This window comes from Cellulophaga lytica DSM 7489, from assembly GCF_000190595.1.
In the GTDB taxonomy this organism is placed as follows: domain Bacteria; phylum Bacteroidota; class Bacteroidia; order Flavobacteriales; family Flavobacteriaceae; genus Cellulophaga; species Cellulophaga lytica.
In genome coordinates this window covers 2,205,584-2,263,254 of record NC_015167.1, presented here as the reverse complement: position 1 = coordinate 2,263,254, position 57,671 = coordinate 2,205,584, and the positions used below count along the sequence as shown (strand labels likewise).

The following is a 57,671-nucleotide window of genomic DNA, read 5'->3' as shown; positions in this document are numbered from 1 at the left end:
CTTCCTCTATTACTTTTTCATAACTATCTTTATCCCAAATTTCAATAATATTTATAGCAGAACTTAAAACCACATCTTTGGTAATATTTGCTATTTCTACTAAATTTTTTGGAATTAACAGACGCCCTGTAGCATCTAACTCTACAATTTTAACCCCTGCAGAAAAACGTCTAATAAAGTCGTTGTTCTTCTTTTTAAAGCGGTTTTTCTTGTTCATCTTCTCCATTAGAAGATTCCATTCTTCCATAGGATACAACTCTAAACAAGGTTGAAAAACAGAACGTTTTATAACAAAACCTTTGTTTAGAACACTGGCCATCTGACTCTTAAGAGCTGAGGGTACCATTACCCTGCCCTTAACGTCTGCCTTGCACTCGTATGTTCCTATGAAGTTTACCATTTAAAATCAGCTGAATTTTAAAACTGATATCAAAGATAAAAAATAATACCACAATTTACCACTAAATACCACATTGTTAATAAGTTTCCCCACTTTAGAGATCACTTTTAGACTAACAACCTAAAAAACAGGATGTAATGTGGTGGTAGAAATCTATTTTTATCCGCTTAAAAGAATGATGATTCTTTTTACGGAAATGCCTATATTTGCTACTTAATAGCATAAGAGCTATCCTATTAATGGAAGAAAAGATTATTACAGAAGGCAAATACAGATATATAGAGATTGGGGAAGGAACACCACTAATTATTTTACACGGATTAATGGGTGGATTGAGTAATTTTCAAGGTGTTATGGAACATTTTCCCGCAAAAGGATACAAAGTTTTAGTACCAGAATTACCTATATATGACAAACCTCTACTAAAAACTACTGTAAAAAGTTTTGCAAAATTTGTACAAGAATTTATTACCCACAAAGGGCTAACAGACGTTATTTTGTTAGGAAACTCTTTAGGTGGACATATTGGCTTATTACACACAAAATTATACCCAGAGACTGTAAAAGCATTAGTTATTACAGGCAGCTCTGGTTTATATGAAAGCGCAATGGGAGATGGCTACCCAAGAAGAGGTGATTACGAGTTTATAAAGAAAAAAGCACAAGATGTTTTTTATGATCCTGAAGTAGCAACTAAGGAAATTGTAGATGAAGTTTTTGCTACAGTTAACGACCGTATTAAACTAGTTAAAACACTTGCTATTGCTAAAAGCGCTATTAGACACAATATGGCAAATGACTTACCTAATATGCAAACGCCAACTTGTATAATTTGGGGAGAAGAAGACACAGTAACACCACCAGAAGTTGCTAATGACTTTAACAAGTTATTACCGGATTCTAATTTGTATTGGATTAAAAAATGTGGCCACGCTCCTATGATGGAACACCCTGATGAGTTTAATACAATACTAGAAAACTGGCTACAAAAACGTAATTTGTAAGCTTAATTTAAAAATTATTTATCTTGAAAATAAAATCTGCCAGCTTTGTAATAAGTAACTCTAACGTAAAGTCTTGCCCTAGCGAGCCTTTGCCTGAGTATGCCTTTATTGGCAGATCTAACGTAGGTAAATCTTCTTTAATAAATATGCTAATGCAGCGCAAAAGCTTAGCAAAAACATCTGGAAGACCAGGTAAAACTCAACTTATAAATCATTTTAAAGTAAATGAAAATTGGTTTTTAGTAGATTTACCAGGTTATGGTTATGCTCGTGTTTCTAAAAAAGAGAAAAAAACATTTCAGAAATACATTACAGATTATTTTAAAGAAAGAATACAGCTTGTATGCGCTTTTGTTTTAGTTGATATACGCCATGAACCACAAAAAGTAGATTTAGAATTTTTAGAGTGGATGGGAGAAAATCAAATTCCGTTTGCCCTAATCTTTACAAAGGCCGATAAATTAAAACCCCAAGTAATACAAAAACAAGCAGACAACTACATTAACGCATTACTAGAAGGTATTTGGGAAGACGCCCCGCAATATTTTATAACATCATCTGCAAACAATTTAGGCAGAGAAGATGTTTTAGAATTTATAGATGGCATTAATGATGACTTTTATAAAGCTACCGCATCTAAATAATTTTACTTTAGATTCTTAGTTTTTATAGCGGCTATTAGTTGGTCTGAGCTTTTTAACTCATTCAACTCATTAGTAGTTATAAATTCCTTAAGCTCACCTCCACTCTCTTTAAATATAACTGGTAACGTAGTGTTTACAAATTTACTACCAACAAATTTCTTTTCAAATTCATCTTTATGTAAAAACTGAAGTTCTAAATTAGTAGTACTTCTAAATTTTTTCCAAGCTTTATCCTCTGTAAAAACACCAAAAGTTATACTACACAAATTACAATTATAGGTAGACGGGCTAAATATTTTATGTACACTATCTAACATTGCATTACCTACACCAGAATTAGCATTATAAACAAATATAATTTTTTGAATCATTGCTATTTTTTTTAAAGGTTAGTCTAAACTTAAATGCATTACTTATCATTAAAACAATTAATATTTTGTTAATTTTATCAAATACAATTTTTATTGCATTTTAAAAAAAGTATTTTCGCAGAACGTATGAAGCTGAAAGAAATTACATTATCGGTTTTTAGCGTAGTAATGATTGGGTTTCTTTTACTTGGATCTCAAAACATACACACGCTAAGCTACCACTCTGATGACGATGGCACTGCCATTGTACATTGTGAGCAGTGTGATTTTATTTTTACCAACAACCATACTTCTTTTACAAACTATAGTTTTACAACTATTGTAACACCATATATTTTTACCGAAACTAAAGCTAAAACCGTAACTAATTACAAAAAGCCTAAGGTTAAAAATACAGTTACATCTAAGCATTTAAACAAGCCTCCACCAGCTGTTTAACCCTACACTAAACACTGCTTTTTTTTATACAACAAAAAAGCACCTAATTATTTACACAAAAATATTATTATGCGCTATACGCTAACAATACTATGTATTATAGTGTGTCAGTCTTTTGTATTTAGCCAAGATTGTTCTAATATTCTTTTAGGAGAAGTAATAGACTTTCATGACAAACAACCATTAGCAGACGCTATTATACAAGTAAGAGGAAACAAGAAGCAAGTATATTCTGATGAGTTTGGAAAGTTTACTCTAAAAAATTTATGCAACGGCATTATAGAGTTAGAAATATCTCACCCAGAATGCAGTACAAGATTTGTAACAGTAGAAATTTATGGCAACACCCATAAAAAAATAACCCTAGAACATCATTTAGAAGAGTTAAATGAAGTTAAGGTTACGGGCTCTACCATTAAAGAAACCAATTCTGCACAAGAAAAAACGATAAAAACAGAGCAGCTAGAACGCTTTGGCAGCAACAATTTGGGTGATGCGCTTAAACAAATAAACGGAGTATCTAGCTTAAACACAGGTTCAAATATTGTAAAACCTATAATACAAGGTTTAGGAGGCAGTAGAGTACTTATACTTAATAATGGTACTCGTATGCAAGATATGGAATGGGGTGCAGAACACGCACCAAACATAGATATTAATTCTGCCAACAAAGTTACAATTGTAAAAGGTGCTGCTGCATTAAAATATGGTGGTGATGCTATTGGAGGTATTATTTTACTAGATCAAAATAGAATACCCAAAAAAGATACTATTTACGGCAAAACACTTGTAAACGGAGTGTCTAATGGCAGAGGCGGAAACATAACCACAGAACTTACCAAAGCATATGAAAATGGTTTTTATGTAAAAGGACAAGCATCTTACAAGAAATTAGGAGATGCAGAAGCTCCAAATTATGTATTATCAAATACAGGAGTTTCTCAATTTGGCGCTAGTATAGATTTTGGAAAACTTGGTTTTGAGAGTGGCTGGAATGCCTACTACTCATACTTTGACACAAATATTGGTATTTTAAGTGCGTCTCATATAGGTAATGTAGACGATTTAATTACCGCTATTAATAGTGATGAACCAAGTGAAACAACAAGTTTTACTTATGACATTAATAAGCCTAGACAACATGTTAAACATCATTTAGGAAAACTTAGATACTATAAGCGTTTTGAAGGCTTAGGGAAATTAAATCTTCAATATGACATACAACAAAACCATAGGTTTGAGTATGATATACGTGTTGGTGACGACAAAGAAAAAGCTTCTTTAGACCTTAAGCTTACAACACAAACACTTGCTGCAGATATTACTATTGATGCTTTTGAAAAGCAAAAATTTTCTTTTGGAATTCTAGGCCGATATCAAGATAATTTTGCCAATCCAGATACAGGTGTAAGACGTTTAATTCCTGATTATGATAAAGTAGATTTTGGAGTTTTTGCAACTACAGAATATAAACTTTCTGATGCCACTACTTTAGATGCTGGTATTAGATTTGATTATAGTAAAATTGATGCCCAAAAGTTTTACATAACATCTAGATGGGAAGAACGCGGGTACAACGAAGATTTTAATGATATAATTATTGATGACCTAGGCACACAACTTTTAACAAATCCTGAGCTAAGCTATCATAATTTTTCAGCGTCTGCAGGACTAAAACACCGATTTAATTCTGAAAATTTATTTAGATTTAATTACACTTTAGCGCAACGTGCTCCAAATCCGTCTGAATTATTTAGTGATGGACTGCATCATTCTGCTGCCCGTATAGAATTAGGCGATTTACGCATAAAGAGCGAAACGTCACACAGAATATCATTAAGCTTAGGAAAAAACACTTACACTTGGGGCTACGAGGTTTCACCTTATTATAACCTTATATCAGACTTTATTCTTTTAGAACCAACTGGTGTAGAATTCTCTTTACGAGGTGCATTTCCTGTTTGGGAATACAGACAAACAGATGCTCGTTTACTTGGTGTAGACGCATCTATCTATAATAACTGGACAAACAACTGGAGAACAGATCATAAATTTTCTATAGTTAAAGGAAAAGACAGAACTAAAAACGAAGCTTTAATTAATATTCCTTCTGCTCGTTTACAAAACCAAATAACGTTTACTAAACAAGAATGGAACAACTTTAATATTAGCCTACAAAGTGAATATGTATTTAAACAAAATGAATACATAGATAATATTATGGTATACTCACCACAACAAGACCAGGAAGTAGAACTAGATATAAACACACCTCCAAGTGCTTACCATTTATTAAAATTAGATTCAGAAATGAAATTTAACTTAAAAAATAGCAAAGCATTAACTGTTGGTTTAGGCATAACTAATTTATTGAACACAGAATATAGAGACTACCTTAACAGACAACGTTATTTTACAGACGATTTAGGAAGGTCTTTTACACTTAGATTAAAATATAATTACTAATACAAATTCCTATTAAAATGAAAACAGAAAACACAATTTTGAAAAACATTAAAAAAGCAAGTTTAATTGCATTGTCTAGTATTGCTTTAATTTCATGTTCTGATGATGACGATGCTCCAGAAGCAATTAACGATGAAGAAGTAATAACTACAGTAATAATAGAACTTACACCACAAGCAGGAGGAACAGCAGTTACTCTAATGTCTAAAGATGATGATGGCACTAATGGTCCAAACGCTCCAGTAGTTACAGTTGAAAACTTAGCAGCTAACACAACCTACAACGGTACCATTACATTACTTAATGAAACTGAAAGCCCTGCTGAAGATATTACTTTAGAAGTTGAAGAAGAAGATGATGAGCACCAATTCTTTTATACTGTCTCTGGCGCTATTAGCGGTACAGAATACACAGATATAGATGAAGATGGCAACCCTGTAGGTATTACATTTACCCTTTCTACAGGAGATGCTGGTGCAGCAACATTAGGCGTAACGTTAAGACACGAGCCTAAAAAACCAAACGATGGTACTACTGCAGATGCCGGCGGAGCAACAGATGTTGAGCAAACTTTTTCTTTTGACGTAGAATAATTTACTCTAAAGATTTAAAACTAAAAACTCCCAAATTTCTTTGGGAGTTTTTTAATTGTAATAATTTAAATAATGCTAGCCTTTTTTAAGCTCTAGCTTATCTGCAAAATACTCGCAAAAATCTTTCATTGTTGCTGTCATTTTTTCATCTTGTGTAGCTTTATAAAAAGTATCAGACAAAGACACTAATGTTTGATGAAAAAATACTTTCATTTCATCTACAGGCATATCTTTAGTCCATAAATCTATTTTTAAAGACTCTTGGTTTTTACTATCCCATACAGATAAAAGCATTGCTTTTGCCTCTTCATTCTCTATCCCTCCGTCTTCTGCAGACCAATTTAAAGCCTCTGGCACTCTGTTTTCATCCAGACCAACAGTTAACTTAATTTCTGATGTATGTAATTTTGACATTTATCTTTTTGGTTTATAATTAGATTTTTTAAATATTTCCTCAGCAGGCAGCTGTAGCATTTGTTGCAAAGTTACGTTATTATTATCCATAAAAGAACGCACAATTTGCCATCCTAAAAAACGTCCTAATCGTCCTGGCGACTCACTATCTAACTCCAACTGAAACTTAGAAAATGGTGCAGGATCTAAAAAACGCTTATTTAAATTTTTATCTGTACTATATAAATATTGGTTTTCAATAAAATTACGCCAAATTGGTTCTTCATTAGCAAAAGCCCAATCCAAATCTTGCTGAGTATACTTTATTTTTACTGCATCATCTACAAAAGGTATTAGCTTATCTTTTACATATAACTCTTTTCCATAATATACCAACTGCGCTAAAAAAGTTCTGTCGTTTGCAGGATAAGGCACAACTTTTTTTGCAAATGTATTAGCTACATCTGTTAAAAGGTATTTTTTATCTAATCCCTCTGCAATATAATTTTGTAATCCTTTGTAAAATTTGTGATCCTTTCCCAAGTAGTTATCTAATCCAATTAATAAAAGTTCTTCTGTAAGTATAACAGGATTATTATAATTTACATCAGAAATAACAGTAACCACTTTAGGCTCTGTCTCTTTAGGAAAGTAATATTTTACGTGTTTGTAAAATAACTCAAGCTCATTTTTTTGCTTTTTAAAGTCTCCAAAGGCTATATTAACTTCTTTTAACAAAGATATTTGTAATGTATCTCTTAATTTTGCGACCCATAAGCTATCTGGATATTGTACAGGAAATAAGTAAGGATACTTTTCTTTTAACACAGGAATATCTGTTGGTTTAGCATCAGCAATTTCCCTATCAAACCTAGCAACATCTAATGATACATTTACTTTGGCTATCTGTTTTGCCTCTTTAGACTCTTGTTTACAACCCAAAAAAAGGATAAAAACAAGTAAAATGATATAAAATGGTTGTTTCATTTAAAAGTAATTACAGTAACATTTTAATATTAAAATGTTAGCGTTTATTTTTACAGGATACAAAGTTAACAGTTTTCAACGTAATAAAGGAATTCTATGCAAACAGAAAAAGTAACAAACCATATTGTTAATTGGCTAAAGGATTATGCTACAAAAGCAAACATAAAAGGATTTGTAATAGGTATATCTGGCGGAATTGATTCTGCTGTAACATCTACCCTGTGTGCAAAAACAGGTTTAGAGTTACTTTGTTTAGAAATGCCAATACACCAAGCAGAGAGTCAGGTAACAAGAGCCAGCAAGCATATAGATTGGTTGCAAAGCAATTTTAAAAACGTAAAAAGACAACAAGTAAACTTAACTCCTGTTTTTGATAGCTTTATAGACACACTACCAAGTGTAACTAATGAAGAAGAGAGGTTTTTATCTTTAGCTAACGCAAGAGCAAGACTAAGAATGACAACTTTGTATTATTTTGCAGGATTACACGGTTATTTGGTAGCTGGTACTGGCAACAAGGTTGAAGATTTTGGCGTAGGATTTTACACTAAGTATGGAGATGGCGGAGTAGACCTTAGCCCTATTGCAGATTTAATGAAAAGTGAAGTATACGAAATTGCTAAATTTACAGGTATTAATTCTGACATTATTAATGCTGCACCTACAGATGGTTTGTGGGGAGATGACAGAACAGATGAAGACCAAATAGGAGCATCATACCCAGAGCTAGAGTGGGCAATGCTAGAAGACGACAAGGGTAAAACAAAAAATGATTTTAAAGGAAGACAACAAGAGGTCTTTATATTATATAAAAAACTAAACAATGCTAACCAGCACAAAATGAAACCAATACCTGTATGCGACATTCCAAATGGCTTAAAATAGCCAGTCATCGCAGATAACGTATTGTAAAACGAAAAAAAGTTAAATAATAGTGAATTCTAACAAAAAAGTATCATTTTTGTTGAACAAACATACAATTTAACCTTACATTCTCTGTCAGAATTAATGTTGTGGAAGACAGATTATGCTTAAAATTAATTAAAACCAAAAAAAATGAAAACAGTATTTATTGCAGATAGTCACCCTGTTGTGCAAGTGGGCATTACGCAGATGTTGAGTATTGAGACGGGCTTTAAAGTTATTGGCACTGCTAGAACTTCATCAGAACTTTTTGAAAAACTGGAAAATGAAACTCCAGATATTTTAATGTTAGAGATGGATTTTCCTGAGATTAACGGGATTGCTTGTTTAAGAAAAATGAAGAAGAATCATCCAGATGTTAAAGTACTTATGTACAGCGGACAGTCTGAAGATGTTTACGCTATTAGCTCTATTAGAGCTGGTGCGCAAGGTTATTTATCTAAAAACGCAGATTTAGATTACATAGTAGCGGCTCTAGAAAAAATTAGTGATGGTAAAATGTTTATCACTAATGAACTAGCGCAAAGACTAGCTTTTGATGAAGGCACACAAAAACCTAGAAGATTATTTAGAAAACTATCTACAAGAGAAATAGAAGTTTTAAAAATGCTTGCTAGCGGTAAAAGAAACAAAGATGTTGCATTAGGTCTTGGTTTAAACGAAAAAACCATTAGTACTTACAAGGCTCGTTTAATGAAAAAATTAAACGTAGATAATATGGTAGACTTATTACAACAAGCTAAAGCATTAGATATTTTCTAAGAAATAACATATGTTTTATCAAAAAAAAGTCAGCTCATTGCTGACTTTTTTTTGTTTAAAACTATTAATATTAAGCTAAAAAATAAAGCAAACAGACTATAATACAATTAGTTGTTTAATTTTACAGCTTACTAAATTTACATCTAGCAATATGCTAAAAAGATTATTTAAAAGAATAATGATTGCAATAGTAACTATACTTATAACATTAGTAATATCTTATTTTTTATTTACTAATTTTTACCCAACATTTGGTGGTGATATTACCAAAGAGCGTAAAGAAATTTATAAAGAATCTCCTCAATACAAAAACAACAAGTTTAACAACACTTTACCTGTACCCAAAGATTTAAGTTTTACAGAAACACTATCATTAGCCTACAAGTTTTTTACAACTAAAGTACCTAATGCTAGACCTAAAAAAGACTTAAATGTAAAAACAGTAGACTCTGCTGATGTTGCAAATTACAACAAAGAATCTCGACTTTTTTGGTATGGCCACTCTTCTTTTCTATTACAAATTGAAGGTAAAAACATTCTTTTAGACCCAATGTTAGGTAAAGTTGCTGCTCCACATCCATTAATGGGTGCAAATAGATTTAATACTAAATTCCCTATAGCATTAGAACAGCTTAATAAAATTGATGCTGTATTGTTTTCACATGATCATTATGATCATTTAGATTATGAAACCATTTTAAAAATTAAAGACAAAGCCAAACGCTTTTATGTACCGTTAGGTGTAGGTGTACATTTAGAAGCTTGGGGCGTAGCAAAAGATAAAATTACAGAATTAGATTGGTGGCAAAATACAAAACTAGACAACTTAACTTTTGTTTGTACCCCAGCACAACATTTCTCTGGACGTAAACTTAACAACAGCCAAAGCACACTTTGGAGCTCTTGGGTAATACAATCTAAACAAGATAACATTTACTTTAGTGGAGATAGTGGCTACTCCCCGCACTTTAAAGAAATAGGAGATAAATACGGCCCTTTTGATATTGCCTTAATGGAATGCGGACAATATAACCAAATGTGGGCAGATATACATATGATGCCCGAAGAAACCGCACAAGCTGGCTTAGATGTGCAAGCCAAAAAAATTGTTCCGATACACTGGGCTGGCTTTAAATTAGCTTTACATAGCTGGACAGATCCAATTGTACGTGTAAAAGCAAGGGCAAAAGAACTAAACCTAGATGTAATTACACCCGAAATTGGAGATGAAATTATTGTAAAAGACACGACCAATAATACCACAAATTGGTGGGAGAACTATTAAATACAACTAAGAGCTAACTCATTATTTAAGAGAGCACCCTAGCTAATTTTTTACCCAATAAAGAGTTTAAGTTTAGATAATTCATTATTTCTTGCAAAATTTCTGAATTATCTAGACTTGGATCCTGAGTTTTTTCTTGTAACTCCCCTATTCTCTTTTTTATTAAATAGCAACGTAACGTTAGTATGGTTTCACTTACCAACTGACCTATACTTACAGACTTTTCTTTTGGATATATTTCTTTACGTTCCCATTCATGTAAAATGTATTTTTCTTCTTCCATTAAAATTGAAGAAATTTCGGAGACTAAATCTTGATCTAAACCACCAATAAACTTATTTGCCTCAAAATGCTCTTTTTCATTTAAGTCTTCTATAAGTTTGTAATATATATCTCTAAACTTTGCATTGGTAAGTTCTATTTCATCCTCTTGTAAATCCAGGTAAATTTTTTCAAAAACACGCGCCTCTACAGTTTCTTTTTCTAAAATAAGGTCTCCCTTATCATCTTCTTTAAGCAACAAATCATCAAACTGCTGAGTAGTGTCTCCGTAAAGCAAAAGCAATTCTATTATCTTTTTTTCTAAAACATATTGAACATCTAACTTCTCTTGTACAACTTTATTTTTTACAACCTGAAAAGGTTTTTGCTCTTCTTTTTGTTTTTTAACCTCGTCTGCAATCTCCTTTTTACCTATCTGCGCAAGCGTGTTAAAAAGTACAGATTCTGAAATATTCATTAACTGCGCACACTCTTGTATGTAAATTTCCTTTTTAATACGGTCTGGTATCTTAGAAATACTATTTACAATATCGCGTACTGTTTCTGCTTTTTTTATTGGGTCATTGGCAGTTTCTTTTATTAATAAAGAAGCTTTAAACTGTATAAAATCTTTAGAATTACTTTCTAAATATTGATGAACTTCTTCTAAAGAATTGTTTTTAGAAAAACTGTCTGGGTCTTCACCTTCAGGAAAAGTACAAACCCTAACATTCATACCTTGTTCTAAAATTAAATCTATACCACGTAATGAGGCACGCAAACCAGCTGCATCACCATCAAACAAAACAGTTATGTTTTTAGTTAACCTATTTACAAGTCTAATTTGGTCTGGTGTAAGTGCGGTACCACTAGAAGCAACAACATTGTGTATACCTCTTTGATGAAACTGTATAACATCTGTATACCCTTCTACCAAATAACAGTTATCTTCTTTAGCTATAGCCTGTTTAGCGTGGTAAATACCATAAAGCACTTTACTTTTATGGTAAATATCACTCTCTGGAGAATTTAAGTATTTAGCTGCTTTTTTATCATTAGTTAAAATACGACCACCAAAACCTAACACTCTACCACTCATAGACTGTATAGGAAACATTACACGACCTTTAAATCTATCAAATTTTCTAACCTCTTGTCCTTCTTGTTTCTTAACTATTGTTAAACCTGTTTTTTCTAGATACTCTAACTTATACCCTTTATCTAAGGCAGTGTTTGTAAAAGAGTCCCATTGATCTAAACAATAACCAAGGCTAAATTTTTTAATTGTTTCATCTGTAAAGCCCCGTTCTTTAAAGTAACTTAAACCAATAGCCTTACCCAACTCACGTTCCCACAATACTTCAGAAAAATATTTTTGAGCATACTCAGACACCAAGTACATACTCTCTTTTTCATTAGCTTGCTCTTTTTGTTCGTCTGTACGTTCGGTTTCTTCTATTTCTATATTATACTTTTTAGCCAAGTATTTTATAGCCTCTGGATAAGTAAAGTGTTCATGCTCCATTAAAAAAGCAACTACATTACCTCCTTTACCACTACTAAAATCTTTCCAGATTTGTTTAACAGGAGACACCATAAAACTTGGTGAACGCTCATCTGTAAACGGACTTAAACCTTTAAAGTTGGTTCCAGATTTTTTTAACTGAACAAAATCGCCAATAACCTCCTCTAAACGAGCAGTTTCATAAACTTGGTCTATAGTAGATTTAGAAATCAAATTTTAGTAATTTTTAAATAAGAGGGTAAATATAATGAACTAAATATCAAAAAAATAAACTAATCTAAAATAAGTGCTATAACAACTACCCCTGTTTTCAGGGTAAGCATTTTAGCTAGTCTAAGGGTAATTTAAACTCTATAATGGCCGCACCTTTGTAACATCAAAATTAAATAAACCAATATTAATCTAAAAAAAAATTAAAAATTATGAGCTGGGGAATTTCTTTAATATTATTAAGCATTTTAGCTGTACCGTCTTTATTATTATCTAAAAAACCAAATGCCAAAGAGCTACTAGAAAAAATTGAACCTTACCAAGGTTGGATAGGAATGGTATTTTGTTTTTGGGGGATTTGGGGAATTGTTAGTGCTATTTTAACTATTGGATGGTTAAGCACTTGGCCTATCTTATGGATAACATATTTAGTAGGTAACATTGTTACTGCTGCTTTGGGCTTTATGTTAGGGTACGGACTAATTAACAAGTATGTATTATCTAAAAATGAAGCAGCAAAGGCTAAAGCCGAAGAGATGAGAGCTAAAATTGCTCCTAAGCAAGGGAAATTAGGTTTAATTGGCCTTATACTTGGCGCTTGGATGATTGTATCTTCATTTTTATTTGTAGTATCCTAATAAAAAACACACAATACTTATTTGGTTGATAAGGGCAAGAATCTTGACTAGTTTAAATTGTCTCCGTAGTTTTTACTAGCTCAGGATTCTTCATTTAAAAATCCAAGAACAAAAAAAATCCTAAGCTAAATTGCTTAGGATTTTTATATTTTTCTAATACGCTATTATAAATCAAAACGTAAGCCTACTGAAATATTATGCTGATCTACTAAGGCATCTTTAAAAATAGGACTAAGATCATACTTAACATATAATGTTGTATCTCCAAAACCTGCATATGCACTTAAACCGTATATAAGGTCTGATGTATTGTAGTCTCTTTTAAACTTATCTTTAACTTTTTTACCATTCTCTTTGTATTTTAGCTTTTGACGAGTACCAATATTAAATCCTCCATAGGCACCTATACCTATTCTAAACTTGTTATCTATATAATAACGCATTTTTTCTTCCGTTTCTTCTTTTCTAGATGGTCCAAACTCAAAATGCACAGGAAATACTAGGTTATCCATTCTAAGTTTTGCTTTGTCTAAATCATACTCAAAGTCCTGTAACTCCGTTTGGTTTCCGTTTTCTACAAAGTATAAGTTATCATCTACTTTAAGACCATTAAATTGAAACGAAAAACCATAATTTAGACGCACTGCATTAGAGTTTTTAAACAATCTAGTTCTCCAATTAATTCCCATTTCAAAAAAACGACTACCTCCTATTTTATATGGAGAATCATCTAAAGATTGTCCGTCTATAATTGCATTATTTAACCCAACAGCCAAAACAAGTTCAGACACGGTTCTAATATCGTATTTAACTTCTTGTTTTTTTGTTTCACTATAAAAAATAGATTTGTCGTTAAATTTTATGTCAAAAACATCTACCTCTACTTTACCTGGTAAAGAATCTAACCTAGCAAGCTTATCTGTACCATTACGCTCTAATAATGATATTTTATTATCAATAATAGCAACCCTATTCTCTATGTTTAAAGCTCTATTTTTTGCTGCCTCAGTTTTTAAATTTTGCGCTTGTTGTGCTGTTATTTCATTCTTCTCTAAACGCTTAGTTATAGCCTCTATTTCTGTTTTTAGCGCCTCTTTTTCATACAATCTAATTTGTTCTTTTTCTTTTAATAAAAGATCAATTTTAGATTTAATTTGTTCTTGAGCAAATGTTAGTTGCACACAAAAAACCGTTATAATTAATAAAATGTAGTGTGTAGTTTTTTTCATAATAATTAAATTTTAGATGTGTTTTATTATTCCCCTAGCATATTGCAGATACAATACACCAGAAGAAAATATAAAACTCTGATTGATGAATGTTTATTTGTTAGTTAGTACGTGCAGCTACTGCAGTTTTTAATTTGAGGTAACGCCTTTTTAGATTGTCAAAAATTTTATCTCTAAAACTTACATCTAATTCACTTTCTGCTTCTATTAACAAGGCCATAGCGTCTACAGACATACCTGCTTTAATTGCTTTTTCTGCTAAAATTTCTTGTTGTGCATTACGTAGTAAAGAGTCTACTTCTGCATCTGTAACTGCAATATTATTTTCCTCTAGCAAGGCTAGTTTCTCCATTACAACATTTAGTTTGGTATCTATAATTGTTTTCTCTGGCTGGTTAATTTTTAATTGTTTATTCGTTTTTTCATATGCAGCAATTTTTGTCTGCTCTGGTCTTTTAAATTGATTTTCTGGAGTATTAATTTTTGCTTCCTGTTTAATTACAGTGTTTTTCTCTTCTTTTATAGTTACTTCTTTAGATGCCACAACAGTAGTATTTTCTTCTTTAAAAATTGTATTTGTTTTTAAAATTGATTTTTTACTATCATCTACTTTATCTGTGTCTACAACTTGAGGAGAATTATTAATTGGTTCTGCAGTGTTAAAAAACCAAACCGATGCTATTAACAAACCAACTAAACAAGCAGCAATAGCAAAATATGCTGGCTTTTTATTTTTTTTATTAATTGGTTGACTCTCCAAACCCGCAGCAACTTTGGACCACGCATTGCTAGATGGGGTAATTTCCCTATCTTTTAGCTTATCTTTTAAATGTTCTTCAAATTTTAAAGGTGCCATTGTACTATTTTTTTTAAGATTCTATTGTAACTGAATCTGTTGTCTTTATTTTTTCTAATTTTTCTTGCAACATTTTTCTAGCTTTAAACAACTGAGATCTTGATGTATTTTCTGAAATACCCAATTGCTCTGCAATTTCAAAATGTTTGTATCCCTCAATAGCATACATTACAAATACTATTTTATAACCTTCTGGTAAAGCATCTATTAATAACTGTACTTGCTCTACATCTAAATCTGGCGTACTAGTTATATGTTTAGGTGCAGAACGCTCATATACTTCATCATCAAAAACAATATGCTGTTTTTTACGCAAGTAAGTTATACACTCCCTAACCATAATTTTACGAACCCATCCTTCAAAACTACCCTCAAACTTAAAAGTGTCTAAATACTTAAATACTTTTAAAAAAGCACATACCATAACATCCTCTGCAAATTGCAGGTCTTTTATATATTGCCTGCAAACGCTTAACATTTTTGGAGCATATTTATTATACAAGCGCTCTTGAGCATCCCTGTCTGCAGCAGCGGCTTTTTTTATAAGGGTATTCTCGTTTTTGTAAAGTTTAATAATTTTCACAGTAATGGTGTTCTATAAGTATAGACAACAAACATTACTGTAACGTTGCCCAGAAAATAAATTTATTTTAAAATAAATTACAACGCTCTGATTTTTAAAGTGATAAAGTTATTATTTTTTTCTATCTACCACGTAATTTACCATTAGTTCTAGCGAACTTTTATAATCGGACTCTGGATATTTACTTAATAAAGCAAGAGCTTCCTTTTTAAAAGACATCATTTTCTCTTCGGCATACGCCAAACCACCACTGTCTTTAACAAAGTTAATTACCTCTTTAACTCGCTTTTTGTCTTTATTGTGCTTTTTAACAGAGTTTATTAACCAACTCTTTTCTTTTTTTGTGCAGTTATTAAGTGTATATATTAAAGGAAGCGTCATTTTTTGTTCTTTAATATCTATACCTGTTGGCTTACCAATTGCCTCATCCCCATAGTCAAACAAATCATCTTTTATTTGAAAAGCCATACCTATGAGTTCTCCAAATTTTCTAAAAGTTTCTACATCATCAGAATCTGGATTTACAGAACAAGCCCCTAAACTACAGCAAGCTGCTATTAGCGTGGCTGTTTTTTGTCTTATTATTTCATAATAGACATCTTCTGTAATATCTAATTTACGTGCTTTTTCAATTTGTAACAGCTCACCTTCACTCATTTCACGTACTGCAACCGAAATAATTTTTAGAAGATCAAAATCACCATTATCAATAGACAACAACAACCCTTTAGATAATAAAAAATCACCTACAAGTACAGCTATTTTATTTTTCCAAAGTGCATTTACTGAGAAAAAGCCACGACGCTTGTTACTATCATCTACAACATCGTCATGAACTAAAGTGGCAGTATGTATTAATTCTATAACAGATGCACCTCTATAAGTACGCTCATTAACCTTGCCACCAGACACCAATTTTGCTGTTAAAAAAACAAACATTGGTCGCATTTGTTTTCCTTTTCTATTTACTATATAGTAAGTAATTCTGTTTAATAAGGCCACCTTAGAAGACATAGAGGCGTGAAACTTTTTTTCAAAAAGCTCCATTTCTTTATTTACAGGGTCCTTAATTTGTGCTACAATTTTCAAAAAAGCAATTCGTTAAATTTGGAAAGGTAAAAGTAATTAAATTATTAGATTTCAAGGCAATGATTTACGTTTTAGTAATATTATAGCCTACCCCTGAAAACAGGGGTAAAATTTTCCCTACAAATAGGTCTATTTGTTTTGTTTAATAGCGTCATCTTTGCTGTGTTATTAAAAACAAAAACAATTAATAAATCACACTTAAGATGAAAAAAAATCTATTTGTAGCAGCAATGTTACTTTTTAGCTGTAGCGCAATTGTAAACGCTCAAAAATTGAAAAAATTTGGAAGTTCTGTTGAAAAAAAAATAGGACCAAAAACTATTAAGGTTCCTTACACAGATAACATTAGCTACTTAGGTTACGCTAGCCCTGGTAATGAAGATGAAGTAAAAGACAATAAAAAGTTTTATTACATATACGTTTGGGTACCATTGGCTGCTCCTGAATTAGGAGTAAGAATGGTTTCGCCTGCAAATGGTGATAAAATTAAAAATGCGGTAAAATCTGCAGATTTTGATGAGCACGCTTCTACAAAAGACTTTTTTGACACTTACATTACCTTAGAAAGATCTGATATTGTTTCTGCTGATAAAGTTACTACAGAAGGAGCTAAAAGTGCTAATTGGGTTACTTTAGCTTCAAATGATGATACATCTGAGTTACCTAAGCAACCTAGCGGAAGTAGCTACAATTCTTTATTACGTTACAAGAGTGAGGTAAGCAACCCTACAAAAGCATTAACTGCTGGCTTGTACAGAGTAGGTTTTACTACATACAAAAGAGGAGAAGTAAAAGGTACATTTTTAGCAGAAGTTGCTGCTCCAATAAAAATACCTGGAGTTGTAATGGCTAAAACTATTGATGAGTTAAAAGCTCAAATGAAATAAAAAGAACATTGTGGTTAATGTGTTTTTTTAGTTAAAGGCAGGTGATTGGTTTTCGCCTGCCTTTTTTAGCTTTTATTTGCTAGCTGCCCACAAGCTGCATCTATATCTTTACCTCTAGAGCGCCTTACCGTAACTGTTATACCGTTACGCTCTAATGTTGTCACATACATATCTATAGCTTTATTACTAGCCTGCTGAAACTCACCATCATCTATAGGATTATACTCTATTAAGTTTACTTTTGATGGCGCAAACCTACAGAAATCTACAAGTGCATTTGCATCATTCTGTGTATCATTAATACCATCCCAAACTACATATTCATATGTAATTCTGCTTTTTGTTTTAGCGTACCAATACTGTAACGCCTCTCTTAAATCTTTTAAAGGAAAAGTAGCATTAAAAGGCATTATAGAGGTTCTAATTTCATCCACAGCAGAATGCAAGGACACTGCCAATTTAAACTTTACCTCATCATCTGCCATTTTCTTTATCATCTTTGGAACACCAGATGTAGAAACCGTAATTCTTTTTGGAGACATAGCTAAGCCCTCTGTAGAGGTTATTTTATCTATAGCTTTTAAAACATTATTATAGTTCATTAAAGGTTCGCCCATACCCATAAACACAATGTTACTTAGTTTACGGTCAAAATACAATCTACTTTCATTATCTATAGCAACTACTTGATCATAAATCTCATCTGGATTTAAGTTACGCATACGCTTTAACCTAGATGTTGCGCAAAACCTACAATCTAAACTACAACCAACTTGACTAGAGACACAGGCTGTGGTTCTTGTTTTTGTTGGTATTAGAACCGACTCTACAATTAAACCATCATGTAATTGCACAGCGTTTTTAATAGTACCATCACTACTACGCTGCATTTGATCTACTTTTATGTGGTTTATAACAAAGTTATCATCCAACAATTGCCTTGTTTCTTTAGATACATTTGTCATTGCCTCAAAAGAGTGTGCCCCTTTTTGCCATAACCACTCGTATACCTGGTTACCTCTAAAGGCTTTATCTCCTTGAGCTACAAAAAACGCTCTAATTTGTTCCTTAGTTAAGGCTCTTATGTCTTTTTTCTTATTTTTTTCCACAGTACTAAAGGTAGTAGATAAAAGTTAATCCCGCCAATTTCTATTAAAAATAGAAAACTGACGGGATTTATATTTTATGTATTAAAATGCCAATTATATAATTAGCATTGCATCTCCGTAAGAGTAAAATTTATAGCTTTCTAAGATAGCCTCTTTGTATGCTTTTTTCATAAGGTCATGGCCAATAAAAGCAGAAACCATCATTAACAAAGTAGACTTTGGTAAGTGAAAGTTTGTAACCATAGAGTTAGCAATACTAAAATCATAAGGAGGAAAAATAAATTTATTTGTCCATCCTTCATACGTATTTAAGTGTCCGTTACTAGAAACTGCACTTTCTAAACCACGCATAGCCGTTGTACCAATAGCACAAATTCTACGTTTATTATCTATAGCAGCGTTTACAACCTCTGTAGCTTTTTCATCAATAACTAACTCTTCACTATCCATTTTATGTTTAGATAAATCTTCTACCTCTACTGGGTTAAAAGTTCCTAAACCAACGTGTAAAGTTAATTCTGCAAAATCTACTCCTTTAATTTCTAATCTTTTTAATAAGTGTTTAGAAAAGTGTAAACCTGCTGTTGGTGCAGCTACAGCACCTTCGTGCTTAGCGTATATTGTTTGGTACCTGTCTTCATCAGATTCCTCTACTTCTCTTTTTATGTATTTAGGTAATGGTGTTTCTCCTAAATCTTTTAATTTTTGTCTAAAGTCTGTATAAGAACCATCATATAAAAAACGTAAAGTTCTACCTCTAGATGTTGTATTATCTATAACTTCTGCAACTAAAGTTTCATCGTCACCAAAATACAATTTATTTCCTATTCTTATTTTACGTGCAGGATCTACTAAAACATCCCATAAACGCTGTTCTGCATTTAATTCACGTAATAAAAACACTTCAATTCTTGCCCCTGTTTTTTCTTTATTACCATATAAACGAGCAGGAAAAACTTTAGTGTTGTTTAAAACCATTACATCTCCCTCATCAAAATAATTAATAAGGTCTTTAAACATTTTGTGTTCAATTTTTCCGGTTTCTCTATGTATTACCATCAATTTAGCTTCATCCCTGTGTTCAGAAGGATACTCGGCTAACAAATTGTCTGGAAGTTCAAAATTAAAGCTAGATAATTTCATTTAATATTTTTTATGATGTTAACGGTTATACATAACCTCTGAAAATTAAAAACGATATTATTTTATGCCAATAAAAAAGCACTCAACGTTTTACGGTTTAGTGCATATTTTTTTAATTTTCTTTTTATGCGATTGCAAATATACTATGCTACAATAGGCGTTGTCAAGTAAAACACCAATTAAATAACAATTTAACCACAATTATGCTTCTTTTACACCAAATTTAAGCAGTTTAAGGTCGGTCCAGAAATCTGGGTAAGACTTAGACACCACACCTGCATCATTAATAAACAAGTTTGTTTTTAGCGCCAAAGGAGCAAAAGCCATTCCCATTCTATGGTCATTATAGGTATCTATAGCAATGTCTTTGTTAATTTTTGTTGTTGGTTTTATAGTAAGTGTCTTGTCTGTAACCGTAATAGACGCTCCTAATTTTGTAAGCTCTGTTTTTAAAGCCTCTAACCTATCTGTTTCTTTAATTTTAAGCGTGTGTAAACCTGTTAAATGGCAACCTAGTCCCAAACCAAAAACCGTAACTGCAATGGTTTGTGCTATATCTGGCGCATTACTAAGGTCTTTTGTAATTTCTTGTGTTTCTTTATCTGTGATCTTTTTTAAAACTACTTTAGCATCTAAAAATGTAGTTTCTACACCAAAATCTGTATAAATATCAGCCAAAACACTATCTCCCTGTAAGCTATCTTTTTTATAGGCTGATAAGGTAATTTCTGTACCAACAGCAGACATTGCTACAATACTGTAAAAATAAGAAGCAGAACTCCAGTCTGACTCTACAACCAGTGTAGTATTACTAACAGATTTTTTTGGCGCCACCTTAATAGTATTACCTTCAAAAGAGTTTTCTACTCCTATTTGCGTAAGTAAAGCTAGCGTCATTTTTATATAAGGCACAGAGGTAATTTTACCTACCAACTCTAACTCTAAACCATTATCTAAACTTGGTGCAGTTAATACTAATGAAGAAATGTACTGACTACTAATATTAGCTGGTAAACTTACTTTGTTTGTTGTTATTTTTTTTCCTTTAATATGTAGCGGAGGATAACCACTATTTTCTAAATAGGTAATATCTGCTCCTAAAGATTTTAATGCATCTACCAATACTCCTATTGGGCGCTCTGTCATACGTTTAGACCCTGTAAGCACAACTTCTTTACCATCTTGGCAAGAAAAATAAGTGGTTAAAAAACGCATTGCTGTACCTGCGTGATGTATATCTACTTCTCCTTTAGATACCTTAATTCCTTTTTGCATTACAATTGCATCATCAGAATTAGAAAGATTTTCTATTTTTATATTCGGATATAATGCTTGTAGTAACAATAGGCGGTTAGACTCGCTTTTGCTTCCTGTTATTTTAATAGCAGAATTTAATGTTTTATTTTCTGGGGCTGATAAATATAATTTCAATGTAAAAGACTTTAAGTGATTAAAAATAAGAACTTATTTTAATTTTTGATTGTTGTGATGACGATTATGATCTCTTTTGGTTTTAAGATCTAATTTTTTATCAAAGGCATCTTGCAAATTTATACCTGTTTGGTTTGCAAGGCAAAGCACAACAAACATAACATCTGCTAGTTCTTCACCTAAATCTTTATTTTTATCAGATTCTTTTTCACTTTGCTCTCCGTACCTACGCGCAATAATACGTGCAACCTCACCTACCTCTTCTGTAAGCTGTGCCATATTTGTAAGCTCGTTAAAATAGCGAACTCCGTGTTCTTTTATCCAGTTATCTACGGCTTCTTGTGCGTTTTGTATGTTCATTATATTTTTGTTAAAACAACCTTCTCGTTTTCCTTCTCTATTAAAATTTTATAATACGTTTTAACAGCCTCGTAATACTTTGGTGTTATAATTGCTTTGTTTATTGATTCTACGACTAATAAATGAATCTGATTATTTTTTTGAGTAACATTATATTTAAAAGATCCTAACTGCTCCGGAAGAGCTATACTTTTAATTTCTGGCAACGTTTCTACTTTGTATCCTTCAGGAATATCTACAATAATTCTATAGGTTGTTTCTGATGGATAACTAAAATCTATAGGGTAACTTCTTTTTTCTAATTTAAAAGGGTTGCTTTTAGATTTGTAAAAAAACATTGGAGAAAAATATATTTTATCACCAATTACATCTGCCTGACTCTCTTTTACAAATTTATAACTTTCCAAGATTGGTTTACCTATATCTAGGCTATTTTTTACTTCAAAATCTGATATTTCTAAATCTAAGGACTTTTCAATTTTTTCTATATAACCATCTTCATCTGCCTCATTATAATTATTTCGGTATATTCTGGCATTATGAAGTTTTACTACCTTTCTATATGAGCCCGATAAATCTCCGTTTGCAGTTAAATTAGTTGTCATCATTATTGTCTTTGTAGACTGTTCATTAGGGTACAAACCTATTGTAGATGACGCTCCGTCTTTAGCAATAATCCTGCCCTCCCAATTAAGCACTCTTGTTGGTAACACATTAGGCATACTATACATACTTGTAGCATCTAAAAGTATAATACCTTCACCAGTATCTATTGCAGAAATCACATAATTATAACCTTCTCTTGTAGGGAAAATAGGAACCCCGTTTCCTCTTGTACTCACTAAAACAGGATTTGCATTTAAACCTGCGTACCTTAGCATAGATGTTAGCATTAGATTAATATCTGCCACATTACCTACATTTTCCTTATAAGCTTTACGTACGCCATTATAGGTGTACTTACCATAAATACCATTCCATTTTACCTTACTTTTTACATAATTATAAATTGCAGCTGCTTTTTGCATAGGATCTGATAATGAAGCTACTAAAGGGTCTATATCTTGATTATAATAACCCGTTTTATTTAACTCGGTTCCAAAGCTAGGGCTATCGTAAATTGTCTTTACTACATCTTTCCAAGTTGATGAATAGTATTTAGGAACACTATTAGGGTATTGAACATAAGAGAGTTCATATTTTGCAGCTGCTCTATAATTATCTATATTATTTATATATGGTTCTTCTTTTAAGGCAGGAATATTTGTTACGCTATATATATGCTTGTTTTCAAAAAAATTTATTTTGTCATTACTAAAAGTAGTACTTACTACATTTGATGACATACTAGACCTAGTTTTGCTTTTAATATTTAAACTAGAGTTAACTCTAGTTATTTTTGGATAAATATTTAAATATCCTCTAGAGTTTAATTTATAATTATAGTACTCAGGAGAAGAAAAACTAGATTCTAATTTATTTACAGGTATACTATGCTGAAACACAAACTCATCTACATTAAAAATAAAAGGAGAATTAATTTTGTATTTAAATTCTATTACGCTACCATCTTTAATATTTGGCATTGTAAACTTTGTTTGATCATAAAATTCAGACATCTCAGACTCAAAAATACCATCCTTCTTCAACTTTGTTTCCTCAATTTTATTACCAACTAGGTTATAAGTAACAGCCTTTAGCCCTATTATTTTTTCTCTATTTCCTTGTGATGCTTTATAAAGTGGTATTGCTTTAGTTGCAAAATCATATCCTTCTTTGTTGTAAATTTTTATTCTCTCATAAACTTCGGTTACTAATTCAAAGCCACTATTATCTAAATATCTAAAATAACACTTCTTATGTTTATATAGGTAAGCTGCACTTGCAGATGAATCTAAAGGATGTACCTTTTCATTTAGTTCCTTGGTAGATACTTTTCCAAAATCAAAATCTTGAGCAGAGATTAGGTTAATAGCTAAACTGAATAGTACTACTAAACTGTATTTTTTAATCATAATAAATTGGGTTATTTGGTTGTGGGGTTCTGGTTAACTTTTGGTTTATTTTTTTACTAAAACAATTTTTGCATTGTCTGTTAACGATACTTTTTTTCTAAAGTCACGATAGTCTTTATATTTCTCCTTTGGGTAATATCCTTCTTTAATAAGTAATTTTCTTTTGTACACTACATTTTTTAAGTCTTCTGATAACTTATATGACACACTATACAATCCAAATTCATTTTCTACTAAAGTGTTATTAGGCATTGCTTCAACTTCAAAACCTAAAGGAAGTAGAATTTCAAATTCATCTTCATCAAAATATCCTCTTTGTATTTCTAATGGTAATTTTCTATTTCTGTACCTATCTGGTACTGCATTATTTCTGTTTAGTGCATTTACCATAAATAGCAACCTATTACCACTAACAGAAGCATAATTTGTTGCCTCTAAACTAATTTTTTCTGTAAAAACAATACTATCTCTATTATTTAAAAGGGTATAATTATTAATTTTAAGGTTATTTATATAGCTCCAATAAGATGTATAATGCTTTTTAATATCATCAGATGTTTTTCTTTCTATGCTAAACCTATCATCATATTGTACACCTTTAGTTGTAATTACTACATCTGCAGCAATTACTCCGGTGTTTGAAAGTGAAATATGAGCTTCTGTCTTTTGATAATTATCCTCATTTACATAACTATCTGTCTGTACCAACTCACCTCCATCTGGTTTTATAACATGTACTGTTCTTCCGTCTGTAAAATCTCCTAAAAACCCAAATGGATGTATTTGAGACGTACAATCTATCCAGTAGTACTTATCATTACTCTCTATTGCTAAAATAACGTGGTTACCCGCTGCCAATGATGCAAAACCTTTATTAAAACTTTCTTTATAATTACCCGCTTCTACGTGTGTATAAAATGCTTTTACACCAACAGCATGTAACAAGGCCATTGTGTAATTAGATAATCCTTTGCAATCTCCATACTTTACCCTATCTACATCTAAAGCAGATATTGGTTGCATACCTCCAATACCTACTTGTACACTTATATACCTTGTATTATCTTGTACATACTTGTATATAATTTTTGCTTTTTCAATGTCTGACTTAGCTTCTTTTGTTAAAGATTTCACCGTATTTATTGTAGATTCTGGCAACTCACCCCTACCATTAAGTAAGTTAGTGTACATCCACTTACCCAAATCTTGCCAAGTTTTTATTGAAGCATCATAACCACCATAAGTAAAGTTTATTGGCCTTATTTGCAGCTTTGGTGATATTTTATAAAAAGCCGGACTTAAACTTTCTTTTTTTAATGCAGGTATATTTTTTACTGTATATGAAGTACTACCGCTTTTTATTATTTTTTCAACATCTAAACCTTCTAAGTTTGCCTCCCTAATTTCTGGTTTAAAACTTTCGTCATCATAGGTAATTGAAATACTACTTTTTTCTGTACTTAAATAAAAAGAGTCTAAAAAATACCAAGCTGGTATTAATTCACCTGTATTAGAGTTGGTATACTCATAGGTAAACTCCATAGTGTAAGGGTAAGTTACTGGGGTATAATCTAAATATTTTATTCTGGAGTCTGAGTATAATGTACTACCATCTACTGCACTAACATCTTTAAAGTCCTTTTCTTTAAACTTTCCTATTTGTTTTCCTAGTTGATTATAAACTAAGGCTTGCACAGATATTAATTTACTGTCTAAATCATATCCTCTATAGGTATGTGTTGCAACATCACCGAATTTATTTAAAACAGTTACAATTCTTTTATGCTTAATATTCATTTTAGTCTTAGAACTAATATGAATGTTCATTTCATCTAACCGTACAACTGCATTTGCATTTTTGGTTAAATTGGAATTAATTAATAAAGATTGATAATTAAAATCTTGTGCTTCAGTTAGTTGAAAAAAAAGAAGCAATATAAAGCTGAAAAATAAGCGCATTGGTTGGTTTTGGTTGAGCCTAAATTAATAAAAACTCTTAAAAAACCTACAAAAAAATATACGATTATTCCTTATTTTTTGTATCTATTATTATTGTAACCGGACCATCATTACGTAAATCTACTTTCATATCTGCACCAAAAACACCAGTACCAACAGGTTTACCTAAAGTGTTTTCTAATTGAGAAACAAAAGTAGTATACAATGGTATTGCAACATCTGGTTTTGCTGCTTTTATGTAAGAAGGTCTATTTCCTTTTTTAGTAGCAGCATACAGCGTAAATTGACTTACAACAATTGCATCTCCTTTACAATCTAAAAGGGAGTTATTCATTACTCCTTTATCATCATTAAAAATTCTAAGATTTGCAATTTTACGAGTCAACCAATCTATGTCTTCCTTTGTATCATTAGTTTCAACACCCAACAAAATTAAAAGGCCTAAATTTATTTTAGAAATAAGTTTATCATCAACGGTAACACTAGCTTTTGTTACCCTTTGTATTACTGCTCTCATTTTTTGTCTCCGTAAATATCTTGTCTGTAGTTTTCTTCCTCTCCTGTTATCATTTGCACGTAGCTTTTATACCTACTCCAAGCCACCTCATCATTCTCTAAAGCATCTTTAACAGCGCATTTAGGCTCATCAATATGCAAACAATTATTAAATTTACACTCACTTTTTAGTGCAAAAAATTCAGGAAAATAGTCACCTATCTCTTCTTTTTCCATATCTACAATTCCAAAGCCACGTATACCTGGTGTGTCTATAATTTGGGCTCCAAAATCTAAATCGTACATTTCTGCAAAAGTTGTGGTATGTTGCCCTTGCATGTGCTGTTCAGATATTTCTTTAGTTTTTATATTTAACTCTTTATCTATGGTATTTACTAAGGTAGATTTACCTACACCAGAATGACCAGAAAACATACTTATTTTACCTGTCATCATTTCTTTTACCTTATCTACGTTTTTACCTGTTTTTGCAGAAATACCAACGCAGGTATACCCAATACTACGGTATAAAGCAGCCAAATATTTTACATCTACCAACTCATCCTCATCGTAAGAATCTACTTTGTTAAATAATAAAACGGCAGGTATACCATAGGCTTCCGCTGTCACTAAAAAACGATCTATAAAACTGGTAAATGTTTGCGGATTATTTAACGTTATCATTAAAAAAACCTGGTCTAAATTTGCTGCAATTATATGTGTTTGCTTAGATAAGTTTACAGATTTACGTACAATGTAATTTTTACGGTCTTTAATTTCTGTAATGGTAGCGTTGGTCTCATCTCCACTTTTTTCAAGATCAAAAGACACCCTATCGCCTACTGCAATTGGATTAGTGCTTTTTATGCCTTTTAAACGGAACTTACCCTTTATTCTACAGTCATAAAATACACCATCATCTGTTTTTACAGTGTACCAACTTCCAGTAGATTTATAAACAGTTCCTATCATTTTGTATTCTTTATTTTACTTTCTTTTTACAAAGAAACAATATATGCGCTATACTACAGCTTTTTTTTTCTCGTTTAAAAAATTATATAAACAACAAACAAATTAACAATTATGAAAAAATTATTATTTTTTGCATTTATCCTTTGCTTATCTACAGTAGATTTATCTGCTCAACAATTTAAAGTTATTACTAGTGTTGAGTCTATTGTTCCTAACGGATTAGGTAGATCTAGAATAATTTCTGCTAACGAGGAGAAAGATTACAAAGAGTACACTTCTACACAAACTGAAGAAGATAACACAAGAAATAAATCTAAAAGAGGAGACATTAGAGTTAAAGGCTTTGATGAAACTAAATTACTTAACTTTTACAATATTGGCGGAATTAGATTTCAAAACATAGCTGCCAATGATGCCATTATTACTTCTAAAATTAATGCAATGGTTAAAGAAGGCTGGGAACTTGCCTTTGTAACTAGTGCTGTTGAAAGTGAAGCTGGTAAAGGTGATGGTAAAGGTATTTTTATTACCAGATACATTTTTAAGAAAAAATAATTTCTTAAACCTTTTTTATAAAAATCCCGATGCAATTTTACATCGGGATTTTTTTTATACTCTAAATTATCCTTTAATAATTTTTTCCTGATGGTTAATTGACTCTTGGTGTATTGCTTTAAACATTTTTAAAACAAACTCTTCACTTAAGCCTTTAGATTCTCCTTCTAAAATCATTGCACCTAAAATCTCATTCCATCTTGTAGATTGTAAAACGGCTACGTTTTTCTCTTTTTTAAGAGCTCCAATTTGATCAGAAATTTTCATTCTTTTTCCTAATGTTTCAATTAACTGTGCGTCAATAACATCTATTTGTGCACGTAAATTACTTAGGTCTTTGTTGTACTCTGCTTCTGGATCAGATTCTTTTCTAATTTTTAAATCGCGCATAATTTGCACTAATTTGTCTGGTGTTACTTGTTGTGCAGCATCACTCCACGCATTATCCGGATCAAAATGAGTTTCAATCATTAACCCATCAAAATTAAGATCTAGTGCAGTTTGCGATACATCAAAAATCATATCTCTTTTACCTGTAATATGAGACGGATCATTAATTAATGGTAAATCTGGAAATCTGTTTTGAAACTCAATTGCCAATTGCCACTCTGGTATATTTCTGTACTTTGTTTTTTCATAGGTAGAAAAACCTCTGTGTATTGCACCTAAGTTTTTAATACCAGCGGTATGTAAACGCTCTATACCACCTAACCACAAAGATAAATCTGGGTTAATTGGGTTTTTTACCAATACAATTTTATCTGTACCCGCCAATGCATCTGCAATTTCTTGCATAATAAACGGACTTACAGATGTACGCGCACCAATCCATAATAAATCTATATCATGTTCTAACGCAAGTTCTACGTGTGCTCTGTTTGCAACTTCTGTAGCTGTTTTTAAACCTGTTTCTGCTTTTACTTTTTGCAGCCACTTAAGACCTAAAATACCTACGCCTTCAAAATTCCCAGGACGGGTTCTTGGCTTCCAGATACCAGCTCTGTAATAATTTACATCTGTATCTTTTAATTGATGAGCAATTTTTAAAACTTGCTCTTCAGTTTCAGCACTACACGGCCCTGCTATTACTAGTGGATGATCTAGCTTCATGTCATCCAACCATGTTCTCATTTCTTTTGAGTTTTCCATCTTTACTTAATTTTTATTCTGGGGTATTCCTTTTAATATTTCTTTTATCTTGTTTGTACTTTCCATTTCATTATAAATGCCTGTATAATTGTCTTCTTCAATCATTTCTTTAAAGGCTTTTAAATTCTGAATGTACTCTTCTAATGTTTCTAAAACATTTGTTTTATTCTGCTTAAAAATTGGCGTCCACATTGCTGGTGAACTTTTTGCTAAACGCACAGTACTCTCAAATCCACTGCCTGCCATATCAAATATATCGCGTTCATTCTTTTCTTTTTCAATAACCGTTTTTCCTAACATAAAAGAACTAATATGAGATAAATGAGACACGTAAGCTATGTGTTTGTCATGAGCATCTACATTCATATAACGTATACGCATACCCATATCTCTAAAAAGATCTAATGCTTTTTCCTGCAACTTAAATGCTGTTTTTTCTACTTCGCAAATAATATTTGTTTTGCCTTTAAACAAATTTTCTATAGCTGCAGACGGACCACTAAACTCTGTACCAGCTATAGGATGACAGGCTATAAAATTCCTCCTTTTAGGGTGGTTTTCTACCTGTTTACAAATTAAGCCTTTTGTAGAACCTGCATCCAATACAATAGCATCATCATTAATAGCATCTAATATTTTTGGCAACTCTACTACCATTACATCTACAGGAATACTAACAATTACTACATCTGCCAACTGCAAATCATGATAACTTGCCTTTTGGTCTATTACGCCTAAAGACAATGCCTCTTCTATATGTGCATCATTAATATCTACACCATAAATTTTAGCACTAGCATTTATTCTTTTAATATCCTTGGCCATTGAGCCACCTATTAATCCTATGCCAATTACAAATACGTTCATTCCTTATTTTATATAATAGTAAAGATGTTGGTCGTAAAACTTACTTATTACTAAACTTTAATACCGCTACTCCTTTTTAAAATCTACTTATTGCTTCTTTAATTTTCTCTTGGGTTACACATAATGAAAAACGTATATACCCTTCTCCGTTACTTCCAAAAATCGTTCCTGGTGTTATAAACACATCTTTACTGTACAATACTTCATCTATAAATTCTTCTGATGAAATACTACCTATAGGCAGCTTTGCCCAAACAAACATTCCTACAGCATTTTTATCATAAGTACAATTTAACTTGTCTGCTAATTGAAAAATTAAATCTCTACGTGTAGCATACACCTTATTTAATTCTGTAAACCAATCTTTACTACTTTTTAATGCTGCTATAGCTCCTTTTTGTATACCATAAAACATACCAGAGTCCATATTACTTTTTACTTTTAATACAGCATTTATATGTTCTGCGCTTCCCAAAACCATACCTACACGCCAGCCGGCCATATTAAAAGTTTTGCTAAGCGAGTTTAATTCTAAGGCACAATCTTTAGCTCCTTCTATACTTAAAATGCTTGTTGGCGCAGTATTTAAAACAAAACTATAAGGGTTATCATTCACCAATAAAATATTGTTTTTTAAGGCAAATGCAACTAACTTTTGTAATTGTTCTTTAGTTGCCACAGCTCCTGTTGGCATATGCGGGTAACATACCCACATTATTTTTACCTTAGATAAATCTTGCTTTTCTAAAGCATCTAAATCAGGAAACCAATTATTATCTGATACAAGGTCATAATACATAGGTTCTGCTCCTACTAAATTAGTTACAGATGTATATGTTGGGTATCCTGGGTTTGGAATTAAAGCCGCATCACCAACATTTAAAAAAGCCATGCTAATGTGTAAAATACCTTCTTTGGATCCCATTAATGGTAAAATTTCATTAAGTGGATCTGCAGTAACACTAAAATTATTTTTATAAAAAGCAGCTATGCTTTCTCTTAATTCTGGTAACCCTTGGTAGCTTTGGTATTGGTGTGCACCTGTATCTTCTACTGCATTTTTTATAGCATCTACGACTATTTCAGATGGTGCCAAATCTGGACTACCAATTCCCATATTAATAATAGGCTTACCATTGGCCATTAACCCACGTACTTCTCTAAGTTTTTTAGAAAAATAGTATTCCTGTATATGTTCTAATCTATCTGCAGTTATCATCCTCTTGCATTTTTGTATTCTCCTAAAACTTTAAATTCTTCTGCCATAATTTGCAATAAGGCTTTGGCTTTTTTATAATCTTTGTACTTTAAAAAAGTTACATCTACAAAGAAAGAGTATTTCCAAGGTTGTTCTATTACTGGTAGTGATTGTATTTTTGTTAAGTTAAGGTTACAATCGCTCATTACATTTAAAACTGCCGCTAAACTGCCACGTTTATGGTCTAAAACAAAGCGTAATGATGCCTTGTTTATTTCTTCTTCTGGCAACTCTTTATTTTCCTTTTTAAGAATAATAAAACGGGTTGCATTATTAGAAATGGTTTGTATTTCTGATGCTACAACTTCTAAATTGTATAATTCTGATGCTACTTTTGGCGCAATAGCCGCAATACCTTTTAAGTTATCTTTTTCTATACGCTGTGCTGTTTCTGCTGTATCTACAGATTCTACCAATTTTATATGTGAGTATGCTTTTAAAAAATCTTTACATTGTAATAGTGCCATTGGGTGAGAATGTACCTCTTGTATATCTTCAATTTTTTGACCTTCTAAAGCCATTAAATGATGATGAATATTTAGATAATGCTCTCCAATTATATGTAAATCGTTATTATAAACAAGCGCATAATTTGGTATTATAGAACCTGCAATTGAGTTTTCTATAGCCATAACTGCTTTATCTGCGTAACCCGTCATTAGTTGATGAATTAGCTCATCAAAAGAAAGACACTCTACCAATTCTACATCTTCACCAAAAAACTCATTAGCTACTTGGTGGTGGTTAGAACCCTTTATACCTTGTATTGCAATTTTTAATGCCATTTCTTTTTATCTACTTAAACGTCAATTTTTTGTATAAAAAAAGTCCCGTTATACACGGGACTTTAATTTATATCTATATTTTAAATATACTACAACAGTCCCGTACCTCTCTTAAAAAAGAAGTAAAAATAAAAACCGTTCCAGAAATATCTTGTGTTCATTGTTCTTGTAATATGTGGCTAAGGTAATTATTAAATTTAAAAAACAAATTTTATTATTATTTTTTTTCACTCATCTAACATTATTTAATACCTGTGTTATTTTTTTAACATTTTATTAAGAGTTGCGTTTTTAAAAATGTTAATGTTATGTTAATGAATATTGTTTTGAAACGTTAAAAATCGCCTTTTTTTCTTATCTGATTTAAAAACAAAATTCACTTATTTACGTTATTTTTGATAAAAAATATAAGTATGTCTATTTCGGTACAAAACATCAGTAAAACTTTTGGCAGTCAAAAAGCTCTAGATAATGTTTCCTTTACTATAAACAAAGGTGAAATTGTTGGCTTTTTAGGTCCTAATGGAGCTGGTAAGTCTACACTTATGAAAATACTTACTACTTATATTTTAGCTGATAGTGGAGATGCTGCTGTAAATGAGTTTAGCGTTGCTGATAAAATTAATGTACAAAAAAGTATTGGCTACTTACCAGAACACAACCCTTTGTACTTAGATATGTATGTAAAAGAATACTTAGCTTTTAATGCTAATGTTTACAAAGTATCTAAAACTAGAATTGAAGAAGTTATAGAACAAACTGGTTTAACACCTGAGGCTCATAAAAAAATAGACCAACTATCTAAAGGATACAGACAACGTGTTGGCTTGGCTGCTGCATTATTACATAACCCTGAAGTTTTAATACTAGATGAACCTACAACTGGTTTAGATCCTAACCAACTTTTAGAAATACGTAAACTAATTAAAGACATTGGTAAAGAAAAAACCATTTTACTATCTACACATATTATGAAAGAAGTAGAAGCCGTTTGTGACCGTGTTGTAATTATTAATAAAGGTGTAGTTGTTGCAGATAAAAAGTTAACCGACCTAAGAGACGCTAAAGAACAAATTATAGAAGTAGAGTTTGATTATAGAGTTGAAGAGCAACTACTAAACAGACTACCAAATGTGGTTGCTGTTAAAAATACTGCTGGTTTTGTTTATGAAATTACTTTTGATACTGATGTAGATATGCGCCCTGCTGTGTTTGACTTTGCTCACGACAACCAGCTAAAAACACTACAACTTAGCCGTAAAAATAAAAACTTAGAAAGTTTATTTACAGAGATTACAGGGTAAACTCTTTTGCTTTTTCTACAAACTCTAGCACAACCTCATCCAACACATCTTGTATATTAGGGTTGGTACAATTGGTTAATATACTAAGTACCAATTGTTGCTTTGGATACACAAAAAAGTTTGAGTAGCCGCCTACGCCATTACCAATATGGCCGTAATACGCATTGACTTTTTTATCTGTACTTACTTGCCAACCTAAACCATAGTAGGTAGACTCACCTTTTACTTCTTGCGCTGTTAAAAATTGTTGCTGTATAGCTTCTTGTAAAAAATCACCTTTTAAATAAGCGTTCCCTAGTTTTACAATATCTGTAGTTGTAGATAAAAACCCGCCACCAGCAAGCTTGTAATAATTGTTTACTTCCAATGCTTTTCTAAAACCAAGTTTTTTTTGAGAGTAAAACTGAGTAATACCTTTTATAAAGCTCCCTTTTACTTCAGCAAATGTGTGCTTCATTTGTAAAGGATCTAAAACTTTTTTTTGCACATAATCTTCAAAAGGTACACCACTTGCCTCTTGCATTGCTAGTGACAATAAAACCCAATCATAACTATTGTAATGGTAATTTGTTCCCGGTTTAAAAAGCAAATCATCATCCTTAAAAATAACAATACTATCTTTAATAGTATATGGTATATTTAAACCATATTCTTTTCCTCTGTAACCACGTATACCTGCGGTATGAGTAGCCAATTGTTTAATTGTAAAGTCGTACTTTTTTTTAGGATAATAAGGAACATAAGTATAAAAAGACTCTTCCAAATCTATTACACCATCTTGCACCATTATAGCTAATGCAGTTGCAGCAATGGGCTTAGAAACGCTTGCTATTCTAAATACAGATGTTGCAGTGTTTATTTGCGTTTTCTTTTCTAGATCAGAAAATCCATATCCTTTATCAAAAATAGTTTTATTGTGTTGTGTTACTTTAATAGCAATACCTGGAACTTTTGCATTACTTATTAAAGATTGCAGTAGTTTATCAGCCTTACTATAGCTAATACTATTTGTTGTTTTTTTTGGTTTATTTCTACCAATTCTATTAGAAAAATAAGAGAAGAATCTTTTAAAACTCAATATTAAGCAACTTTAATTATTACTCTTTAAATATAAGCTTTCCTTTATAAAGCTCCTCTACATTTACAACATTTGGTTTGTTAAAACTAATAACATCACCAACACCTCTAATTGTACCAGATATACTCTCTTCCGGATTTACCAGCATATCATTAGAACTTCTGTGGTTTACACTTACATTTTTAGCTAATAAATTTTCGGCATTTAATCTAGAGTCTCCAGCTGCAAAAACAACATTTAAACTTTCTGCTGTTCCTTTTAATTTAAAATAAGCAGCTCCGTTAGAAACCAAAGAAACTCTTGTACCAGATAATTCTAAATCAAAAGACCCAGTTGTAAAATCTGCTTCTGAGTCACCAAAATCTTCAGATAAAAGGCTCAAATTTGGGTAACTTAAAATCCCATCACTACTAATATCAAAACCTGTACTACTACGTATAGATGTTATATTTGGTGCAGTAACATAAAAAGTAGTTAAACCATAGTCTCTAGTAAAATTACAACCGTTAGTATTAGTTAAGAGCAACTTACCATCTACAACTTTTGCATCTATATCACTACGCAAATATTCTCCTGTTTCTACCTCAACTTTTTGCACAGGACCTTCTTTTATTACTAAAGCAGAGTTTTCAAAAATAGTAATAGTAGTAAACGGTTCTACTACTATTTCTTCTGTAATTATATCTCCTGCGTTCTGTAAACAATCAGATACATTTTCACTATTACAACCATACACTAAAGCAAGTGTTAAAGTGTATAACAAAATTGATTTACCCGTAATTTGTAATCCTATATTTTTAATCTGTTTTCTTGTAATCATCTTCATATTTTTAAAAACGGATTCCAACTCCAAACTCTACGGCCTCTGCTTTAGCAGCGTGAGATTTTAAAGTAACTGCAGCAAACATTTTATCTCCAAAGTAACGCTTAAGTCCCATTCTATTATACATTCTACCTTCAAAATCAAACGGGTAATATACATAATAGCCTAGTTGTGTTACTACAGACATTTTGTTTATGTACAACTCGTGTCCAACAAAAACACCAACACGTTTATAATCGTCATTAGCATCTACTTCCTTCTCAGGAAAAGCAATAGAATTGTATGTAATTAATTCCTTTAAAAATTTAGAAAAGAAAACATCTGCACCTAACTGAAATCCACTTTTTCTACCAATTCTTTTATCTGCATAAGCAGATAAAATATAAAAAGGAGATTGTCCCAAACCAATAACATCACTTTCATTAACACCACCTCTAAAAGCTACATTTAAGTGTATAGGTTGGTTGTAATTTGTAGTATCTGTAATGGTCTTGTATGGTATTTTTTTTCCTCCGTCTAGGTCATACGTTAAACCTGCATTTAATGCAATGGTGTTTGTAGATGTATTTGGCGCTTTAAAGTTTGCGTTAGAATAATGAATTAATGTTAGTCCGGCTTTAAAACCCAAGCCCTTATAAATATTCTCTTTATGGTAATTAACCATTGCATAGGTACTACTTAAAATATCAGACCCATATGCATTGTTTCTAAAGTTAGTTACTTTATCATAAGGGTTTGTAGTATATGCAATACCTTGCCCTACTCTAAGCTGTACATTTCTTTTAAAAAAATAAAAATTGTAATGTGCATACGCACCATAGTTTTTACCAAGCGTACTATTATTCATATCTTGGTAAATAAACGAGTATCCTAAATCTGGATAATTATAAAGTTGTTCCCAAGCCTCATCACCAAAAGTTTTTTTATTATAACTTAAAATAAAACCAGCTGGGTGCGCACTAATTAAATGCGCAATACTATTATTATGTAATGCAATAGAGCCGTAAAACTGATTTGCATCTATTACTATTTTACTTTTCTGCTGAGCAAAACACCCTACAGAAAACAAGGCAATAAAAAGGATTCTTATATTCATTGCGTGCAAAAATAGCAATTTTACACCTACAGCAAATCTTTATAGGCTAATACTTACAAAAATTAAAAAAGTTCTTTTGCTATAGCCTTAATATTGTCAGACTTACCCATAGAGTAGTAATGCAACACAGGTACACCAGCAGCTTTTAACTCCTTAGATTGTTGTATAGCCCAATCTACCCCAACTTGGCGCACTGCTTTATTATCCTTACAATCCTCAACAGCATCTACTAAGTCTTGTGGTACATCAATTTTAAAAACTTGTGGTAGTAACTGTAGGTGTTTTTTAACAGCAATTGGTTTTATTCCCGGAATAATTGGCACATGAATTCCAAAATCTTTAGCAGCCTTTACAAACTCAAAATACTTACTATTATCAAAAAACATTTGTGTAACCACATAATCTGCACCAGCATCTACTTTTTGTTTTAAGCGTTTTAAGTCAGTTAATAAAGATGGTGCTTCCATATGTTTTTCTGGGTAACCGGCAACACCAATGCAAAAATCAGAGCAATTATCCGTTTCTATAACCTCATGCAAATAAGTACCACAATTAAGTTTTTGTATTTGTTCTACCAAGCTCACTGCATATTTGTGCCCTCCTTTTGTAGGCTCAAAATACTTTTGCTCTCGCATAGCATCACCACGCAGTGCCATAACATTATCTATACCAAGGTAATGACAATCTACCAATAAATATTCTGTTTCTTCTCTAGTAAAACCACCACACAAAACATGCGGCACAGTATCTACATCATATTTATGTTTTATAGACGCACAAATACCAACCGTTCCTGGGCGCATACGCGTAAGTTTTTTATCTAACAATCCATCACGGTCTATATAAATATACTCTTCTCTAGACGTGGTAACATCAATAAAAGGCGGTTTAAACTCCATTAACGGATCTATGTTTCCGTATAATTCCTGAATATTTCTCCCCTTTACAGGCGGTATAATTTCAAAAGAAAACAATGTTTTTCCGTTTGCGTTTTTAATATGGTCGGTTACTTTCATTTTTATATTTTTTGGCGTTCCTACGGTCGGGCTTTCGGTAGTCGCTTTTTATGGAGAAAAACCATAAAAGAGCTTCAACAATACCTTAATCCCTAACGCAACAACATACTATTAATCATCTGCTATATTTGGTGCAAGCCATTTTAAAGCCGTTTCTAATGCTATATTTTTACGAGCTGCAAAATCTTCAACTTGGTCTTCTTTAATTTTTCCAACTCCAAAATAGCGAGCCTCTGGATTTGCAAAATAATAACCAGATACAGATGCAGCTGGCCACATTGCCAAACTATCTGTAAGTTCTACACCTATTGTTTCTTTTACTTTTAAAATATCCCAGATAGTAGGTTTCTCTAGGTGGTCTGGACAAGCAGGATATCCTGGTGCAGGTCTTATACCTTTGTATTCCTCTTTAATTAAAGCTTCATTATCCAAAGATTCATTACTAGCATAACCCCAATGTGTAGTTCTAATATCTTTATGCAAGCATTCTGCAAAAGCTTCTGCTAGCCTATCTGCTAAAGCTTTTACCATAATAGAATTGTAATCGTCTAAGTTTTTACGGTAATTTTCGGCTATTTCTTCTGCTCCAAAACCAGTACTTACGCAAAAACAACCTATATAATCTTCTTTACCTGTTTCTTTAGGCGCAATAAAGTCAGACAATGCAAAATTTGGCTTACCTGCATACTTCTTTAATTGCTGACGTAAGGTTCTAAAGGTATGTTTTCCGTTAGGTGTTTCTAGCTCAATATCATCATCATTAATTGTATTGGCTTTAAACAAACCAAAAACTGCTTTTGCGGTTAGTAGTTTTTCATCAATAAGCTTTGTAAGCATTTGTTGCGCCTCTGCAAACAAATCTGTAGCCTGTGTACCTACAATTTCATCAGTTAAAATATCTGGAAATTTACCGTGCAACTCCCAGCTTCTAAAAAAAGGAGTCCAGTCTATAAACTCAACCAACTTATTTAAATCATATTCCTCTATAACTTGTATTCCAAGTGCATTTGGTTTTACAATTTCTGATGTTTTCCAATCTATTTTATATTTATTTTTACGCGCATCTGCAATAGGTAAATACTCCTTATGTTTGGTACGTTTTAAAAATTGTTTTCTAAACTCTTCATAGTCTAATTTAATTGTCTTTTTAAAAGCATCTTTGGTTTCTTTTTGCAATAAATCTCCAACAACAGTAACCGCTCTAGAAGCATCGTTTACATACACTACAGCATTTTTATACTGCGGATCTATTTTTACTGCAGTATGTGCTTTGCTAGTAGTTGCACCACCAATAAGCAAAGGCACAGTAAAGTTTTGGCGCTCCATTTCCTTAGCTAAAAAAACCATTTCATCTAAAGACGGTGTTATTAATCCGCTTAAACCAATAACATCTACATTTTCATCTTTAGCAGCTTGTATAATTTTTTCTGGTGGCACCATTACCCCTAAATCTACAATCTCATAATTGTTACATGCTAAAACCACGCCCACAATATTTTTACCAATATCATGCACATCTCCTTTAACAGTAGCCATTAAAATTTTACCTGCAGAAGAAGACTCTCCCTCTTGCGGATTCTTAAGTTTTTCCTCTTCTATATAAGGCAATAAGTAAGCAACCGCTTTTTTCATTACTCGTGCTGACTTTACAACCTGCGGTAAAAACATTTTTCCGCTACCAAACAAATCACCAACAACATTCATCCCAGTCATTAAATGACCTTCTATAACCTCAATAGGTTTGTCTACACTTTGCCTAGCTGCTTCTACGTCTTCTACAATATACTGGTCTATACCTTTTACCAATGCTCTAGTAATACGGTTTTGTATAGGTTCTTCTCTCCATGATAAATCTACCGTGCTCTCTTTTGCCTTACCAACTACCGTTTCTGCAAAATCTAACAAACGTTCTGTAGCATCATCCCTACGGTCTAACATTACATCTTCTACACGCTCTAATAAATCCTTAGGAATATCATCATAAACCTCTAGCATAGTAGGATTTACAATTCCCATATTCATACCTGCCTGTATGGCGTGGTATAAAAAAACTGAGTGCATAGCCTCACGCACAGGGTTGTTACCTCTAAAAGAAAACGACACATTACTAACACCTCCACTTACACTACAATGTGGTAAATTTTCCTTTACCCAAGCTGTAGCTTCTATAAAATCTATGGCGTTGCGTTTATGCTCATCCATACCGGTAGCAACAGGAAAAATATTAAGATCAAAAATGATGTCTTCTGGTGCAAAGTTTACCTTGTTTACCAAAACATCATAAGAACGTTTAGCTATTTCTATTCTACGTTCATAATTATCTGCCTGTCCTACCTCATCAAAAGCCATTACAATTACGGCTGCACCGTAACGCTTAATAAGTTTGGCGTGGTGTATAAATTCTTCTTCTCCTTCTTTAAGACTTATAGAGTTTACCACACATTTACCTTGAACCACTTGTAAACCAGCTTCTATAATTTCCCATTTAGAGCTGTCTATCATTATAGGAACTCTAGCAATATCTGGTTCTGCAATAACTAGGTTTAAGAACTTAACCATAGCTTCTTTGCCATCTATAAGTCCGTCATCCATATTAATGTCTATAATTTGCGCCCCACCTTCTACTTGGTGGCGTGCAATATCTAGAGCTTCATCAAACTTTTCTTCTTTTATTAGCCTTAAAAACTTTTTAGAACCAGCTACGTTAGTACGTTCACCTACATTAATAAAGTTAGTATCTGGTGTAACAACCAATGGTTCTAATCCTGAAAGTTTTAAATATTTAGGTTTTAAATTTTTCATATTAGACAGTTTCTAAAGCAATATTTCTGGGTTTGTAATCTTTTACCAAATTAGCAATTGCATTAATGTGTTCTGGTGTTGTACCACAACAACCACCAACAATATTTACCAAGCTTTTATCTAAGTATTCTTTTATTTGTGCTGCCATTTGCTCTGCAGTCTCATCATACTCACCAAATGCATTTGGCAAACCTGCATTTGGATGTGCAGATACTCCAAAATCTGTTTTTGCTGCCAATACCTCTAAATGCGGTACCAATTGACTTGCTCCTAGAGCACAATTAAAACCAACAGATAAAATAGGAATATGACTTATAGATATTAAAAAAGCTTCTGCTGTTTGCCCTGATAAGGTTCTGCCAGAGGCATCTGTAATTGTACCACTTACCATTATAGGAACATCTATATTACGCTCTTCTTTTACTTCTTCTATGGCAAAAAGTGCTGCTTTTGCATTAAGGGTATCAAAAATGGTTTCTACTAATAAGATATCTGAGCCACCATCTAACAATGCTTCTACTTGTTGTTTGTAAGCTATTCTAAGTTCATCAAAAGTAACACCTCTAAAACCTGGGTCGTTAACGTCTGGAGACATACTTGCGGTTTTATTGGTGGGTCCAATACTACCTGCTACAAACCTTGGTTTGTGTGGTTCTTTTGCTGTAAACTCATCTGCAACTTGTTTTGCAATACGTGCCGACTCATAATTTAGCTCGTACACTAAATCTTCCATAAAATAGTCTGCCATTGCTATAGTTGTACCAGAAAAGGTGTTGGTTTCTACAATGTCTGCCCCAGCTGCAAAATATTTACGGTGTACTTCTGCTATAGCTTCTGGCTGAGTTAGAGAGAGTAAATCGTTATTGCCTTGTAATGGATGTTCCCAGTCTGCAAAACGTTTGCCTCTAAAATCTTCTTCGGTGAATTTGTAGCGCTGTAACATTGTACCCATTGCACCGTCTAGCACTAAAATTCTTTCTTTTAATATGTCTTGTATCCTTTTCATTGTACCGTATAATATTGTGTTGTGCGTTAAGGATTGATGCGGCATCTTTTTGGTTGCAACGGTTTGTAAAACCTGTTTGCTAAAACCAAAAAATACAGCAGAAAGCCTGGCCATTTGTGCTTGCAAACAAATGGAACGCTATAAATAAAATATCAAGTAAGGTAAATGAGAGAAGACTGTGAATGTCTTTACTAATTTGTGAGTTATCTGCCGTGTTGTATGTAACAACGTAGTAGAATGTAGCACCTTCTTTAAATAAGAATAAAGGGTTGCTAAGGTTTCATAGGGTCTAATCCCTCCACCTTTCTTGATAACGTTTTCAGTGTATTAATGAACTAATTATGCCACAAAGTAACAGCACAACTTTTTTATAACCAAATATTGCTGGTAATTTTTAAGCCTACACGTGTTTTTTACACATATAGGCTTAAAATTGTAATATTTTTACGAAATGCTTTGTACAACTTCTTTTTTGGCTTCTTTTTTTGAACCATCAAAACCTTCTACACCACCTACGGTTGTGTATTTCATTACATAGCGTTTGCCTGGGTTTATGCGTTGGTATGCGCTTTGGCACATTACGGCTGCTTCATGAAAACCAGATAAAATTAGTTTTAGTTTTCCTTTATAGGTGTTAACATCACCAATGGCATATACACCAGGAATGTTGGTTTGGTAATCATAAGAGTTGTCTACTTTTATAGCATTTTTCTCTATTTCTAATCCCCAATCTCCTATTGGTCCTAATTTAGGCGATAGTCCAAATAACGGAATAAAATTATCTACTTCTACATAGCTTTCTCCTTTTTCCTCGTCGTTGTATTTTACAACTACAGCCTCTAAATGATCATCTCCGTATAGTTTGGTTACTTGTGCCTCTGTAAACAATTTTATTTTACCTGCTTTTGCAAGTTCTGATGCTTTTTCTACAGAATCTAAAGCACCTCTAAACTCGTTTCTACGGTGTACTAAAGATACTTCTGCTGCTACGTCTGCTAAAAATATTGCCCAGTCTAATGCAGAATCTCCACCACCAGCAATAACAACTTTTTTGTCTCTGTATACTTCTGGGTCTTTAATCATATAAGCAACACCTTTATCCTCAAAATTAAGAATGTTCTCTATTTGCGGTTTTCTAGGCTCAAAAGATCCTAAACCACCAGCAATTACAACAACTGGTGCATTGTGCTTTGTGCCTTTGTTTGTGGTTACCACAAAAGTACCATCGTCTAACTTATCTAAAGTATCTGCTCTTTCTGCTAGTGTAAAACCAGGCTCAAAAGATTTTATTTGCTCCATTAGATTGGTAACCAAATCACCTGCTAAAATTTCTGGAAAAGCAGGAATATCATAAATTGGTTTTTTAGGATATATCTCTGCACATTGTCCGCCTGGTTGTGGCAATGCATCTATTAAATGGCATTTTAGTTTTAACAAACCTGCCTCAAAAACGGTAAACAATCCTGTTGGTCCTGCGCCAATAATTAATATATCTGTCTTAATCATAATTTTAATTTTGTACTTACTAATGAGTATCTACTCTCATTTAAATGTTTTAATTATTATCTTTTTTATCTACTAAGGAACTTGTAATCTGGTTCATTTTATCTACTTTTTCTTCAAAATCTCCTTTTATGGTTTTTCTATAGTCGTTTAAGTTTTGAACCATTTTATTAATATCTTCAGGTATTACGTCTTCAAAAAACTGGCGCAAACGTTTTGCTGTTGTTGGCGACTTACCGTTGGTAGAAATACCAATTTTTACATTGCCTTTGGTTACAATTCCGCCCATATAAAAATCGCAATACGGAGGATTATCTGCTACGTTTACCAATTTAAATTGCGCTCTACAATCTTTATACACTTGCACATTAACCTCTACATTATCTGTAGTTGCAACTACCATATGTTTGGCATCTAAATAACTAATATTGTAGACATCTGTAATAGTAGTAACATTAAATTTATTTGCCAGTTGTAACGTTTTTTCTGCATACCAAGGAGACACCATTGTTACCACAGCATCTGGACTAGACTTAGTTAAAAAGCGTAGTTTTTCTTCTGCCACATTACCACCACCTACTATTAGTACGTGTAGTTGAGACGTTTTTAAAAAAACTGGATATAAATTGTTACGTTCCATTACTTTATTTTTAGTGTTACTGTTTTGTTTACCTTATCAAAAATAACCAAATAACTGTACCACTTAATTTACTACTACTTCTTTTGTTTTTATCTGTTGTTGTACTTTATGTAATTGCGCTCTATGCTTTACAACTTCTCCAATTACAATAATTGCAGGATTAGACAACTCATTTTCTTGTACTACTTTTTCTATGGTTGATATGGTACCAACGCCAACTTTTTCATTAACGGTAGTTCCGTTTTGAATAATTGCCACAGGTGTTTCTGCTTTACCTTGTTGCTGAAATAACTGTACAATTTCTGATAATTTACCCATACCCATTAAAATTACTACTGTTGCGCTAGACTTTGCTGCCAAGTGCACATCTGTAGATAATTTATGATTTTTAGTTGTACCTGTTATTACCCAAAAACTCTCTGAAGCTCCCCTTTTTGTAACCGGTATATTTTGAAAAGCTGGTACTGCTATTGAAGAAGAAATCCCCGGAACCATAGCTACTGTTACACCGTGACTAGCGGCATATTCCATTTCTTCTGAGCCACGACCAAAAATAAATGGGTCGCCCCCTTTTAAGCGCACTACATTACCGTGACTTTTTGCTCTGCTTACAATAAGCTCGTTAATTTGTTCTTGTTGGTACGCGTAACACCCTTTTCTTTTACCTACAAAAATATGCTCTGCATTTGCTGCATAGGTTAGCAATTCTTTATTTACCAAAGCATCAAACAAAACAACATCTGCATTTTGCAATGCTTTAATAGCTTTTAGCGTAATAAGTTCTGCATCTCCTGGGCCTGCACCAACTACTGTAAGTAGTCCGTTTGTGTTTTGTTTGTTTGCCATAATTTTAAGCTTCTGCTAATTCTTTTTCTCTAAACTTTTGTACAACTTCTAAAAACACTTTAGAATCTCTAAGGTATGCTTCTGCAAATTCTTGCGTTGGTTTGTTGCTTTTTATTTGCAACGCCAACTCCTCAAAAGAAGTTTTTAATTCTATTAAGCCGTTTGACACAAAATGAGTATCAAAATCTTTAATAATGCTAATATGGGTATTTGTTTTTGTGTTCTGTGCTGTAAGCAATGCTTTAGCAGAGTTTACCATTGCAGAATACGAATGAAAAATACTAGCAGACCATTTTTTATCTTCCAATGCAGCAGCAGCGTTTTCAATTTTTTCTTCGCTCTCAAACAATAAAGTTGCAATTAAATCTATAACAACACCAGCACACTCGCCTACACCAATAGCTTTTTCATAGCGTTCTGTATTTCCCCAGTCTATAAAATCTTCTGGAGTTAAATTATCTATAGCTGTAAGGTGTTTTAGAAAGTCATAAAAATAATGCTCTCCTTTTTCTTTGTAATACTCAGTAAATGATTGTCCGTTTGCATTAGCGTCAAAATCGTTTAAAATTAAACGCAATGCCTCTGGACCTCTTTTACTTGGTACTTTTACAACTTTATCTGCAAAAACACCATTACCATCACCTAAATTACCACCACCTAACAATACTTGTAAAGCAGGTGCTACCAACTTATCTTTTGTACGTACAGACATCCCTTGAAAACCTATGTTTGCCATATTGTGCTGACCACAGGCATTCATACATCCACTAATTTTTATAACAACATCTTTATTGTTTATGTATTGTGGATATTCTTCTGTAATTACTCTTTCTAACTCTGCTGCAATACCAGTACTACTAGCAATACCTAAATTACAAGTATCTGTACCAGGACAAGCAGTTATATCTGATGCTTTGTTATAACCAGCCTCTACAAAACCAAGTTTTTCTAGCTCTGTATAAAAGAAAGGAACCAATTCTTCTTTTACATAAGGTATTAGGATGTTTTGACGCAATGACAAACGAAATTCTCCGGCTGCATACGCATCTACTAAATCTGCTAATTGACGAGCTTCTTCAATATAAAAATCTCCTAACTTTACTTTTATACCAATAGCTACATAGCCCTGTTGTTTTTGAGGCACAAGGTTTGTCCTTTTCCATTGCTCAAAAGCTTCTGTATTTTTAATTGCTACTTCTGGTACTTTAGCATTTGCTACTTTTACCTTTGGATACGCATCTACATCTACAGGAAAAGAATCTTGTGGAATTGCATTTTGTTCTTCTTCTAGCAATGCTCTAAAACCATCTAAACCAATATCCTTAAGCAAAAATTTCATTCTGGCTTTTGCTCTACTTTTACGTTCTCCGTACCTGTCAAAAACACGAATAACACCATCCATTAACGGAATAATTTTATCGGCCTCTAAAAAAGTATACAACTCTTCTGCGTGGCGTGGCTGCGAGCCTAAACCACCTGCTAAAAGAACTTTAAAACCTCTAACTCCGTTTTCTATTTTTGCAATAAAACCAAGATCATGCATATAAGAAAGTCCTGTATCTGCATCACTAGAAGAAAAAGAAACCTTAAATTTTCTTCCCATTTCTTGACTAATCGGGTTTCTTAAAAAATACTGAAACATTGCGTGTGCGTACGGAGATACATCAAATGGCTCATCTACATCTATACCAGCGGTTTCACTAGCTGTTATGTTACGTACTGCATTACCACAAGCTTCTCTAATAGTAATATCATCCTTTGCCAATTGCGCCCAAAGTTCTGGTGTACGCTCTATATCTACGTAATGTATTTGTATGTCTTGACGCGTAGTAATGTGCAAGCGTCCTGTAGAGTATTCTTCAGATACATCACAAATACGCTTAAGCTGTGTAGATGTTACTTTACCATATGGCAACTTAATACGAATCATTTGTACGCCTGGCTGACGCTGACCATAAATACCACGAGCCAAACGCAAGCTTCTAAACTTTTCCTCGTCTAACTTACCGTCATTAAACTGTTTAATTTTAGCTTCTAAATCTATAATATCTTTAGCTACTACTGGGTTTTCTATTTCTGTTCTAAAACTTTGCATTTGCTTATGATTATGGCTTTTATAATTACTATTGTCCTATGGATTTAATAGGATTTTAAATAAAAAAGTGCCTGTAAAAACACTTCTTTGTATGGACTTTTAGCTTAACTTATAAATCCTGCACCAGCCGTTGTATTGGTTTGGGCATCAATTAAAATAAAAGCTCCGTTAGATTTATTGTCGTTATAACTATCAAAATAAATAGGCTTACTAAGTTTAATACTAACTTCTCCTATTTCATTTAAAGATAATTTATTATTGTTTTCTTGTTCTCCCGTATAATCTGTTGCTATAACACTATTTATACTATCAATTTTAGATAGCACACGGTTTGTATTATGTTGCACAATATACTTAGTTCCTGGTACTAGGTTTTTACTATCCATCCAACAAACTGTAGCAGTAACTTGTTTTTCAATTTTTGGAAGTTCATCTGTTTTAACAAGCATATCTCCCCTAGTAATGTTAATATCATCTTCTAAGGTAATATTAACAGAACTTCCTGCTGGTGCCTCTGCATATGTTTTATCAAAAAAGAATATCTCTTTTATTTTAGACTGAGTTAAAGAAGGTAAAACAGTTACGGCATCACCAACTTTTAAGCTACCTCCAGAAATTTTTCCAGCATACCCTCTAAAATCGTGAAACTCATCTGTTTTTGGTCTAATTACTGTTTGTACAGGAAAACGAACCTTACCAGCATCATATAAATCTTGTGCTTCTAACTCCTCTAAATGACCTAAAATTGTATCGCCATTATACCAAGACATTGCATCTGTTTTGTCTACAATATTGTCACCTTTTAAGGCACTAACCGGAATATAACTAACTATTTGTTCTGCATAAGTACTTTTTGCATTTAAAGCTTCAAAGTCTTTTTTAATATTATTAAATACCTCTTCAGAATAGTCTACCAAATCCATTTTATTAACAGCAACTATTACGTTTTTAACACGCAATAAATTGTTGATAAAAAAATGACGGTATGTTTGTTCTATAACACCTTTTCTAGCATCTATTAAAATAATAGCTACTTGAGAAGTTGATGCACCCGTAACCATATTTCTGGTATACTCTACGTGACCAGGTGTATCTGCAATAATGTAACTTTTAGTTGGTGTTGAAAAATAGATATGAGCCACATCTATAGTAATACCTTGTTCACGTTCTGCAACTAAACCATCTGTAGCTAATGAAAAATCTAGGTAATCATACCCACGTTGTTCACTACTTTTTTTAATGGCTTCTAGTTTATCTTCAGTTAGTGATTTTGTATCGTAAAGTAACCTACCAATTAAGGTACTTTTACCATCATCTACACTACCTGCTGTTGCTATTTTTAGTACGTTCATTTTATGTGTATTAAGTATAAAGTTGCAAGTACAAAGACTTTGCTACTCTTACTTTTATGTTTTAAACTTCTTTTTTAACTTATATACTTTAGACTAAGTAGTCTGTACTTTTTAAAAGTACCCTTGTTGTTTTCTTTTTTCCATTGCAGCTTCAGAACGTTTATCATCTATACGTGCACCACGTTCAGATATTTTAGAATCTCTAATTTCCTCTACTACTTTATCTATAGAATCTGCTTTAGATAACACTGCTGCTGTACAAGACATATCACCAACAGTTCTAAACCTCACCCAACGTTCTTCTACAACCTCATCTTCTGCTCTAAAAACAACATCATCTTCTGCAGACCAGATTAAGCCATCTCTTAAAAAGATATTTCTTTTGTGTGCAAAATAGATTGATGGAATTTCAATTTGTTCTTTCTGAATATAGCTCCACACATCTAACTCTGTCCAGTTGCTAATAGGAAAAACACGTACATTTTGACCTATTTCTATAGTACCGTTTAACATATCAAACAATTCTGGTCGCTGATTCTTTTCATCCCATTGTCCAAAATCATCACGAACTGAAAAAATACGTTCTTTAGCTCTTGCTTTTTCTTCATCTCTACGAGCACCACCAATACAGGCATCAAACTTAAACTCTTCTATAGCATCTAATAAGGTTGTAGTTTGCAGCATATTTCTACTTGCATACTTACCAGTTTCTTCTACTACTTTACCTTGGTCTATAGAATCTTGTACATTTCTTACAATAAGCTCCACACCCAATTCTTTAACCAATTTATCTCTAAACTCTATAGTCTCAGGGAAATTATGACCTGTATCTATATGCATTAAAGGAAAAGGTATTTTAGCCGGCCAAAATGCTTTTTGTGCCAAACGTACTAGAGTAATACTATCTTTTCCGCCAGAAAACAACAAAACAGGTTTTTCAAACTGCGCTACTACTTCTCTAAAAATGTAAATAGCTTCGTTCTCCAAAGCATTACCCAATCCTTCTAAAGAGGCATTGGTTGTTGTTTGTGATTTTGTATCTTTTATCAATGTTTCCAAAATATTGGTGTTTTGTTTTATATCTTTTTTAATCCTCTTTATTCTAAGTGTGCAAACCACACTCTCTATTTTCTAATACCTTAGTAGGATCAAAATATTTATGTTCGTTTGGTAAATTACGTTCTGCTAAATATGCATCTAACTGCACATCTGACCAGTGGTAAAACGGACTTACTTTTAAAATTCCGTCTTTGCTTAAGCTTAAAATTCCTAGTGAATCTCTAAGTGCCGTTTGGCCTTTTCTTAAGTTAGTAAACCATACATCTGGCTTGTGTTCTGCCATAGCTCTTTTAAAAGGCTCTAACTTAACTTGCTCTGTAAACTCTTTATGTTTTGGATCTTCTATAGATGGTATTCCCATTACAGCATCTCTGTGTGCACTTGTTTGTAAAGGCACATATAGTTTTACGTTTAAATCTAGTGTAGAAATTAACTCTTCTGCATGTTTATATGTATTTGGTGTATTATAACCAGTGTCACACCAAATAACAGGAATATCCTTTTTAATTGCTGTTACTGCATTTAATATAGCAACCTCATAAGGTCTAAAATTGGTGGTTATTACAGCATTTTTTGCATATTCTACAGCCCAAGAAATTATTTCTTCTGGCGGAATACCTCTAAACTGAGCATTTAAATTTTTTATGATATCTTCTGTAAAACTCATCTTTACTATACTTATATGTTATTTACCCCACTTAATTGAATTCCAAACACGTTCGTGAAAAAAATACAATACCATTTTTGTAACTAATTCTATTAAACCTATAGAGAATGCTAATTTTAAAGTTCCTGTAACAAACCAAGAAATTAAAACAGTGTCTATTGTACCCACTACTCTCCAGCTAATAGACTTTACTATGCTCCTTTTAGGACTCTCTGACTGTTTGTCTGACTTGTAACTTCCTTTAGAAGTTTCTTTATTTAAAATCAATTGATCAGCAATCATTTACTTAATTTTTAATACCCTATTTAATTAGTAGGAATTACAAATGTAAAACTTTTAATGATAGTAACTGTTAAAAAACGCATAAATCCTATGGTTTTAGTAGATTAATAAAAAATAAGAAGTTTTTTTGATGAATATGAAGTATCTGTAACAGAACACAATAGAATAATTGCCCTGTTATACAGTTAAAAACAAAAAAAGAATATAGACTTTTAAATAAGGTTACTAAGAGTGGTGTTTTTATAGATTTCTAAAGCACTGTCTCTTACTTTTAGCATTAGCTTGTGAACAGAACAAGTACCCTCATCTGGGCAGTCGTCACACTTTTCATAAAAATTTAAACTTACACAAGGTACCATTGCAATAGGCCCTTCTAACACTCTAATAACATCTGTCATTAAAATTTCTGATGGCTCTTTAATTAAGTAATAACCACCACCTTTGCCTTTTTTAGAAGACAAAACTCCTGTTCTACGAAGCATTAATAAAATACTCTCTAAAAATTTTTGAGATATGTTATTTTGTTGCGCAATTTCTCCAATAGGAACCGGATTCCTATCTTCTTTTTGAGCTAAATAAGTTAAGGCCTTAAGCCCGTATTTGGTTTTTTTGGATAGCATAGTACAAAGATAGGCAAAATTGGGATTTAAAAAAGTGCTGATTTTAAGCTAACTATTTTTAAATTAAACCCTTATTATAAAAGCCTAAATATATACTTTATTACTACAACTTACCCCAATGCTTGCTTTATATCTGCAATAATATCATCTATATGTTCTAAACCTACAGAAACTCTAACCGTACCATCTGTAATACCCACAGCTACTCTATCTTCTGCTGCAAGTTTGCTATGCGTTGTAGATGCAGGGTGAGTTACAATACTTCTAGAATCACCTAGGTTTGCAGAAAGCGATAACAACTTAATTGCATTAAAAAATTCTTGGCCTGCTTGCAAACCTCCTTTTACTTCAAAAGCAACAATACAACCACCTGCTTTCATTTGTTTTTTAGCTACTTTGTATTGTGGGTGCGACTTTAAAAAAGGGTATTTTACCCAGTTTACTTTTGGGTGTGCCTCTAGATATTCGGCTAACTTCAATGCATTTTCAGAATGCCTGTCTACTCTTATCGCTAACGTTTCTAAGCTTTTAGACAATACCCACGCGTTAAAAGGAGACAATGCAGGCCCTGATATTCTAGAAAAACGATAAACCTTATCTATTAAATCTGCACTTCCAACCGTTATACCTGCTAAAACACGACCTTGACCATCTATTAATTTTGTCCCAGAATGTATCACCAAATCTGCACCAAACTTTATAGGTTGTTGTAAATAGGGCGATGCAAAACAGTTATCAATAATTAAAATAAGATTGTGTTTTTTTGCAATAACACCTAGTACTTCTAAATCTAAAATATCTACAGCCGGATTAGTAGGTGACTCGGCATATAAAATTTTAGTTTTTGGAGTGATTAAAGCCTCAATACCTTCTAAATTATGAGCGTCAAAATAACTTGTGGTCACGTTCCATTTGGGGAAAAAGTTAACAAATAAACTATGTGTAGAGCCAAATATACTTTTAGATGATATAATATGATCTCCGCTCTCTACTAACGCAGCAAAAGTTGAAAACACAGCAGCCATACCAGAAGCAAAAGCAAAGCCAGCCTCGGCTCCTTCCATTTTGCATATTTTTTCTATAAATTCTGACGTATTAGGATTAGAATATCTAGAGTAGATATTTCTATCTTTTTCCTCTGCAAAAGATGCACGCATATCTTCTGCATCCTCAAAAACGTAACTAGATGTTAAGTATAAAGGTGCCGAATGCTCTAAAAACTGAGAGCGCTCTATTTGTGTACGTATTGCGTTAGTTTCAAATTTATTATCCATAGTATTTCTTTTATTCTTGACTATCTGCTATTAGCCATTATCGCTATATTCTTTTTTCTTTACTCTATTCTCTATGTCCTATTTTCTTACCCCTTCTCTCTTATCTCCAGTTTCTATACAAAGTCTATCCTTTCTCGGCTATTCTTAAAATATCTCCAAAAACACCTCTTGCGGTTACGGCGGCTCCTGCTCCTGCACCTTGTATTACTAATGGATTTTCACCATAAGACTCGGTATAAATTTCGATAATAGAATCTGATCCTTTTACTTGTCCTAATGCACTTTCTTTAGGAACAGACACTAATTTTACATCTAAAATTCCTTTTTCTTCTTGAAGATTACCGTGCAAATCACCAACATAACGCAGAACGTGATTTGGTTTTTGGTCTGCCTTAATTTTAGAAAATGCCGTATCTAAAGCATCAGACTGACTTAAAAATTCTGTTTTGCTTCCTTCTCTTAATGCTTCCGGAATTAAATTTTGAATATTAATATCTGCAAATTCATTACTTAAATCTAACTCACGTGCTAAAATCAATAATTTTCTACCAACATCATTACCACATAAATCTTCACGCGGGTCTGGCTCAGTATATCCATTTTCCATAGCCTCTTTTAAAACTGTAGAAAAAGGTACATCTGCTTCAGAATACGTATTAAAAATATAGCTTAAGGATCCGGAGAACACCCCTTTAATTCTAGTAATATTTTCACCCGACAAGTGCAATAACTTAATAGTATCTATTAAAGGTAAACCTGCACCAACATTAGTCTCATACAAATATTGCTTCTGGTTTTTAGCTAATATGTCTCTAAGGTTTTTATAATAATCAAAACCTAAAGTATTTGCTATTTTGTTAGACGATACTAGATCAAATCCATTTTCTACCAAATCAACATAATTAGCCACAAAATCCTCATTTGCAGTATTATCTATAGCTATTAAATTTTCTAAATGATGTTTTTCTGCATACTCAAAAATATCTGTAAGCTCATAGGATTTTCCTTTTTCATTTAACGTAGTAGGCCAATCTTTTCCAATTCCTTTTTTACTTAGTAGTACTTTTTTAGAGTTAGCAACGGCAAAAACATTAAGGTTAATTCCTTTACGTTCTTCTATGGCTTTAGCAGATTTTAATAACTGTTCTATTAATGTACCACCAACAGTACCGTGACCAAAAATAGCTATGTTTACTTTTTTAGCAACACCAAATATTTGTCCGTGCATTACATTTAAAGCCTTGTGCAAACTAGCTTTTTTAACCACTAAACTCACGTTTTTACCAGACACCGTATTATTAAACAATAATGGTACAATTTGGTTTTTTATTAATGCATTGTATGGTTTATGAAACGTACTTAAATCCTGACCAACAATAGATATTACAGAAACATCTTTTTGCACTGTAATTAGATTGATGTCTTTAGAATAAAAATCTGATGCAAACTCGCGCTCTAAAACCTGTTTTGCCTTATCTGCACTTACAGCATCTACCACCAAACCAATACCACGTTCTGATGAACCTTGGGAAATAATACTAACACTAATTTTTTCATCGCCAAGTGATTTAAATATTCGTGCATCTATACCAGCCTTACCTAACAAACCACGGCCTTCTAAGTTTACAAGAGCAACATTTTCTATCACAGAAAGTGATTTTATACCCTCTTTGGTTGTTTTTGCGCTAATTAATGTTCCCTCATTATCACCATTAAATGTATTTAAAATACGTAACGGAATATTTTTTTCTAATAAAGGAATTATGGTTTTTGCGTGTAAAATAGTTGCTCCAAAATTTGCCAGTTCATTAGCCTCTGAATAGCTTAATTGTTCTATACGTTTTGCATCAGAAACATAATCTGGATTAGCGGTAAAAATACCATCTACGTGTGTATAACTCTGTAACTCTACAGCATTTAAAAAGTTGGCAAATAAAGAGGCAGAATAGTTACTACCGTTTCTGCCTAAAGTTGTTGTTTTACCATCTTCTGTAGACCCAATAAAACCTGTAATAACAGGTACAACATTACTAGCTAAACTAGAAATTAATTTTTGTGTTTTAGCTTTAGACACCTCCTCTAACACGTTTGCATTTCCAAAATTGGCATCAGTTTTTACTATTTTTCTAGAATCTATAAACTCAGCTTTTACACCTTCTTTAGCAAGTGCTTTTACAACATATTGTGCAGAAAGCAACTCTCCGTATGCCAAAACTTGATCTTTAATTTTTAAGCTATAATCACCCAACAAGGCAACACCTTCTAAAATTTGCAAAATTTCTGTGTATACCTCAGAAAAATTTAACGCTAAACTATTTTGCTGATATGCTTTAAACTCATTAAAAGCTAGAGTATACTCTTCTCCCCTTGCTGCTAAATCCAACAATTGTTCTAATACATTTGTAGATTCTCCGCGAGCAGAAACCACAACCGCTATATTTTCAGAATTAGCAACTTTAGAAGCTATTTTAGTAACTACGTTAGATACACCTTCTCCGTTAGCTAAAGACTTACCTCCAAACTTAATTACCTTAAGTTCTTCTCGTTTTTTATGATCATTAAAAATACCATTTAGCAATTGCTCTAACTGATCAAACTCTATTAAAAACGCATCATGACCATGTAGTGAGTGTATTTCACCATAGGTAACATTACTATTAGCTTGTGCCAGTTGTTTAAAGGTATCTTTATTTTCTTTGGCTGTAAAAAACAAATCAGAATCTACACCTACAATATGTATAGATGTGTTGCTATTTTGCAGGTTAATAAAAGCCTCATTACCATCTCTAGTAATATCTATGGTTTTTAACAACTGGTTCATTAACTTATATGCAGATAATTGAAAACGCTCTTGCAATTTTTTACCGTGGTGGGTTAGCCAACTTTCCACATTAAATAACTGTTGTTCTTCATTTGTGCTTCGGTTAAAACGAGCCTTAAAAGATTCTGGTGTACGGTAGCATAACATTGCGTGCATACGGGCATCATGTACAGGTTGCTTAGAGTTTACCAAAAACTGTTCTTGAATTTGACAGTTTGCAATAAGCCAGTCTGTAGATTTCCAATCTGATGCAACCGGAATTAAATGCTGAGTTAACTTTGGATTTAGTGCAGCCATCTCCCAGGCAATACCACCTCCTAAAGAACCTCCTATTATTGCAAAAAGCGAATTGATATTTAGTTCTTTTAATCCTAATAAAAACAAATGAGCAATATCTTTAGCTACAAAATCTTTATAGTTTTCTATAATAAAGCCATCAAAACCATTACCAGGAATATTAAAAGACAATACCGTGTATTTTGTGGTGTCTATACATTTACCTTCTCCTATTAGTGTAGACCACCAGCCATCTTCACCAGAAACATTAGAGTTACCTGTTAAAGCGTGATTTACAAGTACAATTGGCGCGGTGTGCAATTCTGCTCCAAATACCTGATATGACAAGTCTATATCTTGTGTGCTACCACTTAGCGTTGTATATTTTTTTAGTTTGATATGATGCAACATAGTAAGCTGTTTTAACCTAAATAATTATTAGGTTATTTGTAATTTATTTTGAGAACGTAAGTTTATTAAGCTGTAACTGTAGATATAGCTTTAAAAGCCTCTTCTAAGTCTAACTTTAAATCTTCTATATCCTCTAAACCAACAGATAAACGAATTAAATCTTGACCAACACCTGCAGCCTCTTGCTGCTCTGCTGTTAATTGTTGATGCGTTGTACTTGCTGGGTGAATTATTAAAGATTTTGTATCTCCTATGTTTGCTAAAAGAGAGAATATTTTAGTGGCATCTGTTAGTTTTTTAGCAGCTTCAAAGCCACCTTTTACACCAAATGTAACTAAGCCACTTTGACCTTTTGGTAAGTACTCCTTAGCTAAGTCATAGTATTTATTGCTTTTTAACCCTGGATAGTTTACCCAAGCAACCTCATCTCTACCCTCTAACCAAGTAGCCAATTCTAATGCGTTTGCACTATGTTGTTTTATACGCACTGGTAAAGTTTCTAAACCTTGTATAATTTGGAATGCATTAAACGGACTTAAAGCTCCTCCGAAATCTCTTAAACCTTCTAAAATTAATTTATACGTAAATGCAGCATTACCAAGAGCCTCACTATACACCAAACCGTGGTACCCGGCAGATGGTTCTGTAAACTCTGGGAACTTTCCATTTGTCCAGTCAAAAGTACCTGCGTCTACAATTGCACCTCCTAAAGAAGTTCCTTGTCCGCCTATGTATTTTGTTAGCGAGTGTATTACCAAGTTTGCACCGTGCTCTATTGGGTTTAATAATGCTGGTGATGCTACTGTATTATCTACAATAAATGGCACTTGTGCTGCTTTTGCTTCTTTAGAAATTGCTTTTAAGTCTAAAACATCTAGCTTAGGATTTCCTAATGACTCTACAAAAAATGCTCTTGTATTTTCTTTCACTGCTTTACCAAAACTCTCTGGATTAGATGCATCTACAAAAGTAGTTGTAATACCTAATCTTGGTAAGGTTACATTTAACAAATTAAATGTACCACCGTACAAACTGCTAGATGCTACAATGTGGTCTCCTGCTCTTAAAAGCGTTAATAAACCTGTAGAAATTGCTGCTGTACCAGATGCAAATACTACTGCTCCTACACCACCCTCTGCTGCTGCTAGTCTGTCTTGTAATATTTGATTTGTTGGATTGTTTAAACGCGTGTAAATAAATCCTAATTCTGATAAAGAAAATAAGTTTGCTGCGTGGTCTGTATCTTTAAAAACATAAGACGACGTTTGATAAATAGGCACTGCTCTTGTACCTGCTGTTTCTGATGGAGTGTGACCTGCGTGTAATGCGTTTGTTGCTAATTTTTGAGTACTCATAATTTTGTTTTTTATAGTTTAAATTGAAAAAATAAAAAAGCCAAAACCGCGTCTTGCCGACTTTGCAAGATGGTTTAAAATTAAATGAGTTAAAAAGAAATTGGAAATTTACCTTTTTTGAAATAAAAAAGCTTGTTTCGTTATCTGCCTATAGTACCGATGTACTTGGTAGAATTTAGCACCTTCTTTGTATGAACAAAGGGTTGCTAAGGCTTCATTGGGTCTAATCCCTCCGCCTTTCTTGATAACTATTCAATAAGTGTTTTGAACTTTGAGCTACAAATATATGTTCAGAAAAATTTAATATCCTAATCTTTTTTGAAAAAATATTGATTTTAACCTTTTTAACAAGCTTAAATAACAGAAACACAATAATTGTTTGTTTTTGTAACGATTTTTTAAATTAAAACTTTATTTGTGTTAGGGATTGTAGTGAAAATCCTTTTTTATTTTTCTTAAAAAAGATTGCAACAAAAAGCCCGACCCTTGTGGTAACACCCAAATAAATAGCAAAATATTAAACACAAAAAAAGTGCTTTACCGTTACAGCAAAGCACTTATATATTATTAAAAACTTATTTTAAAGGTTAAAAGCGGTTTTTACTGCGCTTACCATATCTAGTTTTTCCCAAGTAAAAAGTTCTACTTCTTTCTCTACCTTACCATTGTATGGAGACTCAAAAACTTTTGTGATTGTTTTTGGTTCTTTCCCCATATGACCATAAGCTGCGGTTTCTAAATAAATAGGGTTTCTTAGCTTTAAACGGTCTTCTATGGCAAACGGGCGCATATCAAAAATTTGCGCTACTATTTTGGCAATTTCTCCGTCTGTTAAATTTACTTTTGCAGTACCGTATGTGTCTACATAAATAGAAGTTGGCTCTACCACACCAATGGCGTAACTTACTTGTACCAAAATCTCATCTGCAATACCTGCTGCTACTAAATTTTTAGCTGCGTGCCTTGCTGCATATGCTGCACTACGGTCTACTTTACTTGGATCTTTACCACTAAATGCACCACCACCATGGGCACCTTTACCACCGTAGGTATCTACTATAATTTTACGTCCTGTAAGACCTGTGTCTCCGTGTGGACCACCAATTACAAATTTACCTGTTGGGTTAATGTGGTACTGTATTTTGCTTGTAAATAATGCTTGTACCTTCTCTGGAAATTGCGCTATTACTTTAGGCATTAAAATAGAGATAATATCTGATTTTATTTGCGCTAACATTTTTTCATCGTTAGCATCAAAATCGTCATGCTGTGTAGACACAACAATAGTATCTATACGCTGTGGCACATTATCATCTGAATATTCTATAGTTACTTGCGCCTTAGCATCTGGGCGTAAATAAGAGATTTGTTTACCCTCTCTACGCAATGCGGCAAGTTCTTGTAATATTTTATGCGAAATATCTAATGCCAGTGGCATATAGTTTTCTGTTTCTTTGCTAGCGTAACCAAACATCATACCTTGGTCCCCTGCTCCTTGCTCTTCTTTAGAGCCACGGTCTACACCTTGGTTAATGTCTTGTGACTGCTCATGAATTAATGAGATAACACCACAAGAATCTCCACTAAACTGGTAAGCTCCTTTTGTGTAACCAATGTTATTAATTACCTCACGTGCTATGTTTTGCAAGTCTACATAGGTATTGCTTTTTACCTCACCTGCAAGTACTACTTGCCCAGTTGT

General features: G+C 32.7%; 52 protein-coding genes and 2 riboswitches (2 of these 54 running past the window's edge). Of the genes, 12 read left to right on the top strand and 40 right to left on the bottom strand.

Features of this window, described 5'->3' with window-relative positions; all coding sequences use genetic code 11:
- On the bottom strand, positions 1 to 400 hold the 5' portion of the coding sequence (gene mraZ, locus CELLY_RS10120) for a division/cell wall cluster transcriptional repressor MraZ (protein WP_013621581.1). 65 nt of this gene lie to the left of the window's left edge; the window shows 400 of its 465 coding nt (coding positions 1-400); it begins with the start codon at positions 398 to 400; its stop codon lies beyond the left edge, outside the window.
- Positions 401 to 639: 239 nt separating this feature from the next.
- On the opposite strand from mraZ, the gene CELLY_RS10115 reads away from it, so the two are divergent.
- Positions 640 to 1,404 carry an alpha/beta fold hydrolase gene (locus CELLY_RS10115; protein WP_013621580.1) on the top strand — a complete coding sequence of 255 codons (765 nt, stop codon included), beginning with the start codon at positions 640 to 642 and terminating at the stop codon, positions 1,402 to 1,404.
- Between the two features lie 23 nt (positions 1,405 to 1,427).
- On the top strand, positions 1,428 to 2,048 hold the full coding sequence (gene yihA / locus CELLY_RS10110; protein WP_013621579.1) for a ribosome biogenesis GTP-binding protein YihA/YsxC: 621 nt from the start codon (positions 1,428 to 1,430) through the stop codon (positions 2,046 to 2,048).
- A 2-nt stretch (positions 2,049 to 2,050) separates the two neighbouring features.
- Here yihA and CELLY_RS10105 read toward each other — a convergent pair whose 3' ends face one another.
- Entirely contained in the window at positions 2,051 to 2,419 is a 369-nt protein-coding gene (locus CELLY_RS10105; protein ID WP_013621578.1) for a hypothetical protein, read from the bottom strand.
- Between the two features lie 126 nt (positions 2,420 to 2,545).
- Between CELLY_RS10105 and CELLY_RS10100 the strand changes: the two genes are divergently transcribed.
- The 3 genes from CELLY_RS10100 (at position 2,546) to CELLY_RS10090 (ending at position 5,916) form a co-directional block, all read left to right on the top strand.
- Positions 2,546 to 2,857 (top strand): hypothetical protein, encoded by a 312-nt coding sequence (locus tag CELLY_RS10100; RefSeq protein ID WP_034643002.1) that lies wholly within the window; start codon positions 2,546 to 2,548, stop codon positions 2,855 to 2,857.
- A 69-nt stretch (positions 2,858 to 2,926) separates the two neighbouring features.
- On the top strand, positions 2,927 to 5,323 hold the full coding sequence (locus tag CELLY_RS10095) for a TonB-dependent receptor (RefSeq protein WP_013621576.1): 2,397 nt from the start codon (positions 2,927 to 2,929) through the stop codon (positions 5,321 to 5,323).
- A gap of 17 nt (positions 5,324 to 5,340) precedes the next feature.
- A complete protein-coding gene (locus tag CELLY_RS10090; RefSeq protein WP_013621575.1) occupies positions 5,341 to 5,916 on the top strand; it encodes a hypothetical protein in 576 nt (191 codons plus the stop codon).
- A gap of 75 nt (positions 5,917 to 5,991) precedes the next feature.
- On the opposite strand, the gene gldC is transcribed toward CELLY_RS10090, so the two are convergent.
- Positions 5,992 to 6,330, bottom strand: coding sequence for a gliding motility protein GldC (gene gldC, locus CELLY_RS10085; protein WP_013621574.1), 339 nt, complete (start codon positions 6,328 to 6,330; stop codon positions 5,992 to 5,994).
- Positions 6,331 to 7,296 carry a gliding motility lipoprotein GldB gene (gene gldB, locus CELLY_RS10080; protein WP_013621573.1) on the bottom strand — a complete coding sequence of 322 codons (966 nt, stop codon included), beginning with the start codon at positions 7,294 to 7,296 and terminating at the stop codon, positions 6,331 to 6,333.
- Positions 7,297 to 7,392: 96 nt separating this feature from the next.
- Between gldB and nadE the strand changes: the two genes are divergently transcribed.
- The 3 genes from nadE to CELLY_RS10065 all read left to right on the top strand — a co-directional run bounded on the left by nadE (position 7,393) and on the right by CELLY_RS10065 (position 10,267).
- Positions 7,393 to 8,181, top strand: coding sequence for an NAD(+) synthase (nadE, locus tag CELLY_RS10075; protein WP_013621572.1), 789 nt, complete (start codon positions 7,393 to 7,395; stop codon positions 8,179 to 8,181).
- Positions 8,182 to 8,352: 171 nt separating this feature from the next.
- Positions 8,353 to 8,982, top strand: a complete 630-nt coding sequence (locus tag CELLY_RS10070; protein WP_013621571.1) for a response regulator — start codon at positions 8,353 to 8,355, stop codon at positions 8,980 to 8,982.
- A gap of 151 nt (positions 8,983 to 9,133) precedes the next feature.
- Positions 9,134 to 10,267, top strand: a complete 1,134-nt coding sequence (locus tag CELLY_RS10065; RefSeq protein ID WP_141103760.1) for an MBL fold metallo-hydrolase — start codon at positions 9,134 to 9,136, stop codon at positions 10,265 to 10,267.
- 25 nt (positions 10,268 to 10,292) lie between these two features.
- Here CELLY_RS10065 and dnaG read toward each other — a convergent pair whose 3' ends face one another.
- Complete coding sequence (dnaG, locus tag CELLY_RS10060; protein ID WP_013621569.1) at positions 10,293 to 12,266, bottom strand: DNA primase; 1,974 nt, start codon at positions 12,264 to 12,266, stop codon at positions 10,293 to 10,295.
- 209 nt (positions 12,267 to 12,475) lie between these two features.
- Between dnaG and CELLY_RS10055 the strand changes: the two genes are divergently transcribed.
- Positions 12,476 to 12,901 (top strand): hypothetical protein, encoded by a 426-nt coding sequence (locus CELLY_RS10055; RefSeq protein WP_013621568.1) that lies wholly within the window; start codon positions 12,476 to 12,478, stop codon positions 12,899 to 12,901.
- Positions 12,902 to 13,065: 164 nt separating this feature from the next.
- On the opposite strand, the gene CELLY_RS10050 is transcribed toward CELLY_RS10055, so the two are convergent.
- From CELLY_RS10050 to CELLY_RS10035, 4 genes are all read right to left on the bottom strand, one after another.
- Positions 13,066 to 14,130, bottom strand: a complete 1,065-nt coding sequence (locus CELLY_RS10050; protein ID WP_013621567.1) for a hypothetical protein — start codon at positions 14,128 to 14,130, stop codon at positions 13,066 to 13,068.
- A 100-nt stretch (positions 14,131 to 14,230) separates the two neighbouring features.
- Complete coding sequence (locus CELLY_RS10045; protein ID WP_013621566.1) at positions 14,231 to 14,986, bottom strand: hypothetical protein; 756 nt, start codon at positions 14,984 to 14,986, stop codon at positions 14,231 to 14,233.
- A 13-nt stretch (positions 14,987 to 14,999) separates the two neighbouring features.
- On the bottom strand, positions 15,000 to 15,569 hold the full coding sequence (locus tag CELLY_RS10040; protein ID WP_013621565.1) for an RNA polymerase sigma factor: 570 nt from the start codon (positions 15,567 to 15,569) through the stop codon (positions 15,000 to 15,002).
- A gap of 111 nt (positions 15,570 to 15,680) precedes the next feature.
- Positions 15,681 to 16,658 carry a polyprenyl synthetase family protein gene (locus CELLY_RS10035; protein ID WP_013621564.1) on the bottom strand — a complete coding sequence of 326 codons (978 nt, stop codon included), beginning with the start codon at positions 16,656 to 16,658 and terminating at the stop codon, positions 15,681 to 15,683.
- Positions 16,659 to 16,861: 203 nt separating this feature from the next.
- Here CELLY_RS10035 and CELLY_RS10030 point away from each other — a divergent pair, with 203 nt between their 5' ends.
- The gene (locus CELLY_RS10030) at positions 16,862 to 17,545 is read left to right on the top strand and encodes a Lipl32 family lipoprotein (RefSeq protein WP_013621563.1); all 684 of its coding nucleotides are present in this window, start codon (positions 16,862 to 16,864) and stop codon (positions 17,543 to 17,545) included.
- A 65-nt stretch (positions 17,546 to 17,610) separates the two neighbouring features.
- Here the strand turns inward: CELLY_RS10030 and rlmN are convergent, their stop codons facing one another.
- The 8 genes from rlmN to rsgA all read right to left on the bottom strand — a co-directional run bounded on the left by rlmN (position 17,611) and on the right by rsgA (position 27,029).
- The gene (gene rlmN / locus CELLY_RS10025; protein ID WP_013621562.1) at positions 17,611 to 18,654 is read right to left on the bottom strand and encodes a dual-specificity RNA methyltransferase RlmN; all 1,044 of its coding nucleotides are present in this window, start codon (positions 18,652 to 18,654) and stop codon (positions 17,611 to 17,613) included.
- Positions 18,655 to 18,747: 93 nt separating this feature from the next.
- Positions 18,748 to 19,797 (bottom strand): tRNA preQ1(34) S-adenosylmethionine ribosyltransferase-isomerase QueA, encoded by a 1,050-nt coding sequence (gene queA, locus CELLY_RS10020; RefSeq protein WP_013621561.1) that lies wholly within the window; start codon positions 19,795 to 19,797, stop codon positions 18,748 to 18,750.
- A gap of 201 nt (positions 19,798 to 19,998) precedes the next feature.
- On the bottom strand, positions 19,999 to 21,228 hold the full coding sequence (locus CELLY_RS10015; protein WP_013621560.1) for a 3-phosphoshikimate 1-carboxyvinyltransferase: 1,230 nt from the start codon (positions 21,226 to 21,228) through the stop codon (positions 19,999 to 20,001).
- 33 nt (positions 21,229 to 21,261) lie between these two features.
- The gene (locus tag CELLY_RS10010; RefSeq protein WP_013621559.1) at positions 21,262 to 21,588 is read right to left on the bottom strand and encodes a nucleotide pyrophosphohydrolase; all 327 of its coding nucleotides are present in this window, start codon (positions 21,586 to 21,588) and stop codon (positions 21,262 to 21,264) included.
- Positions 21,588 to 23,603 carry a transglutaminase domain-containing protein gene (locus CELLY_RS10005; RefSeq protein WP_013621558.1) on the bottom strand — a complete coding sequence of 672 codons (2,016 nt, stop codon included), beginning with the start codon at positions 23,601 to 23,603 and terminating at the stop codon, positions 21,588 to 21,590. Before CELLY_RS10005 ends, CELLY_RS10010 begins: the two co-directional genes overlap by 1 nt.
- A 45-nt stretch (positions 23,604 to 23,648) precedes the next feature.
- A complete protein-coding gene (locus tag CELLY_RS10000; RefSeq protein WP_013621557.1) occupies positions 23,649 to 25,562 on the bottom strand; it encodes a DUF3857 domain-containing protein in 1,914 nt (637 codons plus the stop codon).
- Between the two features lie 64 nt (positions 25,563 to 25,626).
- On the bottom strand, positions 25,627 to 26,079 hold the full coding sequence (dtd, locus tag CELLY_RS09995) for a D-aminoacyl-tRNA deacylase (RefSeq protein ID WP_013621556.1): 453 nt from the start codon (positions 26,077 to 26,079) through the stop codon (positions 25,627 to 25,629).
- Positions 26,076 to 27,029 (bottom strand): ribosome small subunit-dependent GTPase A, encoded by a 954-nt coding sequence (gene rsgA / locus CELLY_RS09990; RefSeq protein WP_013621555.1) that lies wholly within the window; start codon positions 27,027 to 27,029, stop codon positions 26,076 to 26,078. The genes dtd and rsgA overlap by 4 nt, the downstream gene beginning before the upstream one ends.
- 111 nt (positions 27,030 to 27,140) lie before the next feature.
- Between rsgA and CELLY_RS09985 the strand changes: the two genes are divergently transcribed.
- Positions 27,141 to 27,584, top strand: a complete 444-nt coding sequence (locus CELLY_RS09985; RefSeq protein ID WP_013621554.1) for a hypothetical protein — start codon at positions 27,141 to 27,143, stop codon at positions 27,582 to 27,584.
- Positions 27,585 to 27,650: 66 nt separating this feature from the next.
- Here the strand turns inward: CELLY_RS09985 and CELLY_RS09980 are convergent, their stop codons facing one another.
- The 4 genes from CELLY_RS09980 to CELLY_RS09965 form a co-directional block, all read right to left on the bottom strand.
- On the bottom strand, positions 27,651 to 28,733 hold the full coding sequence (locus CELLY_RS09980) for a bifunctional 3-deoxy-7-phosphoheptulonate synthase/chorismate mutase type II (RefSeq protein ID WP_013621553.1): 1,083 nt from the start codon (positions 28,731 to 28,733) through the stop codon (positions 27,651 to 27,653).
- 6 nt (positions 28,734 to 28,739) lie between these two features.
- Positions 28,740 to 29,600 (bottom strand): prephenate dehydrogenase, encoded by an 861-nt coding sequence (locus CELLY_RS09975; protein WP_013621552.1) that lies wholly within the window; start codon positions 29,598 to 29,600, stop codon positions 28,740 to 28,742.
- A 76-nt stretch (positions 29,601 to 29,676) separates the two neighbouring features.
- Entirely contained in the window at positions 29,677 to 30,819 is a 1,143-nt protein-coding gene (locus CELLY_RS09970) for a pyridoxal phosphate-dependent aminotransferase (protein WP_013621551.1), read from the bottom strand.
- On the bottom strand, positions 30,816 to 31,643 hold the full coding sequence (locus tag CELLY_RS09965; protein ID WP_013621550.1) for a prephenate dehydratase: 828 nt from the start codon (positions 31,641 to 31,643) through the stop codon (positions 30,816 to 30,818). Before CELLY_RS09965 ends, CELLY_RS09970 begins: the two co-directional genes overlap by 4 nt.
- 413 nt (positions 31,644 to 32,056) lie before the next feature.
- Here CELLY_RS09965 and gldA point away from each other — a divergent pair, with 413 nt between their 5' ends.
- A complete protein-coding gene (gldA, locus tag CELLY_RS09960) occupies positions 32,057 to 32,947 on the top strand; it encodes a gliding motility-associated ABC transporter ATP-binding subunit GldA (protein WP_013621549.1) in 891 nt (296 codons plus the stop codon).
- Here the strand turns inward: gldA and CELLY_RS09955 are convergent.
- The 19 genes from CELLY_RS09955 to metK all read right to left on the bottom strand — a co-directional run.
- Positions 32,937 to 34,025, bottom strand: a complete 1,089-nt coding sequence (locus CELLY_RS09955) for a serine hydrolase domain-containing protein (RefSeq protein WP_013621548.1) — start codon at positions 34,023 to 34,025, stop codon at positions 32,937 to 32,939. The genes gldA and CELLY_RS09955 overlap by 11 nt on opposite strands.
- A gap of 19 nt (positions 34,026 to 34,044) precedes the next feature.
- Positions 34,045 to 34,845 carry a head GIN domain-containing protein gene (locus CELLY_RS09950; RefSeq protein ID WP_013621547.1) on the bottom strand — a complete coding sequence of 267 codons (801 nt, stop codon included), beginning with the start codon at positions 34,843 to 34,845 and terminating at the stop codon, positions 34,045 to 34,047.
- Positions 34,846 to 34,855: 10 nt separating this feature from the next.
- On the bottom strand, positions 34,856 to 35,944 hold the full coding sequence (locus CELLY_RS09945) for an acyloxyacyl hydrolase (RefSeq protein ID WP_013621546.1): 1,089 nt from the start codon (positions 35,942 to 35,944) through the stop codon (positions 34,856 to 34,858).
- 62 nt (positions 35,945 to 36,006) lie between these two features.
- Complete coding sequence (gene metF, locus CELLY_RS09940) at positions 36,007 to 36,960, bottom strand: methylenetetrahydrofolate reductase [NAD(P)H] (protein ID WP_013621545.1); 954 nt, start codon at positions 36,958 to 36,960, stop codon at positions 36,007 to 36,009.
- Positions 36,961 to 37,071: 111 nt separating this feature from the next.
- Entirely contained in the window at positions 37,072 to 39,762 is a 2,691-nt protein-coding gene (gene metH / locus CELLY_RS09935; protein WP_013621544.1) for a methionine synthase, read from the bottom strand.
- A 1-nt stretch (position 39,763) separates the two neighbouring features.
- Complete coding sequence (locus tag CELLY_RS09930; RefSeq protein ID WP_038507450.1) at positions 39,764 to 40,768, bottom strand: homocysteine S-methyltransferase family protein; 1,005 nt, start codon at positions 40,766 to 40,768, stop codon at positions 39,764 to 39,766.
- A gap of 200 nt (positions 40,769 to 40,968) precedes the next feature.
- Positions 40,969 to 41,085, bottom strand: a riboswitch (SAM riboswitch).
- A 127-nt stretch (positions 41,086 to 41,212) separates the two neighbouring features.
- The gene (locus CELLY_RS09925) at positions 41,213 to 42,274 is read right to left on the bottom strand and encodes an NAD(P)/FAD-dependent oxidoreductase (RefSeq protein WP_013621542.1); all 1,062 of its coding nucleotides are present in this window, start codon (positions 42,272 to 42,274) and stop codon (positions 41,213 to 41,215) included.
- Positions 42,275 to 42,323: 49 nt separating this feature from the next.
- Positions 42,324 to 42,911 (bottom strand): precorrin-2 dehydrogenase/sirohydrochlorin ferrochelatase family protein, encoded by a 588-nt coding sequence (locus CELLY_RS09920; RefSeq protein WP_013621541.1) that lies wholly within the window; start codon positions 42,909 to 42,911, stop codon positions 42,324 to 42,326.
- Between the two features lie 63 nt (positions 42,912 to 42,974).
- Positions 42,975 to 43,757 carry a uroporphyrinogen-III C-methyltransferase gene (cobA, locus tag CELLY_RS09915; protein ID WP_013621540.1) on the bottom strand — a complete coding sequence of 261 codons (783 nt, stop codon included), beginning with the start codon at positions 43,755 to 43,757 and terminating at the stop codon, positions 42,975 to 42,977.
- Positions 43,758 to 43,761: 4 nt separating this feature from the next.
- A complete protein-coding gene (locus CELLY_RS09910) occupies positions 43,762 to 45,852 on the bottom strand; it encodes a HEPN domain-containing protein (protein ID WP_013621539.1) in 2,091 nt (696 codons plus the stop codon).
- A 104-nt stretch (positions 45,853 to 45,956) separates the two neighbouring features.
- Positions 45,957 to 47,204 (bottom strand): sulfate adenylyltransferase subunit 1, encoded by a 1,248-nt coding sequence (locus CELLY_RS09905; RefSeq protein WP_013621538.1) that lies wholly within the window; start codon positions 47,202 to 47,204, stop codon positions 45,957 to 45,959.
- Between the two features lie 111 nt (positions 47,205 to 47,315).
- A complete protein-coding gene (gene cysD, locus CELLY_RS09900) occupies positions 47,316 to 48,254 on the bottom strand; it encodes a sulfate adenylyltransferase subunit CysD (protein ID WP_370511832.1) in 939 nt (312 codons plus the stop codon).
- A gap of 52 nt (positions 48,255 to 48,306) precedes the next feature.
- Positions 48,307 to 48,930 carry a phosphoadenosine phosphosulfate reductase domain-containing protein gene (locus CELLY_RS09895; RefSeq protein WP_013621536.1) on the bottom strand — a complete coding sequence of 208 codons (624 nt, stop codon included), beginning with the start codon at positions 48,928 to 48,930 and terminating at the stop codon, positions 48,307 to 48,309.
- 18 nt (positions 48,931 to 48,948) lie between these two features.
- Positions 48,949 to 49,212: a DUF2061 domain-containing protein gene (locus CELLY_RS09890; protein ID WP_013621535.1), complete on the bottom strand. Its 264-nt coding sequence runs from the start codon at positions 49,210 to 49,212 to the stop codon at positions 48,949 to 48,951.
- Between the two features lie 212 nt (positions 49,213 to 49,424).
- Positions 49,425 to 49,832 carry an RrF2 family transcriptional regulator gene (locus tag CELLY_RS09885; protein WP_013621534.1) on the bottom strand — a complete coding sequence of 136 codons (408 nt, stop codon included), beginning with the start codon at positions 49,830 to 49,832 and terminating at the stop codon, positions 49,425 to 49,427.
- Positions 49,833 to 49,942: 110 nt separating this feature from the next.
- Positions 49,943 to 51,106 (bottom strand): trans-sulfuration enzyme family protein, encoded by a 1,164-nt coding sequence (locus tag CELLY_RS09880; RefSeq protein ID WP_013621533.1) that lies wholly within the window; start codon positions 51,104 to 51,106, stop codon positions 49,943 to 49,945.
- 124 nt (positions 51,107 to 51,230) lie between these two features.
- The gene (gene thrA / locus CELLY_RS09875; RefSeq protein ID WP_013621532.1) at positions 51,231 to 54,614 is read right to left on the bottom strand and encodes a bifunctional aspartate kinase/homoserine dehydrogenase I; all 3,384 of its coding nucleotides are present in this window, start codon (positions 54,612 to 54,614) and stop codon (positions 51,231 to 51,233) included.
- 65 nt (positions 54,615 to 54,679) lie between these two features.
- Complete coding sequence (locus tag CELLY_RS09870; RefSeq protein ID WP_013621531.1) at positions 54,680 to 55,969, bottom strand: O-acetylhomoserine aminocarboxypropyltransferase/cysteine synthase family protein; 1,290 nt, start codon at positions 55,967 to 55,969, stop codon at positions 54,680 to 54,682.
- A gap of 137 nt (positions 55,970 to 56,106) precedes the next feature.
- Positions 56,107 to 56,220: riboswitch (SAM riboswitch) on the bottom strand.
- A gap of 329 nt (positions 56,221 to 56,549) precedes the next feature.
- Positions 56,550 to 57,671 carry the 3' portion of a methionine adenosyltransferase gene (gene metK / locus CELLY_RS09865; protein WP_013621530.1) on the bottom strand. The gene runs 135 nt beyond the window's last position, so only the last 1,122 of its 1,257 coding nucleotides appear in the window; the start codon falls outside the window, past its right edge; it ends in the stop codon at positions 56,550 to 56,552.

Coding starts and splice junctions, on each gene's coding strand:
- CELLY_RS10115 (WP_013621580.1), top strand. CDS start 640: ATGGAAGAAAAGATTATTACAGAAGGCAAATACAGATATATAGAGATT.
- CELLY_RS10105 (WP_013621578.1), bottom strand. CDS start 2,419: ATGATTCAAAAAATTATATTTGTTTATAATGCTAATTCTGGTGTAGGT.
- CELLY_RS10100 (WP_034643002.1), top strand. CDS start 2,546: ATGAAGCTGAAAGAAATTACATTATCGGTTTTTAGCGTAGTAATGATT.
- CELLY_RS10095 (WP_013621576.1), top strand. CDS start 2,927: ATGCGCTATACGCTAACAATACTATGTATTATAGTGTGTCAGTCTTTT.
- CELLY_RS10090 (WP_013621575.1), top strand. CDS start 5,341: ATGAAAACAGAAAACACAATTTTGAAAAACATTAAAAAAGCAAGTTTA.
- gldC (WP_013621574.1), bottom strand. CDS start 6,330: ATGTCAAAATTACATACATCAGAAATTAAGTTAACTGTTGGTCTGGAT.
- gldB (WP_013621573.1), bottom strand. CDS start 7,296: ATGAAACAACCATTTTATATCATTTTACTTGTTTTTATCCTTTTTTTG.
- nadE (WP_013621572.1), top strand. CDS start 7,393: ATGCAAACAGAAAAAGTAACAAACCATATTGTTAATTGGCTAAAGGAT.
- CELLY_RS10070 (WP_013621571.1), top strand. CDS start 8,353: ATGAAAACAGTATTTATTGCAGATAGTCACCCTGTTGTGCAAGTGGGC.
- CELLY_RS10065 (WP_141103760.1), top strand. CDS start 9,134: ATGCTAAAAAGATTATTTAAAAGAATAATGATTGCAATAGTAACTATA.
- CELLY_RS10055 (WP_013621568.1), top strand. CDS start 12,476: ATGAGCTGGGGAATTTCTTTAATATTATTAAGCATTTTAGCTGTACCG.
- CELLY_RS10050 (WP_013621567.1), bottom strand. CDS start 14,130: ATGAAAAAAACTACACACTACATTTTATTAATTATAACGGTTTTTTGT.
- CELLY_RS10045 (WP_013621566.1), bottom strand. CDS start 14,986: ATGGCACCTTTAAAATTTGAAGAACATTTAAAAGATAAGCTAAAAGAT.
- CELLY_RS10030 (WP_013621563.1), top strand. CDS start 16,862: ATGAAAAAAAATCTATTTGTAGCAGCAATGTTACTTTTTAGCTGTAGC.
- queA (WP_013621561.1), bottom strand. CDS start 19,797: ATGAAATTATCTAGCTTTAATTTTGAACTTCCAGACAATTTGTTAGCC.
- CELLY_RS10010 (WP_013621559.1), bottom strand. CDS start 21,588: ATGAACATACAAAACGCACAAGAAGCCGTAGATAACTGGATAAAAGAA.
- CELLY_RS10005 (WP_013621558.1), bottom strand. CDS start 23,603: ATGATTAAAAAATACAGTTTAGTAGTACTATTCAGTTTAGCTATTAAC.
- CELLY_RS10000 (WP_013621557.1), bottom strand. CDS start 25,562: ATGCGCTTATTTTTCAGCTTTATATTGCTTCTTTTTTTTCAACTAACT.
- dtd (WP_013621556.1), bottom strand. CDS start 26,079: ATGAGAGCAGTAATACAAAGGGTAACAAAAGCTAGTGTTACCGTTGAT.
- rsgA (WP_013621555.1), bottom strand. CDS start 27,029: ATGATAGGAACTGTTTATAAATCTACTGGAAGTTGGTACACTGTAAAA.
- CELLY_RS09985 (WP_013621554.1), top strand. CDS start 27,141: ATGAAAAAATTATTATTTTTTGCATTTATCCTTTGCTTATCTACAGTA.
- CELLY_RS09980 (WP_013621553.1), bottom strand. CDS start 28,733: ATGGAAAACTCAAAAGAAATGAGAACATGGTTGGATGACATGAAGCTA.
- CELLY_RS09975 (WP_013621552.1), bottom strand. CDS start 29,600: ATGAACGTATTTGTAATTGGCATAGGATTAATAGGTGGCTCAATGGCC.
- CELLY_RS09970 (WP_013621551.1), bottom strand. CDS start 30,819: ATGATAACTGCAGATAGATTAGAACATATACAGGAATACTATTTTTCT.
- CELLY_RS09965 (WP_013621550.1), bottom strand. CDS start 31,643: ATGGCATTAAAAATTGCAATACAAGGTATAAAGGGTTCTAACCACCAC.
- gldA (WP_013621549.1), top strand. CDS start 32,057: ATGTCTATTTCGGTACAAAACATCAGTAAAACTTTTGGCAGTCAAAAA.
- CELLY_RS09950 (WP_013621547.1), bottom strand. CDS start 34,845: ATGATTACAAGAAAACAGATTAAAAATATAGGATTACAAATTACGGGT.
- CELLY_RS09945 (WP_013621546.1), bottom strand. CDS start 35,944: ATGAATATAAGAATCCTTTTTATTGCCTTGTTTTCTGTAGGGTGTTTT.
- metF (WP_013621545.1), bottom strand. CDS start 36,960: ATGAAAGTAACCGACCATATTAAAAACGCAAACGGAAAAACATTGTTT.
- metH (WP_013621544.1), bottom strand. CDS start 39,762: ATGAAAAATTTAAAACCTAAATATTTAAAACTTTCAGGATTAGAACCA.
- CELLY_RS09930 (WP_038507450.1), bottom strand. CDS start 40,768: ATGAAAAGGATACAAGACATATTAAAAGAAAGAATTTTAGTGCTAGAC.
- CELLY_RS09925 (WP_013621542.1), bottom strand. CDS start 42,274: ATGATTAAGACAGATATATTAATTATTGGCGCAGGACCAACAGGATTG.
- CELLY_RS09920 (WP_013621541.1), bottom strand. CDS start 42,911: ATGGAACGTAACAATTTATATCCAGTTTTTTTAAAAACGTCTCAACTA.
- cobA (WP_013621540.1), bottom strand. CDS start 43,757: ATGGCAAACAAACAAAACACAAACGGACTACTTACAGTAGTTGGTGCA.
- CELLY_RS09910 (WP_013621539.1), bottom strand. CDS start 45,852: ATGCAAAGTTTTAGAACAGAAATAGAAAACCCAGTAGTAGCTAAAGAT.
- CELLY_RS09905 (WP_013621538.1), bottom strand. CDS start 47,204: ATGAACGTACTAAAAATAGCAACAGCAGGTAGTGTAGATGATGGTAAA.
- CELLY_RS09895 (WP_013621536.1), bottom strand. CDS start 48,930: ATGAGTTTTACAGAAGATATCATAAAAAATTTAAATGCTCAGTTTAGA.
- CELLY_RS09890 (WP_013621535.1), bottom strand. CDS start 49,212: ATGATTGCTGATCAATTGATTTTAAATAAAGAAACTTCTAAAGGAAGT.
- CELLY_RS09885 (WP_013621534.1), bottom strand. CDS start 49,832: ATGCTATCCAAAAAAACCAAATACGGGCTTAAGGCCTTAACTTATTTA.
- CELLY_RS09880 (WP_013621533.1), bottom strand. CDS start 51,106: ATGGATAATAAATTTGAAACTAACGCAATACGTACACAAATAGAGCGC.
- thrA (WP_013621532.1), bottom strand. CDS start 54,614: ATGTTGCATCATATCAAACTAAAAAAATATACAACGCTAAGTGGTAGC.
- CELLY_RS09870 (WP_013621531.1), bottom strand. CDS start 55,969: ATGAGTACTCAAAAATTAGCAACAAACGCATTACACGCAGGTCACACT.